The sequence below is a fragment of the Streptomyces sp. CAI-85 genome (assembly GCF_013363615.1).
Lineage (GTDB): Bacteria > Actinomycetota > Actinomycetes > Streptomycetales > Streptomycetaceae > Streptomyces > Streptomyces antibioticus_B.
The window spans coordinates 1-57,671 of record NZ_JAANNX010000006.1 but is presented as its reverse complement, the minus strand read 5'-3'; the positions used below and the strand labels follow the sequence as shown (position 1 = coordinate 57,671).

Genomic DNA, 57,671 nt, shown 5'->3' with positions numbered 1-57,671 from the left:
CCACGCGTTCTGCCGCCATCACGAGCCCCCTCCTCACCGTGACAAACCCTGACAGACCACGACAACCCATGAGACAGTCATAGATGGCGCCGGAGTCGGCGAAGCTCGGGCGCGGCGGTCCGGGTGGGTGTCCCACCGCTCGGAATCGTACGCATACGGTGTGACAGCGGAGGTGCCCGTCATGACCGACGCGAGTGAAGCGGCTCAAGCCCAAGCCCAGGCACAAGCCCAGGCCCAGGCGGACCACGCCCTCAAGGCCAAGCATCGCGCCATGTGGGCCCTCGGCGACTACCCCGCCGTGGCCACGGACGTCATCCCGGCCCTCGGCCCCGAGCTGGTGCGGGGGAGCGGGGTGCGGCCCGGGAGCCGGGTGCTCGATGTCGCCGCCGGGTCGGGGAACGCCGCCATCCCCGCCGCGATGGCGGGAGCCGAGGTCGTCGCCGTCGATCTGACCCCGGAGCTTCTGGACGCCGGCCGGCAGCTCGCCGCCGAGCGCGGTGCCGAGCTGGAGTGGCGTGAGGGCGACGCCGAGGCGCTGTCGTTCGGGGACGGGGACTTCGACACGGTGATGTCCTGCGTCGGCGTCATGTTCGCCCCGCACCACCAGCAGGCCGCCGACGAACTGGTGCGCGTGTGCCGGCCGGGCGGGCGGATCGGCCTGATCAACTGGACGCCGGAGGGGTTCATCGGGGAGATGTTCGCCGCGATGCGCCCGTACGCACCCCCGCCGCCGCCCGGCGCGCAGCCGCCCCCGCTCTGGGGCGACGAGGAGCATGTGCGCTCGCTGCTCGGCGACCGTGTGACCGGACTCGACGCCCGCCGTCAGGCCCTGCACGTCGACCAGTTCGCCGGGCCGGAGGATTTCCGGGACTTCTTCAAGTCCAGCTACGGGCCGACGATCGCCGTCTACCGCGCCGTCGCCGACGACCCCGAGAAGGTCGCCGCCCTCGACGCGGCCCTCGTAGACCTTGCCGCCCGGCATCTGGAGGACGGCGCGATGGACTGGGAGTACTTGCTGGTCACGGCCGACCGGGCAGCCGCATAGCGACGACGACGGGCAACCGGCCGGAGAGGGTGGCTTGTGGCGAACTCCGGTGCGACAACGATGTCAATTGGTCTGTACATGACTCTACGGGCCTGACTCTAGCCGCTCGGTGGACAACGATGTCAAGCCCGTGCCCCGACACCCGCACGCGCTCTTCCCCCGCGGACGCGAATGGCGTTACTGTCCCTGCGGCTTGTGCGACCTGTGGTGCGTGACCCGTCCGAAGGAGGAGGGGCCGCGTCATGCGTTTCCGTCCCGTGTCCTTACTGCTGGCCACCGTCCTGGCGGCCGCCGGCGCCACCCCCGCCCTCGCGGCACCCGCCGCGCCCCCGGGCCTCGTCGACGACCCCACCGCCTACGTCGATCCGCTCATCGGCACCAGGAACGGCGGCAACGTCTTCCCCGGCGCCGTCACCCCGTTCGGCATGTTCTCCTTCAGCCCGGAGAACACCCGGGGCGACGCCACCCGCACCGCCGCGCCCGGCGGCTACCACTACGACGCCACCCGCATCCGCGGCTTCAGCCTCACCCACATGTCCGGCACCGGCTGCGCGGGCGGCAGCGGTGACATCCCGTTCTTCCCGTACGCCGGTGAGGTCTCCTCGTCGCCCGCGAGCGACACCAAGGACGCCGTCTACGCCTCGGACTTCAGCCATGCCGACGAGACGGCCGGGCCCGGCCACTACAAGGTCGGCCTCGCCTCCGGAGTCACCGCCGACCTCACGGCGACGGCCCGTACCGGATCGGCCCGCTTCACCTACCCGGCGGACAAACCCGCCTCGCTGCTGATCCGTACCGCCAACTCCGAGGTGGGCTCCACCGATTCGACGGTCACCATCGACCCGGCGACCCGCACGGTCTCGGGTTCGGTCACCTCCGGGAACTTCTGCGGCTACCTCGACCCGGAGGGCCGCCGTTCCTACTACACGCTCCACTTCACCGCCCGTTTCGACCGCGCCTTCAAGGCCACCGGCACCTGGCAGGACGACAAACTCACCCCCGGCTCCACCCGGGCGAGCGGCGGCACCGGCGGTTTCGCGAACGGCGGTCGGCCCGTCGCGGGCAAGGGCGCGGGCGGATACGTCGAGTTCGCGCCCGGAACCGGCCCGGTCAACGTCAAGGTCGGCATCTCGTACGTGAGTCAGGCCGGCGCCGCCGCCAACCTGGCCGCGGAGAACCCCGCCCACCGGACCTTCGACCAGATCAAGGACGCCGCGCGCCGCGCCTGGCGGGACCGGCTCGACGCCGTCCGGGTCGGCGGCGGCACCGACGCCGAGCGCACCACCTTCTACACCGCGCTCTACCACGCGCTCCTGCATCCGAACGTGATCAGTGACGCCGACCGCCGCTACCGGGGCAGCGACGACAAGGTGCACACCGTCCCGCGCGGCCACCGCGCCCAGTACGGCACCTTCTCCGGCTGGGACGTGTACCGCAACCAGGTGCAGCTCCTCACCCTGCTCGACCCGCGCACCGGGTCCGACATCGCGCAGTCGCTGTACGAACTCGCCCGGCAGAACGGCGGCATCTGGGACCGCTGGCTGCACGGCGCCGGCGGCACGCACGTCATGAACGGCGACCCCTCGGCGCCCGCCCTCGCCGGGATCCACGCCTTCGGCGGCAAGGACTTCGACCTGCGCGGGGCGCTCGACTCACTGCTCAAGGCGGCGACCGTCCCGACCGAGAAGGACCTGTCACCGGCGGGCAAGCCCGTGCTGTCCGTCGGCCAACGGCCGTCCCTCGACAAGTACTTGAAGCTGCACTACATGCCGTCCGTCTCCAATGCCTGGGGCGGCGCCGCCGAGACGCTGGAGATGTCGGGCGCCGACTTCGCCCTGTCCCAACTCGCCTCCGCGGCAGGGAAGAAGAAGACCGCGGACGACTTCGCCCGGCGCTCCCAGTGGTGGCAGAACAACTTCAACATCGCCGCCGACCCGGGCGGCGGGTACATCGCCAACCGCAAGGCCGACGGAAGCTGGGTCACCGGCTTCACCCCGGCCACCGGCAACGGATTCGTCGAGGGCACCGCCGCCCAGTACACCTGGATGGTGCAGCACAACCCCGCCGGTCTGTTCGCGGCGATGGGCGGCAAGGACGAGGCGGTCGCCCGCCTCGACGCCTTCTTCCACGACGCCGACGGCGACTGGGCGTTCACCGGCAGCGGCGGCGACAAGTCCGAGATGGACAACGAACCCTCGATCAACGTCCCCTACCTGTACGCCTACGCGGGCGCGCCCCACAAGACGCAGGAGACCGTCCGTGCCGCGATGACCCGGCTGTGGTCGACGGCGCCCGGCGGCATCCCGGGCAACGACGACCTCGGCGCGATGTCCGCCTGGTACGTGTTCTCCGCGCTCGGCATGTACCCCCAGGTGCCCTCCCGGGCCGAACTCGTCCTCGCCTCACCGCTGTTCCCGCGTGTCGAGATCGACCGCCCGGACGGCAACGACATCTCCGTCCGCGCGTCCGGTGCCGCCGCCGACGCGCCCTACGTCCACGCCCTGAAGGTCAACGGCCGTACCAGCGAACGCCCTTGGCTGCCGGCGTCGTTCGTCCGGGACGGCGGCAGGGTCGACTTCACGCTCTCCGGCACCCCCGACCGCACCTGGGGCACCGACCCCGCCGACGCGCCGCCGTCCTTCCGTACGGGCGAGCAGCCGTACCAGATCGGTGTGGGCCCGACCGCGGCGACGCTCGCACCGGGGGAGACGACGAAGGTCGCGATCCGCGCCCTGTCGCTGAGCGGCGGCACGGGTCCCGAGGTGCGTTTCCGGGTGGAGACCCCCGACGGGGTCACCGCGACACCGGCCGAGGGAACCGTGACCGACGGGGCCCGGGAGATCACCCTCACCGCGGCGGCGGACGCTCGCCAGGGCTTCTACGACGCGAAGGTCACGGTGACCTCCGACGGCACCGCGTACGCGCAACCCCTCGCCCTGACCGTCGCGGCACCCGGCACCCTGCTCGCGGCCTACAACAACACCGGTGTCTCGGACGACGCGGGCGAGCACGACGAGGCCGACTACGACGGCGGCGGCTGGAGCTACTCCCGCCAGGCCCTCGAAGCGGCCGGACTCACCCCCGGCGGCGAAGGCGCGGTGGACGGCCTGGCCTTCACCTGGCCGGCCTCGCCGAACGGACGGCCCGACAATATCGCGGCCGGCGACCAGAGCCTCGACCTGCCGCCCGGCACCACCAAGCTGTCGTTCGTCGGCAGCGCCGTCAACGGCAACCAGCGCGGCACCGCCACGGTCACCTACTCCGACGGCAGCACCGGCACGGCCGACCTCTCCTTCACCGACTGGACCGTCGGCGGAGGCGGCGGCACCGTCCAGTTCGGCAACACGGTCGTCGCCCGCAGCGCGTACCGCAATGTCGCCGGCGCCGACAAGGACCCGGTGGCCACCTACGTCTTCGCCACCGCCCCGTTCACGGCCCCCGGCGGCAGGACGATCACCAGTGTGAAGCTGCCGCGCAACGCGGACCTGCACGTCTTCACCCTCGCCACCGGCTGACCGGCACACGACACGCCCGGTGCCGCCGGAAAGCGGCACCGGGCGTGAGCGGGAGCCGAGGCTCAGTAGACGTCCCTCCGTCCCGTCGGGGCGTTCGGTGCGCCGCTGATGGTGAACTGGGAGCCCGGTTCGATCAGGACGTCGCCCTGGGCCGAGTTGGTGATCGTGACGCCGGACAGCGTGGCGCTGCCGCGGGCGCCGCTCATCGCGAGGATGCCGGAGCCGTTGTTCGACCTGTCGATGCGGACGTCGGTGATCTTCACGCCCGGCATCGCGCCGCCACCCGTCTTGAACTGGATGCCGTCGTACGTCGAGTCGAGGATCTCGGTGTCCCGGATGGTGACGCCCGGGATGTCCTGGCCTTGCGCGAACAGGGTGATCGCGCCGAACTCCTGGTCCTCGTTCCAGAACGCGCCGCCCGTGCGGTGCAGGGCGTTGCCCGCGATCAGGGTCTGACCGGTGAAGGGCAGCGGGTCGTGGTCGGTGGCCAGCATGATGCCCGGGTAGTTCATGGTGTCGGCGACGACGTTGTTCTCGATCGTGTTGCCGTAACCGCCGTACACCGCGATGCCGTTGGCCCGCCAGGGCAGTTGGATCGTGTTGTTGCGGAAGTGGTTGTCGTGGCCGATGTCCACCGAGGTGTCCTTCACGTACTTGCTGGCCCACACGGCGAGCGCGTCGTCGCCGGTGTTGCGGAAGGAGGAGTTGTAGACGGTGGAGTTGCGGGTGCCGTTGGCGAAGTTGATGCCGTCGGCGTAGGTGTTGCGGATCCGGACGCCGGTGAACTCCAGCCCGTCGCCGGGGCCCCACAGTTCGGGGATGTTGGAGTAGTCGCGGCCCGCCCAGACACCGACGTTGGCGTGCTCGATCCACACGTTGGTGATCTTCGTGCCCTTGCCGAAGCGGCCGTTGAGGCCGACGCCGCCCTCGGCGTTGCCGTCGCCGCCCCGGATGGTGCCCGAGCCGAAGATGGCGATGTCGGAGATCTGGGTGTTGGAGTCGATGTCGAACCCGAAGTTGCCCTCGTGCGGATGGTTGATGCCGCCCGCCTGGTGCGGCGGGGTCAGGGTGTAGAGCTGGGAGTGCCACATGCCCGCGCCGCGGATCGTGACGTCCCGGATGCCCACCTGGTTGAACTGGCCCCGGTCCAGCGGGTCGTCGGTGAGGATCTTCTGCTCCTGGCGCCACTGTCCGGCCGGGATCCACACGCAGGAGATCTGGCCGTTCTGGTCGGCGGTCACCGCGCGCTGGATGGCGTCGGTGTCGTCGATCCCGTCGTTGGGGACGGCGCCGTACTCGGTGATCGAGGTGCAGGCGGCCGGCTTCGCGGCGGGCGGTGCCACCTGCTCCAGGTCGATCAGGTCGATGATCTGGTAGGCGGCGGAGTCGTTCGCGTCGCGCTGGATGCGGAACACCGTGCCCGCCGGGTAGCTCCGGGAGAGCAGCGCGTGGGACTCGTCGAACAGACGCCGCGCGTCACCGCCGGGCCGGTTGGTCAGCCCCTCGGGGTCGTCGGTGGAGCCGTACAGCCAACTGTGCTTGGAGGACAGGGTCAGCTTCTGCACGAACGTGCCGTCGGCGTACAGGCTGACGGTGGCGTCCGCGCCGCCGCCGGACGCGGAGTCCGGGACGGAGTTGCGCACGACGACGGAGTTGGCCGCGTTGGTGGAGGTGAACTCCACGTACTGGCCGGTGGAGGTGAGCCGGACCGACTTGCGCCCTGAGGACTCGGTGGCGAAGTTGGTGTGCCCGAAGGTGCGCTGCGCGTCGGTGGTGAGCAGGGTGCCGGTGTAACGGCCGTCCTCCGCCTCGTACTCGGTGTACGGCACGGCGGCGCCGCGGCCGACCACCAGGGACCGGGTGAACACGTTGTTGTTCTCGTTGGTCTCGGTGATCACCCCGGTGGCGTCGGCGGTCGCGGTGAGGGTGGCCCCGCCCGCGGTGGCTGTCCACGTCCCGGCGATCGCCACGTTCACGGTGGCGTCCGGGGCCACCTGGCCGGTCGTGCCGTTCAGGGTGGTCGAGCCGGCCTGGAGGCGGGTCACCGAGCCCGCCGGGGCGGCGCTGGTGCCCCGGTTGTGCACGGCGACGGTGAAGGAGACGGCCTGGCCGACGGCCGGGTTGGCCGGGCTGGCGGTGATCGACCGCACCTCCAGGTCGGGTCCGGGCGCCTGGCTGACGACCAGTCTGTTCGCCGCCGTGCGGCTGTTGTTGGTGTCGTCCAGTTCGGCGACGGTGTTGCGGGGATCGACGACGGCCGACACCCCGTAGCTGCCCGCCGGGCGGGTGCCGGTGTCGACGTCGACCGTCGCGGAGGCGCCCGGGTCCAGCGCGGGGACGGCGGCGCTGCCGGCGACCGTGCCCTCCAGGCTGACGTCGACGGTGGTGGCGGCGGACCGCGCGGTGCCCGCGTTGCGCACACCGGCCTTGACGGTGACCGCGTCCCGCTCGCTGGGCGTCGCGGGCGTCCAGTCGAGGGTGGTGACCGTCAGGTCGGGGGCGGGCGCGGCGGTGCCGACGACCTGGAACTCGGCCACCTGACCTCCGGGAGCACCGGAGTTGGCGGTGAAGTGCAGCCGTACGTCGGACCAGCGGCCGCTGACCGGCACGGTCACCGTGTTGCCGCTCGCCGGGCTGAAGGAGTACGACTTCGCGGCGGCCAGCGAGGTGAAGCCGCTCGCCGACTGCTGACGGCCGAGGACCTGGAAGGTCTGGGTGCGGGCCGCCCACACCGGGTCGGGGTTGAGCTTGACGACCACGCCGGTGACATCGGCGTCGGCGCCCAGCTTCACGGTGAGGTCCGAGGGGTGCCCGGCCGCCTCCCAGTAGGTGGCGGTGGAGTCGTCGGTGGCGTTGGCCGCCACATAGGTGTGCACGGAGGAGGTGGCCTCGACCGGCTTGTTGCGGGCGAGGTTGGTGCCGGCCGGCGGCGGGTCGCCCGGGTCGGTGCCGCCGTCCTCGCCGTACACCTCCAGCTCGGAGAGCTGCGCGGCGTTCCAGCCGGTGTTGCCGGACACGTTGACGCGGACGTACCGCACGTCGGCGGGTGCGGCGAGGGCGACGGACACCGTGTTGGCCTGCGCCGGGTCGAACACCCGGACCGCCGAAGCCGCGAGGGTGCTGAAACCGGAGCCGTCGGTGCTGCCCTGCACGGACAGCGTCTCGTTACGGCTGCCCCAGCCGGTCGGCAGCTTGAGCACGACCCGGTCGACCTCGCGGGCCGCGCCGAGGTCGACCTGCGCCCACTGCGGGAAGGACCCCGCCGGGCCCTCCCAGTAGGTGGCCTGGACGCCGTCGGTGATGTTGCGGGCGGGGTACTCGGCGTGGGCGCCGCCCGCGGTGGCGGGGCGGCCGAGGGCGAGGTTGACGTCGGCCGCGGCGACGGCGGCGTGGGTGGGGGAGGCGAAGGCCGGTGTGAGCAGGCCGGCTGTCAGGAGTCCGGCGACGACCGCGCCGGTCACGGGCCGGCGGCCCGGTGGTCTCCATCGCATGAGGTCCTCTGTTCGGTCGGTGGACGTGGGGGAGGGCACGGCGTCCGAGCAGGGAAATACCAGCCGTGCACATAAATTGAGTGGGGAAGTCGATTCTTTGCGGAAAGTACGCCCACAGGTTTCTAGCGTGTCTCCGCTTTGTCAACGGTCCCGGCAGCAGCCGGAGTTGGGCACGCAAGCGGCTTGCGTAGTGATGGATCCGCTTGCGTTCTCGTGAAAGCCCGCACGAAAGTCGCTGGCAGCGGCGCTTCGCCAGGTCGGGGCGGTGAAGTCCGGGTTCGCCGGCCGCTGTCGGGGCGGTGGACGAACCCGTACCGTTCTGCAACTCTCTGATCGATCAACGCAAAAGCGGTGCCATGACCCGCACATCGAGGCGTGCGCGCCGTCTGCCGTGAGACACCCCTTTCACCCCTTCCACCAGATCGGGGACCGATGAGACCGCAACGCCGGGGATGGCGCGCGATGGCCGCCGTCCTCACCACCACCCTGCTGATGCTGGGCGGGCCCGCCCTGACCGCCGCACAGGCGGCCGACGGCCCGAACCTCGCCGCCGGACGGCCCACCGCCGCCAGCAGCTCGCACGCCGAGTACGCCGCCCGCAACATCACTGACGGCGACCAGGGCTCCTACTGGCAGAGCGCGGGCAGCGCCCTGCCGCAGTGGGTCCAGACCGACCTCGGCTCCACCGCCCGCGTCGACGAGGTCGTGCTGAAGCTGCCCGCGTCCTGGGAGACGCGCAGCCAGACCCTGTCCGTGCAGGGCAGCGCCGACGGCACCAGCTTCACCACCCTGAAGGCGTCCGCCGCCTACACCTTCAGCCCCGGCTCGGCCAACACCGTCACGGTGGCCTTCCCGGCCGGGCAGACCCGGTACGTCCGCGTCGAGATCACTGCCAACACCGGCTGGCAGGCAGCCCAGTTGTCCGAGCTGGAGGTGCACGCGGCCGGCGAGTCCTCCACCAACCTCGCCCGCGGCCGCACCCTCACCGCCAGCAGCCACACCGAGACGTATGTGCCCGCCAACGCCGCCGACGGCAACAAGGCCAGCTACTGGGAGAGCCGCAACAACGACCTCCCGCAGTGGATCCGGGCCGACCTCGGCTCCTCCCTCGGTGTCGACCGGGTGGTGCTGAAACTGCCCGACGGCTGGGGCGCCCGCACCCAGACCCTGAAGATCCAGGGCAGCGCCAACGGCACCGACTTCACCGACCTGACCGCCTCCCGCGCGTACCAGTTCGCGCCGGCCGACGGCAACACGGTGACGATCACCTTCGACACCGCCACCACGCGGTACGTCCGGGTCCTGGTCACCGCCAACACCGGCCAGCCCGCTGCCCAGTTGTCCGAGCTGGAGGTCTACGGCCCGGCCACCGGCGACACCCAGGCGCCCACCGCTCCCGCGAATCTGGCGTTCACCGAGCCGTCCGCCGGGCAGATCCGGCTGACCTGGAACGCCGCCACCGACGACACCGCCGTCACCGGCTACGACGTCTACGCCAACAACGAGCTGCTGACCTCGGTCGCCGGCAACGTCACCACCTACACCGACACCCGGCCCGCGAGCGCCACCGTCTCCTACTTCGTGCGCGCCAAGGACGCCGCGGGCAACGTCTCCGGCAACAGCAACACCGTCACCCGCCGCGGCGAGACCGGCGACACCCAGGCGCCCACCGCTCCCGCGAACCTGGCCCTCACCGAGCCGTCCGCCGGGCAGATCCGGCTGACCTGGAACGCCTCCACCGACAACACCGGCGTCACCGGCTACGAGGTGTACCGGGACAACACCCTGCTGACCACGGTCGCGGGCAACGTCACCACCTACACGGACAGTCGCCCGGCCACCGTGACCGTGTCCTACTTCGTGCGCGCCAAGGACGCCGCAGGGAACGTCTCGGGCGACAGCAACACCGTGACCCGCACCGGCACCTCGGGCCCCGGCTCCAACCTGGCGGTCGGCAAGCCCATCACGGCCTCTTCCACCGTGCACACCTTCTTGGCCGAGAACGCCAACGACAACTCCACCAGCACCTATTGGGAGGGCTCGGGACACCCCGCCACCCTCACCGTGAAGCTCGGCGCCAACGCCGACGTCTCCTCGCTGGTCCTGCGCCTCAACCCCGACAGCTCCTGGGGCCCGCGCACCCAGACCGTCCAGGTCCTCGGCCGTGAGCAGTCCGCGAGCGGCTACACCTCGCTGGTCGCCGCGAAGGAGTACGCCTTCAGCCCGTCGAGCGGCAACTCCGTGACCGTCCCGGTCACCGCGCGGGTCGCCGACGTCCAGTTGCGCTTCACCGCCAACTCCGGTGCCCCGGCCGGGCAGATCGCCGAGTTCCAGGTGATCGGCACCGCCGCGCCCAACCCCGATCTGGAGGTCACCTCGCTCACCGCCTCCCCGGCCGCGCCCGTCGAGTCGGACCCGATCACCCTGACCGCGACCGTCCGCAACAGCGGCGAGAGCGCCGCGCCCGCCAGCAGCCTGGCGCTGCGGCTGAACGGCACCAAGGTCGCCACCGCGGCCGTCGGCCCCCTGGCCGCCGGGGCACAGACCACCGTCAGCGCCTCGATCGGCGCCCGCGACGCCGGGACCTACCAGCTCAGTGCCGTCGCCGACGACGGCGACCAGATCATCGAGCAGAACGAGACCAACAACACCTACACCGCGCCCACCGCGCTCACCGTCCGCCCGGTCAGCAGCTCCGACCTGGTCCCGGTGGTCACCGTCTCGCCGTCCGGCCCGGCCGCGGGCGACACCGTCACTTTCCGGGTCGCCGTACGGAACCAGGGCACCACCGCCTCGGCGGGCGGCGGCCACGCCCTCACCGTGACCCTGCTCGACTCCCGCGGCGCCACCGTCCGTACCCTGACGGGTTCCTACGACGGGACGATCGCCGCCGGTGCCACCACCGCGCCGGTCTCCGTCGGCACCTGGACCGCCGCCAACGGCACCTACACCGTCCGCGCGACGGTCGCCGCCGACGGCAACGAACTCCCCGTGAAACGCGAGAACAACACCGTCGAGCAGTCCCTGTTCGTCGGACGCGGCGCCCACATGCCGTACGACATGTACGAGGCGGAGGACGCCGCCACCGGCGGCGGAGCCACCACCGTCGGACCCAACCGCACCGTCGGCGACCTCGCGGGCGAGGCGTCCGGCCGTAAGGCCGTCACCCTCAACAGCACCGGCGAGTATGTGGAGTTCACCACCCGGGCGGCCACCAACACTCTGGTGACCCGCTTCTCCATCCCCGACGCGGCGGGCGGCGGCGGCACCGACGCCACCCTGAACGTCTACGTCGACGGCACGTTCCGCAAGGCCCTGCCGCTCACCTCGCGGTACGCCTGGCTGTACGGCGCCGAGGCGTCGCCCGGCAACGCGCCCTCCGCGGGCGCCCCGCGCCACATCTACGACGAGGCGCATCTGATGCTGGGCGAGACCGTCGCGGCCGGTGCGAAGATCCGGCTCCAGAAGGACACCGCGAACACCTCGCGCTACGCGATCGACTTCGTCAGCCTGGAGCAGGTCGCGCCGATCGCCAACCCCGACCCGGCGGCGTACACCGTCCCGGCCGGATTCACCCACCAGGACGTGCAGAACGCGCTCGACCGGGTGCGCATGGACACCACCGGCAGGCTCACCGGCGTCTATCTGCCGCCGGGCGACTACCAGACGTCGTCCAAGTTCCAGGTGTACGGCAAGGCCGTCCAGGTCGTCGGCGCCGGGCCCTGGTACACCCAGTTCCACGCCCCGGCCGGGCAGGAGAACACCGACGTCGGCTTCCGGGCCGAGGCGAGCGCCAAGGGCTCCGCGTTCCGCGGCTTCGCCTACTTCGGCAACTACACCTCACGCATCGACGGCCCGGGCAAGGTCTTCGACTTCGCCAACGTCTCCGACATCGTCATCGACAACACCTGGACCGAGCACATGGTGTGCCTGTACTGGGGCGCCAACACCGACCGCATGACGATCAGCAACGCCCGCATCCGCAACACGTTCGCCGACGCGATCAACATGACCAACGGGTCGACGGACAACCACGTCGTCAACAACGAGTCGCGCGCCTCGGGCGACGACAGCTTCGCGCTGTTCTCCGCCATCGACGCGGGCGGCGCCGACATGAAGGACAACCTCTACGAGAACCTGACCTCGCTGCTGACCTGGCGGGCCGCCGGCATCGCCGTGTACGGCGGCTACGACAACACCTTCCGCAACATCCACATCGCCGACACCCTGGTCTACTCGGGCATCACCATCAGCTCGCTGGACTTCGGCTACCCGATGAACGGCTTCGGGACCGCGCCGACGACGGTGGAGAACGTCTCCGTGGTGCGCTCCGGCGGGCACTTCTGGGGCGCCCAGACCTTCCCAGGGATCTGGCTGTTCTCCGCCTCCAAGGTGTTCCAGGGCATCCGGATCAACGACGTGGACATCGTGGACCCGACCTACTCCGGGATCATGTTCCAGACGCAGTACATCGGCGGCCAGCCGGTGAACCCGATCAAGGACACCGTCCTCACCGACATCTCGGTGAGCGGCGCCCGTAAGAGCGGGGACGCCTTCGACGCCAAGTCCGGCTTCGGACTGTGGGCGAACGAACTGCCCGAGCCCGGCCAGGGCCCGGCGGTCGGCGAGGTCACGTTCAACGGACTGCGCCTGAACGGCAACGCCGTGGACATCCGGAACACCACCTCCACCTTCAGGATCAACGTCAACCCCTGATCATCTGCCCGTAAGACGGTCATGGATCCTGACGGAAAATGAACATCGAAGCCGAGGTTGGCGCAAGCCGTTTGCATGGCTTGCGCTAACCTTGCGCTCATGACGCGACGACTTGCTCAGGTAGCCAAGAAGGTAGGGGTCAGCGAGGCCACGGTCAGCCGGGTGCTCAACGGCAAGCCGGGGGTCTCCGAGTCCACCCGCCAGTCCGTGCTGACCGCGCTGGACGTGCTCGGCTACGAGCGCCCCACCCAGTTGCGCGGCGAACGCGCCCGTCTGGTGGGACTGGTCCTGCCGGAGCTCCAGAACCCGATCTTCCCGCTGTTCGCCGAGGTCATCGGCGGCGCGCTGGCCCAGCAGGGGCTGACCCCCGTGCTCTGCACCCAGACCAAGGGCGGCGTCTCCGAGGCGGACTACGTCGATCTCCTCCTCCAGCAGCACGTCTCCGGCGTGGTCTTCGCCGGCGGGCTGTTCGCGCAGGCCGACGCCCCGCACGACCACTACCGGCAGCTCGCCGAACGCCGTATCCCGGTGGTCCTGATCAACGCCCCCATAGAGGAGCTGGACTTCCCCTGCGTCTCCTGCGACGACGCGGTGGCGGTGGAGCAGGCGTGGCGTCATCTGTCCCTGCTGGGCCACGAGCGCATCGGCGTCGTCCTCGGCCCCGCCGACCACGTGCCCTCCCGGCGCAAGCTCGCCGCCGCCCGCGCCGCGGCCGAGGCGGCCGGCGCCCCGCTGCCCGACGAGCGGGTGGAGCGCTCGATGTTCTCCCTGGAGGGCGGCCAGGCGGCCACCTCGCGCCTGCTGGACCGCGGGGTCACCGGCATCATCTGCGCCAGCGACCCGCTCGCCCTGGGCGCCATCAGGGCCGCCCGGCGGCGCGGTCTCGCGGTGCCCGAGCAGGTGTCGGTCGTCGGCTTCGACGACTCCGCCTTCATGAACTGCACCGAGCCCCCGCTGACCACCGTGCGCCAGCCCATCGAGTCCATGGGGCGGGCCGCCGTCGAGCTGCTGTGCACCCAGATCCAGGGCGGCGAAGTGCCCCCCGGCGAGCTGCTGTTCGAGCCCGAACTGGTCGTGCGCGGCTCGACCGCCCAGGCGCCGCGCGCCTGAGGCCCGTCCCGTACGTCCCGTCGCGTCATCCGGCCGGTCCACGCATACGCCGTGGACCGGCCGCGTCATGTCCGTGCCGGTCCCGGCCGCTTCATGTGCGTTGCTCTGTCAAACAATTGCGAATTCAGCGCGAGATATTGCGCAGTCTTGTGGGTGGTGGTTGAGTGTGCGGCGCCCCACCTCGCACCGGCGACGGGGCACCTTCCACGTTCATGCCCGAAGGGGACCCACCCATGACAAGAGCTCGGTTCCGCCGCACCCGCCGCGCCGGCGCGGTCACCCTCGTCTCCGCACTGACGCTGACGGCACTCGCCGCCTGCGGCACGAGCAGCAGCAGCGATGACGGCGACGACGGCAACGGGAGCGGCGCGAACACCGACGCCGCCGCGCCGCTCGACCCCAAGACCAAGGTGACCATCACCATCGACTGCATGCCGCCGGCGGCCAAGAAGGCCGAGCTCAAGGAGTGGAACGAGGACGTCAAGGAGTTCAACAAGACCTACCCCAACGTCACGATCGAGGGCCGCTCCACCCCGGGCCAGTGTCTGGAGCCGCCGCGCTTCACCGCGATGCTCAAGGCCAAGTCCCAGCCCGACGTGTTCTACACCTACTTCACCGACCTGGAGCAGGTCCTCGACAACGACGGCGCCCAGGACATCAGCGCCTACGTCAACGACAAGACCGTCCCGCTGCTCAAGGACATCGACCCGGACGTCCTCGGCTCGCTCAAGAAGGACGACAAGCTCTACGGCCTGCCCACCAGCAACTACCGCATGGGCCTGCTGATCAACCGCACGCTCTTCGAGAAGGCGGGCCTCGACCCCGACACCCCGCCCGCCACCTGGGACGAGGTCCGGGCCGCCGCCAAGAAGATCGCCGGCCTGGGCGGCGGCGTCGCCGGCTTCGGCGAGTACAGCGCCGCCAACACCGGCGGCTGGCACTTCACCGCGCAGATGTACAGCCTCGGCGGTGACGTCGTCGACGCCTCCGGCACCAAGGCCGCCTTCAACGACGCGACCGGCAAGCAGCTCGCCGAGAACCTCCACGCCATGCGCTGGGAGGACGACTCCATGGGCAAGACCCAGTTGCTGAAGTGGGGCGACCTCCAGAAGCAGATCGCCACCGACAAGCTCGGCATGTTCCTCGCCGCCCCCGACGACGTGACCTACATGGTCCAGCAACTCGGCGCCAAGTACGAGAACTTCGGCATGGGCCCGATCCCCGGCGGCAAGAACACCCTCGCCGGCGGCAACAACTACATGATCAAGAAGGGCATTTCGTCCGACAAGGTCAAGGCTGCCATCGCCTGGCTGAACTTCAAGTTCACCACCGTCGGCAAGGGCCAGTACGACTGGGAGCGCACCAAGGCCGACGGCCTGCCCGTGGGACTCCCGCAGCCCAACCTGTGGCTGAACGACAGCAAGACCAAGGACGACGCCGCCCGCGTCGAGTTCGCCACCATGCCGGTGCAGAACTTCAAGGCGTTCATGGACAACCCGGTCCCCGGCAAGGCCGAACCCCCGAAGGCCCAGGAGATCTACAAGGTCCTCGACAACGTGATGTCGGGCATCCTCACCAACAAGGACGCCGACATCGACAAGCTCCTGTCGACGGCGGAGACCCAGGTGAACCAGGTCCTCGCCAACCAGTGACCCCCGCGGGGCCGGGCGGCCCGACCCCGCCCGGCTCGCGAGCGCGCACACGGCCCGCCCCACCCGGCGGGCCCGGCGCCCGTCCGCCCACGTCACGCCCCCGCCACGCGCCCGGACCGGCCCGTCCGGCGACGCCGCAGCACGACCGAGGAGCACCCATGTCGGCCCCCACCCTCACCCAGGACCCGGCGGCCAAGGACCGCCGCCCCCGCCGGCCGCGCACCGACGCCGCCCGGCCCCCGGCCGGGGGCCTCGGCAAGGCCCTGCGCCGCAACGTCACCGCCCACGGATTCCTCATCGGCGCGGTGCTCTGCTTCGCCTTCTTCTCCTGGTACCCGATCGTCCGGGAGTTCCTGCTCGCCTTCCAGAAGACCGACGACGGCCGGGTGAGCTGGGTCGGCTGGGACAACTTCGTCACCGTCTGGAACGACCCGGCCTTCGGCCAGGCCTGGCGCAACACCCTCTGGTTCACCGTCCTCGCGCTCGTCCTCGGCTTCGCCGTCCCCTTCCTCACCGCCCTCGTCATCAACGAGTTCCGGCACGGCCAGGGCTATCTGCGCCTCCTGGTCTACCTGCCCGTCATGCTGCCGCCCACCGCGTCCGTCCTGCTCTTCAAGTACCTGTACGACCCCGGGTACGGCATGTTCAACGAGGTGCTCGCCGTCTTCGGCGTCCCGGCCCAGCAGTGGCTCCAGGACCCCGACACCGCGATGCTCTCCGTCGTCGTCGCCTCCACCTGGATGAACATGGGCGGCGCGACCCTCATCTACCTGGCCGCCCTCCAGGGCGTCCCCGGCGAACTGTACGAGGCAGCCGAACTCGACGGCGCCGGTCTGCTGCGCAAGGTGTGGCACGTGACGATCCCGCAGACCCGGCTCGTCCTGGCGCTGATGCTGCTCATGCAGATCATCGCCACCATGCAGGTCTTCATCGAGCCCTTCCTGCTGACCGGCGGCGCCGGACCCGAGGGCTCCACCACGACCGTCGTCTATCTCATCTACCAGTACGCCTTCAACTTCAACAACTACGGTGCCGCGGCGGCGCTCGGCCTGATCCTGCTCGTACTGCTGGCCGGCTTCTCGGCCCTGTACACCAGGCTCAACCGCGCCACGGAAGAGTAGGACCGGGGGAGACACGGACATGTCCACACGCACACTCATCTCACCCGCCCGCCTCGCCCGCCCGCGCGGCAAGCTGATCTACTGGCTGTGCTTCGCACTCGTCGTCGCCCTGTTCACGCTGGCCTTCCTCGGCCCGCTGTACTGGATGGTGTCCGGCGGGCTCAAGACCACCCAGGAAGCCGTCCAGACACCCCCCACCTGGGTGCCCGGCTCCGTCCACCCGGAGAACTACCAGCGCGCCTGGGAGGTGATGGACCTCGCCCGGCTGCTCCTGAACACCCTCTACTACGCGTTCGGCGCGCTCGCCTTCCAGCTCGTCCTGGACGTCGCCGCCGCCTACTCCCTGTCCAGACTGCGGCCCGTCCTCGGCAAGGCGATCCTCGGGATGATGCTGGTCACCCTGATGATCCCGGCGACCGTCCTCGTCGTCCCGCAGTACCTCACCGTGCTGGACGTGCCGATCGTCGAACGCAACCTGCTCAACTCGCCCTGGGCGATCTGGCTGCCGTCCGTCACCAACGCCTTCAGCATCTTCCTGCTCAAGCGGTTCTTCGACTCCATCCCCAAGGAACTCCTCGACGCGGCCTCCATGGACGGCGCCGGCCCGCTGCGCATCCTGTGGTCCCTCGTCCTGCCGATCTCCCGGCCCATCCTCGGCGTGGTGTCCATCTTCGCGGTCGTCGGCGTCTGGAAGGACTTCCTCTGGCCGATGCTGGTCCTGCCCGACCCCACCGGCCAGACCCTCGCCGTCGGCATCTACTCGCTCGCCACCAGCGTGCCCGAGAACGTGCTGATCGCCGCCCTCACCATCGCCTCCCTGCCCACCCTGCTGCTGTTCCTGGTCTTCCAGCGCAACATCATGAGCGGACTGACCGCGGGCGGCCTCAAGGGCTGACCCCCACCCCGCCCGGCACCGGCGCGCCCCCTCTCCCGGGCCGGCCGGCCCCCGCCGGTACCCCCTCCGAACCTCCGCCGCCGCCCCGTCCTCGACGCCCCGCTGTCCGGGGCGGCGGCGGAGAACCACCCCTGCCCCGAAAGGACCGTCACGTGGCAGCCCCGCACCCCGACAAGACCCCCGCACCCTCGGACGACTGGTGGCGCGGCGCCGCCATCTACCAGGTGTACCCCCGCAGTTTCGCCGACGGCGACGGCGACGGCACCGGGGACCTCGCGGGCGTACGGGCGAGACTGCCCTACCTCGCCGAACTCGGCGTCGACGCCATCTGGTTCACCCCCTGGTACCTCTCGCCGCTCGCCGACGGCGGCTACGACGTCGCCGACTACCGCACCATCGACCCCGCCTTCGGCACCCTGGAGGAGGCCGAGAAACTCATCACCGAGGCGCGCGCCCTCGGCATCCGCACCATCGTCGACATCGTGCCCAACCATGTCTCCGACCAGCACCCCTGGTTCCGGGCCGCGCTCGCCGCCGGACCCGGCAGCCCCGAGCGCAAGCTGTTCCACTTCCGCCCCGGCCGCGGCGAGCACGGCGAACTCCCGCCCAACGACTGGCCGTCGCAGTTCTCCGGCCAGACCTGGACCCGCGTCGAGGACGGCGAGTGGTACCTGCACCTCTTCACCCCGGAGCAGCCCGACCTCAACTGGGCCCACCCGGCGGTCCGCGAGGAACACGAGGACGTCCTGCGGTTCTGGTTCGAACGCGGCGTGGCCGGCGTCCGCATCGACTCCGCCGCCCTGCCCGCCAAGGACCCCGACCTGCCCGACTTCGTCGAGGGCCGCGACCCCCACCCCTACATCGACCGCGACGAGTTGCACGAGATCTACCGCTCCTGGCGGCGCGTCGCCGACGCCTACGGCGGGGTCTTCGTCGGCGAGGTGTGGCTGCCCGACGCCGAGCGCTTCGCCCGCTATCTGCGCCCCGACGAACTCCACACCGCGTTCAACTTCAACTTCCTGGCCTGCCCCTGGGACGCGCGGCGACTGCGCGCCGCCATCGACGACACCCTCGCCGAGCACGCCCCGGTCGGCGCCCCCGCCACCTGGGTGCTGTGCAACCACGACGTGACCCGCACGGTGACCCGCTACGGCCGTGAGGACACCGGATTCGACTTCGCCGCAAAGGAGTTCGGCACCCCCACCGACCTCACGCTCGGCACCCGCCGGGCCCGCGCCGCCGCCCTCCTCACCCTCGCCCTGCCCGGCTCCGTCTATCTCTACCAGGGCGAGGAACTCGGCCTGCCCGAGGCGGACATCCCGCGCGACCGCATCCAGGACCCGATGCACTTCCGCTCCGGCGGCACCGACCCCGGCCGCGACGGTTGCCGGGTGCCGCTGCCCTGGACCGCCGATGCCCCGCACGCCGGCTTCGGGACGGACGCCGAACCCTGGCTGCCGCAGCCCGCCGGCTGGTCCGCGTACGCCGCCGACCTCCAGGCCGCCGACCCCGGCTCGATGCTGGTCCTCTACCGCACCGCGCTGCGGCTGCGCCGCACCGAACCGGGCCTCGGGGACGGCCCCCTGGAGTGGCTGCCCGCCCCCGACGGCGTCCTCGCGTTCCGCCGGGCGCCCGGCCTGGTCTGCGTGGTCAACCTGGCCGCCGCCCCCGCCGTCCTGCCCGGCCACGAGGAGATCCTGCTCGCCAGCGGCCCGCTGGACGACGCGGGCCGGCTGCCGGGCGACACGGCGGTGTGGCTGCGCGTTTGAGGCCCTGAGGGGTTGTCGGGTCAGCCGTTCGCCAGCTCGCCCAGCAGCTTCCAGGTGCGCAGACGGTCCTCGTCGCCGCCCAGGTCCGTCGCCGTGAACACCACCTCGGTGGCCCCGGCCTCACGGTAGCGCCGTACCTCGGCGGCGACGGTCTCCTCGTCGCCGAGGGCGGCCAGGTCCACGGCCCGGGTGCCGCCCGAGAGACCGATGACCCGCTGATAGGACGGGAACTGCTCGTAGAACGCGAGCTGTTCGGTCGCGGTCTCCCGCACGGCGTCGAGGTCGCCGGTGACCACACCGGGCACACAGGCCACGATCCGGGGCGCCGGCCGCCCCGCCGCCGAGGCCGCCGCGGTGACGGCCGGGACGATGTGCTCGTCGAGGGCGCGCGGTCCGGCCAGCAACGGCAGGATGCCGTCGGCGAGTTCGCCGGACACCCGCAGCGACTGCGGTGCCATGGCGGCGACGAGCACCGGCACCGGTGTCTCGGCGCCGCCCGGCACGGTCGCCGGGAGCGGAGTGGTGGCGGTGAGGAGTTCGCCGTGGAAGTCGGCGCTCCCCGTGTCCAGCAGCGGGCGCAGGGCCGTGAGGAACTCACGGAGCCGGGCGATCGGGCGCTCGTAGGGGATGCCGAAGCCGGTCTCCGTCAGGAACTTGGTGCCGAGCGCCAGCCCGAGGTGATAGCGGCCCGCGGTGGCGGCCTGCGCGGTCTGGGCCTGGCTGGAGACGAGCAGCGGATGCCGGCCGAAGACCGGGATCGCCGCCGTCCCCACGTGCAGTCCGGGCACCTCACGGCCGACGATCGCGGCGAGCGCGGGGGAGTCGTACCCGAAGGTCTGCCCGAACCAGACGGAGCGCAGTCCGGCCTCGTGCGCCTCGCGCGCGAGCCGCACCGTGGTGTCGATCGAATGGTGGACGGGGAGTGCTACGCCAATGCTCATACCGGCGCAACGGGCCTGCCCGCCAAGGGAATTCCGGCTCGCGGATGACAAACATGTGGCGGCATTGTTGCGGCGGCCCCGGTGCGGTCAGCCGCCCTGGGGCTCAACTCCCGCGACCCGCAGGGCGAGTTCGGTGCGCTGCCGGGTCAGCCGGTCGATCTCCGCGTCCAGCGCGGCGATCCTGCGGTCGACGACCCCCGAGCCCGGCACGCCGGAGTCGGGCCGGCCGCACCGCCGCCGGGGATCCTCGACCAGCAGGTCGATCCGGTCGGCGACGGTCCGCAGATCCTCCACGGTCAGCCCGAGCGCGAGCAGTTCACGGATCACCCGGACCCGCGCCACCTCGCCGGGCCCGTACTCGCGCTGCCCGGTGGCGGTGCGCCCCGGCGGCGGCAGCAGGCCCCGCTCCTCGTAGAACCGCAGTGCCCGCGGGGTGGTCCCCGCCGCTGCCGCCGCATCCCCGATCCGCATGTCCGCCCCTCGCGCCCAGGACCCGGCCTCCACGGCCGGGCCGTGGCCGCCGGGCCCGCGCACGGCGACCGTCACACCGGCGGCAACTCCACGACCAGGGTCCCGAGATGCCGCCCCTCGAAGAGTTCCTGCAACGCTCCCGGCGCGCGGTCCATTCCCGTGATCCGCGCGTACGGGAAGGTGATCTCGCCGGAGCGCAGCCAGCCCCCGAAGCGCTCGGTCCACTCCGCCGCCACGTCCGGATGGTCGGCGCCGCTGTAGCCGCGCAGCGTGACGCCGAGGGTCACGAGCCGGAAGGTGTCGATCTCGGCGGGCGCGCTGCCGCCGTCCCGGTCCGGCGCCAACTGCCCCGACAGCGCGCCGACCAGTGCGAACCGGGCGCCCCTGCGGGCGGCGCCGACGGCCGCGGCGAGCTGGTCCCCGCCGACGGTGTCGAGGAGGACGTCGATGCCGTCCGGTGCCGCCGTGGCCAACTGCTCGCCGAGCGACCCCTGTCCGGGGACCACGACCGCGTCGTAGCCCAGTTCGGACCGCAGCCGCTCGGCCTTCTCCGCCGACCGGGTGCTCCCGACGACCCGCGCGGCCCCGAGCAGTCGTGCCACGGGGCCCGCGAGCGTGCCCACGGCGCCCGCCGCGCCGGTGACGAACACCGTGTCACCGGGGCGGACTTCGGCGAGCCGGGTCAGGGCGCCGTAGGCCGACGACCCGGACGACAGATGGGCCACCGGGTCGGGCAGCGCGTCGCCCACCGGCGCGCAGTCCGCCGCCGCGACGAGCGCGTGCTCGCGCCAGCCGAGCAGATGCGTGACCACGTCCCCCGGCCGCAGCGGGGTGTCGGGCCCGGCGGCGACGACCTCGCCGACGGCGGGACCGAACAGCGTGTCACCGGCGTGGATACTGGGCAGCGGAACCCCTTCGACCTTGCCGCCGATGAGCGTGCGCAGCCCGGGGAACACCAGGAACCACCGGTTGCGTACGACGGCCTGTCCCGGGCCGGGGACGGGCAGCGGCTCCTCGGTGATCGCGAAGTCGCCGGGCACGGGCAGGCCGGCGGGGACGTCCACGAGCGTGATCGCCCGGGTCGTGGCGGGCAGGGCGGAGGTCATGTGCGGGCTCCTGAAGGGGTGTCGGGGACGGGGCGCGCCGGACCGTCCGACCCGGGGCGCGCCGACGCTAACCCTTGACGTGCACGTCAGAGGCAAGCGGCGGACGCAGCCCGGCCGGGGGCGACGCCGTGAGGCGGGGCCGCAGGAGCGACAGGACGGTGGCCGCCGCGAGCAGCCCGGCGCACAGCAGCGTCGCGTGCGCGAACGCCGTACGGGGGTCGCCCGACGGCCCCGACGTGCCGCGCAGGTAGCTTCCCGAGACGGCGCTCAGCGCGATGGCCGCGGCGATCCGCTGCGCCATCTGGAGGATGCCGCCGGCCACCCCGGCGGCCTCGGCCGGGGCGTGCTGGAGGACCAGGGCCTGGTTGGGGGCGATGGTGAGCCCGGCGGCGGCACCCGACAGCAGTTGGACGATCGTGAGGAGCAGCGGGAGATGGGGGCGCGGCGCGGTGACGGCGACGGCCGCGCCGGCCAGCAGGGTGAGGACGCCCAGCGCGAGCCCGAGCGTGACGGTGTGCGGTCCGAGGCGGCGTACCACCCGCCAGGCCACGGCCGAGGAGACGCCCATGGCCGCCGCCGACGGCAGGGTGACCAGGGCGGCGGTGAGCGCGGACAGCCCCAGACCGCTCTGGAGGAACACGGTCAGCACCAGCGTCGCCCCCAGCGAGGAGCCGAAGCTGGCCATCGCGACGGCCGTCCCGAGCGTGTAGGGGCGCGACCGCGGCAGCGCCGGGTGCACCAGCGGGACCCGGCCCGACCGGACCCGGAAGCGATGCCCCGCGACCAGACAGCAGAGGGCCCCGACGGCGGCGCCCGCCCACAGGGCCGTCTCCCCGGCGCCGCCCGGCGTCCTGATGAACGGCACCATCAGCGCCAGCGTCAGCGCACCCGTCCACGCGAGCCCCCACCAGTCCAGCCGGCTGTGCCCGGCGGTCCGCCGGGGAGCCGGGAACCAGCGGAACGCCAGCCAGAGCGTGACGATCCCGCAGGGCGCGCTCAGGAGCAGACACAGCCGCCACCCGAGGTCCGGTCCGAACGCCGCCACCAGGGCGCCGCCGAGCGGGGGCCCGAGGGCCGCGGCGACACCGCCCGTGACGGCGTACAGCCCCAGCGCCCGCGCCCGGCCGACGCCGGTGAAGTGGTCCTGGAGCGTGCCGATGACCTGCGAGTTGACCAGCCCGGCCCCCGCGCCCTGCACCAGCCGCGCGGCGATCACCAGGTCCGCGCGTGTCCCGGCGGCGGCGACCGCGCCGAAGACGACGAACGCCGACAGCCCGGCCAGGAAGAGGTGTTTGCGCCCGTGCACATCGCCGAGACTGCCGCCCGGCACCAGCATCAGACCGAAGGCCAGCGAGTACCCGGCGACGATCCACTGCACATCCGTGGCACCCGCGTCCAGCGACCGACGCAGCGCCGGCACCGCGATGTTGAGGACCGACTGGTCGAGCAGGGTCGTGACCCCGGCCGCCATGCACACCGTCAGCACCCGGCGGGCGGCGCGATCTTCTCCCGGGAGCATGCGCACATGGTCACACCGGCCCAGGACCCCTGTCTGCGGCCCGGACAGCCTGTTCGCAGAACGGAAACACCGCGTTCGTACGCATGAGAAGGAGCGGACCGCCGTGAGGTCGCCGTCCGGCGGCCGCCGTGCTCAGCCCGGGAAACGGCCCGTCGACCGCAGATGCCAGCGGCGCTCCGCGTATGCCAGGTCGTCGCGCCACAGGCCTCCGGCGGCCGCCCGCATGAGGGGGCGCAGCAGCGGCGACATGCGGCGGGCCACCGTGAACCCGGGGCGGTCCGACGCCGCGACGACCGCCTCCACCACCGCCGTCCGCGGCCTGCCCCGGTCGTCGGGGCCGAGCGGCGTCGCGTGCGTCTCGACCACCGACCCCCGGCCCTCGCCCTCCGTGATCCGCATGACGACCGTCCGCGGCCCGGGCGCCGTGAACACGGCGCGCACCGGCACCACGATCCGCCCGGCGAGCCGGAAGGACACGTCCACGACGAAACCGTCCTCCCCTTCCGCGGGAGTGTCGACGACGGTCAGGTCCACGAAGGAGTACGGGTGGAACCAGGCGCCGTGCCACGGGTCCAGCCGGTTCGCCACGACGTCCTCCGGCTCACAGGTGCCCACGCCGGTGTAGACCGCCGTCACCGCGCCCGCCGCGTCCGGCCGCTCCGGTACGGCCGGTGCCGCGAGGGGCGGCTCGCCGCCCGCCTCGTCCAGACGCACCCACACCAGCACCCCGTCGTCGTGGGCGGGCAGGGGATCCCAGCCGGCGAACGACGTGCCGGACAGGGCGAGTCCGTGCCAGTGGCAGACGAGCGTGCCGCACCGGACCGGGCTGTCGCGCAGCGGTGCGCCCAGGTGCGGGCAACTGCCCGGTCCGGCGACGAGCCGGCCCGCGGCGTCCCGCCAGACGACGATCTCCCGCCCGGCGACCGTCCGGGCGAGGGGCCGGTCGTCACGGACGTCCCGGGTCGCGCCCACGACGTACCAGTTGCCCGAGGGCAGCGCCCGCGCCCGCTTCAACGCCTCGGCGATCACCGCAGGGCGGGCCTCCCGCCAGGTGGGCCGCTGCCGCTCCCAGGCGACGGGGTGCCTGCGCAGCGACAGGGGGAAGCGGCGGCTGGAACGGTCGGGGTTCACATGACCTCCTCGTGCCGGGACCGACCAGTGACGGCACCCGGGGCCGTCGGCGCCGGTGTCGCCGGCGGCCGGAAGCGTCGTTGTACGCGCGCCGTCGCCAGACGGGCGAGGCCGTCCAGGGCCACCGCCGCCCGCCGTCGCCGGGGCACCACGGAACGGCGGTGCAGTACGGCGTACCCGTCGGCGGCGACCGCGTCCAGGATGCCGCCGTACAGCACGAACGCCGTGCGCACACAGGGGCGTGACACCGGGTCGAGCATCGCGATGCCCGGCTCCGCCTCGCGGTAGACCCCTCGGGTGAGGTCCTCGAACGCCCGCAGCGCCTCGGTGATCCGCGGATCGCGGCGCCCGGTGGCGCGGCTGCGGCACAGCAGTTCCCGGTCGACGCCGTGCGCGGCCAGGAGGTCGGCCGGCAGATAGACCCGGCCGCGGTCGAGGTCCTCGCCGACGTCGCGCAGGAAGTTGGTGAGCTGGAAGGCGACGCCCAGCGCGGCCGCGTGCGGGGCGGCCTCCTCGCGCGGGACCACGGTGCCCAGGACCGGCAGCATCTGGAGCCCGATCACCGCCGCCGAACCGTGCATGTACGCCCGCAGGTCGTCGTAGGTCGGATAGTCGGTGACCTTCAGGTCGTCGCGCATGGACGTCATGAAGTCGCTGAAGTGCCGGTGGTCGATGGCGTACCGGCGGGCCGTGTCGGCGAGCGCGAGGACCACCGGCTCGGCACCGTCCGGCTCGCGGAGCCCGCGCCGCAGGCGGGCGTGGAGTCGGTCGTCGAGGCGGGCGAGGTCGTCCGCGCGGCGGTCGGACGGCACGTCCGCTTCCAGGGAGTCGACGATGTCGTCGGCCTGGCGGGCGAACCCGTACAGGGCGTGGACGGCGGGACGGCGTTCCACCGGCAGCAGCCGGGTGGCGAGGAAGTACGTCCTGCCGTGCCGGGCGTTGAGGCGGCGGCACCGGGTGTAGGCGTCGCGCAGCACCGGGTCGGTGATGCCGGCCGCGTCGAGTTCACGGGCGGTCATGGGCGTGTCCCTTCCGGTACGGCCACCCCGGGCGGCGCGGCGCGCCCGCGCCGGGGCAGGGGCGCCCGGTGCCGTCCGGTGATCCGGGCGGCGGCGAGCTTGCCGGACAGCAGGACGGTCGGGATGCCGACGCCCGGGGTGGTGCCGCAGCCGGCGAGGACGGCGTTCTCGGTGCCGCGCACCAGGTTGCGCGGCCGGAACGGACCGGTCTGCGCGAACGTGTGGGCGGCCGAGAACGGCGTGCCGGCCGCGTGCCCCTGGGCCGTCCAGTCGGCGGGTGTGACGAGCACCTCCTCCTCGACGGCGTCGGCGAGACCCGTGAGGCCGCGCCGGTCCAGTTCCCGCAGCACGCTGTCGCGGTAGCGGGGCGCGAGTTCGCCCCAGGCGACGGCGTCCGGCCCGAGGTCGGTGTTGGGGCAGGGCGCGAGGACGTAGTGGAGGTGGCGGCCGGGCGGGGCGAGCGTCGGATCGGTGTCGGTGGGCCGGGTGACGAGCAGCGAGGGGTCGCTCATCAGCCGGCCGGCGCGGGTGAGTTCGTCGAAGGTGCGATGCCAGCGCGCGCCGAACGACAGCGTGTGGTGGGCGAGTTGGGGCCAGGTCCGGTCGGTGCCGAGGTGCAGCACGACGGCCGACGGGGCGTGCCGGATCCGCAGCGGGCGGCGCGGCGTCCGGCCGAGGAGGCGGTAGGAGACCGGCAGGTCGGGGGTGAGGACCACGGCATCGCACGGGACGCGGTCCCGGTCGGTGACCACGGCGGTGATCCGGCCGGCGGAGCGCTCCAGCCGGACGACGTCCTGGCCGAGGCGCAGGTCGGCTCCCGCGTTCGCCGCCGCGTCCGCCATGGCCCGCGGCAGGGCGTGCATCCCGCCGCGCGGGAAGTACACACCGGCGACCGTGTCCATGTAGGCGATCACCGCGTACGCGGCGAGCGCACGCTCCGGCGGTACCCCGGCGTACAGCGCCTGGAAGGAGAACACGCGGCGCAGCCGTTCGTCGCGCAGATGACGGCCGATGCGCGCGTCGAGCCGCCCGAACCCGCCGAGGGCGGCGAGCCGGGCCAGGTCGGGGTTGAGCAGGGCCAGCGGCGAGTCGAAGTTGGCGTCGATGAAACGCCGCATCTGCGCCCGGTACAACCGTTCCAGCCAGCCTCGCAGCCGCCGGTAGCCCGCGGCCTCGGCGGCGCCCGCGAAGCGCTCCACCTCCGCCGCCATCGCCTCCTCCCCGGTGTGCACGTCGAGCCGGCTGCCGTCCGCGAACAGCGCCCGGTAGGCGGGGTGCAGCGGGACCAGGTCGACCCGGTCGCGCAGCGACTCTCCGACGGCGGCGAACGCCTCGTCGGCGAGGTCGGGCATGGTCAGCACGGTGGGCCCGGTGTCGATGCGGTAGCCGCCCCGCTCCAGACGCCCGGCGCGGCCCCCGGGCAGGGGGTCGCGCTCCAGCAGGGTGACCCTTCGGCCCGCGCCGAGCAGATGCAGCGCGGCGGACAGGCCGGCGAGCCCGGCGCCGACGACCACCACATGATCCGTGCGCCCGGGAACGGTCCTGGTCATCGGACGGGCCCGTCGGCGCGGGCCGCCATCAGCGGCGACCGGAGCACGCGCGCGTCCGTGCCGTCCGGCGCGGGCGGTGAGCCGGCCGCCGCGTGCAGCAGCCCGCGCAGGCGCCGCCGCCCCTCCGGCTCCAGGTCGGCCGACTCCAGATGCCGTAGCCCCCGGTCGACCAGCCGGCCGATCCTCGCCTCGACGGTGTCCCGCGCGCCGGTGGCCTCCAGCACGTCCCGCACCTCGGCGAGGCCGCTCTCGGAGAGGTCGGCGCGGCCCAGCGAGCGGCGCAGCACGGCCAGCGCGTGCCGGTCCCCGGCCGCCTCCGCGCGGGCCCGCGCCACCGCCACCAGCGCGGTGGGACGGCCCGCCCGGATGTCACCGCCCACCGGTTTGCCGGACCGCCGAGGGTCGCCGTAGACGTCGACGAGGTCGTCGCGGAGCTGGAACGCGATGCCGACACAGCGTCCCGCCGAGGACAGCGCGGCCCGGCGCGTGCCGTCCGCGCCCGCCAGGGCGGCGCCGAGCGCCAGCGGGCGTTCCACGGAGTACAGGGCGCTCTTCAGGCAGGCGGCGCGCACCGCGCGGGCCACGGAGGGGGCGGAGGCGACCTGGCCGCGGACGTCCAGGTACTGCCCGGCCACCATCTCGGTGCGCAGGGCGCTCCACAGCTCGCGCACGGCCCGCGCGGCGGCCGGCTCCAGCTCGACGACGGCCACGGTGTCGTCCGCCCAGGCCAGGGCGAGGTCACCGGCGAGGATGGCCGCGGCCTCGCCGAACCGCCGCCCGGGAGCGGGCGTCCCGGCGTCGGCGTACCGCTCGCCGTACTGGTCGGCGACGTCCACGTGCAGGGCGGGCCGCCCGCGCCGCATGCGGGCGCCGTCCATCACGTCGTCGTGGACCAGGGCGCAGGTCTGGATGAGTTCCAGGGCCGCGCCGATCCGCAGCGCGGCCTCGGCCCTCGCCGGTCCGCCGCCGCAGGCGCGCATCGCCCACCACACGAACTGGGAGCGTGTGCGCTTGCCGCCCTCCAGGGTGAAACGGGCGACGCGCGCGGCGAGATCGCGGCCGAACACCGGGTCCAGGGCGGTGGCGCGCGCGACCCGTTCCGCGAGCAGGGCGTCCAGGACGCGTCCCACGGCGGCCGGTACGTCGGCGTCGACGGTGTCGACGGCGTCCGCACGGGCCGCCGGTGGGAGCCGTGGGGACGGGGGTGCCTGGTCGGCCACCGGCCGGTCCATCGCCTCGGTGGGGCGCATCCGGATTCCTCTCGCCGCGGTCGTCGCCTCGGTGTCTGACGTCATTACTTCCGCGGCCGGGGCGTCCTCGGATGCGCCATCGGGGGAGAACCCGCGAGCGATGCCGGAAAAACGACGCAGAGTCGATGCAAGTTGTCCCGCCGTCCGTCCCCTCCGCAGGGTGGGTGAGCCCGGTCCCCGCCGCCCGTACGAGGAGCAGCACCATGACTGACGAGGAACTCGCCGCCGGTTTCGCCGCGGGCGAGGAGACGTGTCTGGCCGCCGCGTACCACCGGTGGGGCGCCCTCGTGCACACGCTCGCGCGGCGCTCCCTCGGGGACGACCGGGAGGCGGAGGACGTCACCCAGACGGTGTTCCTGGCCGCGTGGCGCGGGCGTACCGGCTTCGCCCCGTGGCGGGGCACGCTGCGTGCCTGGCTCGTCGGGATCACCCGTCGCAAGATCGCCGACGCGCTGTCCGCGCGCACCCGCAGGGCCGAGCTGGTGGCCGCGGCCGGTGCGCGGATGGCCGTGGGACCCGTCGACCCCGCCGCCCAGCCGGACGCCGTGCTCGACCGCGTCCTCCTCGGCCATGAACTCGCCAAGCTGCCCGCGGCCCAGCGCCGCGTGCTCACCCTCGCCTTCTACGACGACCTGACCCAGCCGCAGATCGCCGACGTCACCGGCTGGCCCCTGGGCACGGTCAAGAGCCACGCCCGGCGCGGCCTGCACCGCCTCGGCCGCTGCCTCCAGGGGGACGGCGTACGCAGCGGCGCCGGGTGAGCCCGGGAGACGGCCACACGGGCCCACCCGGCGGACGACCCGGCGGGGCCTGCATCCGCGGAAGCCCCGCGCGGTGAATGCTTCGGACAGACCACCACGTCCGGGAGAACGACGCCTATGGAGGGGAGCCGCTCGTGCCGCACGCCGAGGTGGCCGTCCTGGGCGCGGGCGCCGCCGGTCTGTCCCTCGCCCACCGGCTGGCGCGGCCAGCCCCAGGCGCCCGGCCGGTCTCCACCGTCCTGGTCGACGCCCCGCCGGGCCCGCTCCGCCCGCCGAGCCGCACCTGGTGCTACTGGGAACAGGGCCCCGGACCCTACGACGCCGCCCTGACCGCCGTATGGCAGCGCCTGCGGGTGCACGCCCCGGGCGGCGGCCCGCCGGTGGAGGACGACATCGCGCCCCTGCGCTACAAGATGCTGCGCTCCGACGACTTCGAGCACCTCGTCGCCCGCGACCTCGCGCACGGCGACGACGTACGACGTCTGGAGGCGACCGTCGAGACGGTCGTCGGCGGCGTCGGCGGTGCCGAGATCCGGGCCCGCACCGACGAGGGCCGCCCGGTGACGGTGCACGCCCGCTGGGTGTTCGACTCCCGGCCGCTCACCCGCCTCCCCGCCGCCCGGACCACCCTGCTCCAGCACTTCCACGGCTGGTTCGTCCGCACCCGGCGGCCCGTGTTCGACCCCGACGCGGTCGTCCTCATGGACTTCCGGGTGCCCCAGCCGCCCCGCGGTCTCGCCTTCGGCTACCTGCTGCCCACCGGCCGTCAGGAGGCGCTCGTGGAGTACACCGAGTTCTCCGACGCCGTCCTGCCCCGGGCCGCCTACGAGCGCGCGCTGCACGCCTACACCCGGGACGTGCTGCGCCTCGGCGACCACGAGATCACCGCGACCGAGACCGGCGTCATCCCCATGACCGACGCGCGTTTCCCGCGCGGCCCGGCGCCGTCGGTGTTCCGGATCGGCGCGGCGGGCGGCGCCACCCGGCCCTCCACCGGCTACACCTTCTCCGCCGTCCAGCGCCAGACGCGGGCCGTCGCGGACGCCCTGCGCGCCGGCCGCCACCCGCTGCCCCCGCCCGCCCACTCGGCCCGCTCGCGCGCCATGGACGCGGTGCTGCTGCGCGCCCTGGACAGCGGCCGGGTGGACGGCGCCGCGTTCTTCGCGCGGCTCTTCGCCCGGGTGCCGATGGAACGGCTGCTGCGCTTCCTGGACGGCGGGACCCGGCTGCACGAGGACCTGTCCGTCGGCATCCGCACCCCCGTCCTGCCGATGCTGCGCTGCGCGGCGGAACTGCCCTGGCTCGCCCGCACCCCCCACCACGCACCGGCGTCCCGCACCCCGACCGAGGAGACCGCATGACCCTGCTGCGCGACGAGGACCTGGCCGCCGCGTTCGACCACGCTTCCCGCAGCTACGACACCCTGGTCGCCGCCAACCCCGGCTACCACGGCCAGTTGCGCCGCTCCGCACGCCGCCTCGGCCTGCCCGACGGGGGCGCCGGGCTGCGCGTCCTTGACCTCGGCTGCGGCACGGGCGCCTCGACGGCCGCCCTGGCGGCGGTCCTTCCCGGCGCCGCGATCACCGCCGTGGACGCCTCCGCCGGCATGCTGGAGCGCGCCGCCCGCAAACCGTGGCGGGACGGCGTGACGTTCGTACGGGCCCCCGCCGAGCGCCTGGCCGAGGCGGGCGTGCGCGGCCCCTTCGACGCGGTCTTCGCCGCCTACCTGTTCCGCAACGTCACCGACCCCGACGCCGTGCTCACCGCGGTGCGCGACGTGCTGGCGCCGCGCGGGCGGCTGGCCGTGCACGAGTACACCCTCGGCGGGCGCGCCGTGGACCGCGCGGTGTGGACCGGCGTGTGCCGGGGGCTCGTCCTGCCCGTCGCCACGCTCCTCGGCGACGGGCGGCTGTACCGGCATCTGTGGCGCAGCGTCGTGGAGTTCGACACCGCGGACCGCTTCGCCGCCCGGGTCCGCGCCGCGGGCCTCCGGGACGTACGGGTGCTGCCCCTGCCGGGATGGCAGACCGGCATCACCCACACCGTCGTCGCCCGCCGCCCCGGCACCGCCGCGGACGGCGGCCGATGACCCGCGCGCGGCGGCCCGGCGCCGCCCGCCGCGGCCGGGACCGGCGCGCCCGCGTCCTCCTCCCCGCCCCCGGCGCCCCGCGCGTCCCCGGCGGCCGTCCCCCGACGACTGCGGTCGTGGGCGGCGGCATCGCCGGACTCGCGGCCGCCACGGCCCTCGCGGAGCGGGGCGTCCGGGTCACGCTCCATGAACGCGAACCCGCCCTGGGCGGGCGTCTGTCCGGCCTGCCGACCGTGCTCTCCGACGGCAGCACGGTCACCATGAGCCGGGGCTTCCACGCGTTCTTCCGCCAGTACTACAACCTGCGCGGTCTGCTGCGGCGCACCGATGCCGGCCTCACCCGTCTGCGCGCCCTGCCCGACTATCCGCTCCGGCACGCCGACGGCCTCCACGACAGCTTCCGGCACGTGCCGCGCACCCCGCCCTGGAGCGCCCTCGGATTCGTCGCCCTGAGCCCCACCTTCGGGCTGCGCGACCTGGTGCGGATGAACCCGGCCGCCGCGCTGCCGCTGCTGGACGTACGCGTCCCCGAGGTCTACACACGGCTCGACGGCGTCAGCGCCCACGACTTCCTCCAATCGATCCGCTTTCCCGAGGCCGCCCACCATCTCGCGTTCGAGGTGTTCTCCCGCAGCTTCTTCGCCGACCCCCGTCAACTCTCCGCGGCGGAGATGGTGTTGATGTTCCACATCTACTTCCTGGGCTCCGCCGAGGGCCTCCTCTTCGACGTGCCCGGCGAACCCTTCCCCACCGCGCTCTGGGACCCCCTCGCCGGCTATCTGCGCGGCCACGGCGCCGACCTGCGCACCGGCACGGCCGTCGACACCGTCGAACCCACCCGGGACGGCGGCTTCCTGGTCGCCGCCGGGGCGGAGGAACGACGGTACGACACCGTGGTCCTCGCCCTGGACGCGGCCGGCCTCGGCTCCCTCGTCGCCCGCTCCCCGCGCCTCGCGGACGCCGCGTGGCGCGCGCGGACGGCCCGGCTGCGCGCCGCGCCGCCGTTCCTCGTCTCCCGCCTGTGGCTGGACCGCCCCGTCGCCGCCGACCGCCCCGGCTTCCTGGGCACCAGCGGCTACGGCACCCTCGACAACGTCAGCGTGCTGGAACGCTGGGAGGGCGAGGCGGCACGCTGGGCCGCGCGCACCGGCGGCTCGGTGGTCGAACTGCACGCGTACGCCCTGCCCGAGCGGGCCGCCCCCGACGTCGAACGGAAGCGTCTGGTCGAGCAGTTGCACCGGGTGTACCCGGAGAGCCGAGCGGCGAGGGTCGTGGACGAACGGCACGAGTGGCGCGCCGACTGCCCCCTCTTCCCGGTCGGCGGCTACGGCGACCGGCCGACCGTACGCACCACCGATCCCGGCCTGGTCGTGGCCGGCGACCTGGTCCGCACGGGGCTGCCCGTGGCCCTGATGGAACGCGCGGCCACCAGCGGCTTCCTCGCGGCCAACGCGCTGCTGGAGCGCTGGGGAGTGGCGGGCCAGACCCTGTGGACCGTCCCCGACCGCGGCCGGAGCGCGGTGCTGCGCGCGCTGGCACGCCTGGGCTGACCGTGCCCGGACACCTCAGCAGGTCCGGAACACGTACTCCTCGGCCCCGCGAGCCGCCACGTCGAGATCCCTTTGGACGACGGGCAGTTCGGAGCCGTGACCGGCGCAGGCCCGCCGGAAGCCGTCGTCCTCGTACTCGATCACGAAGACCCGGTTCGCGTACGCCTCGGCGTAGGCGCCGCACTCGTCGTACTGGCCGCACTCCTCGGCGACGGCGAAGTCGAAGCCGATCCTCTCGCGGTCGGGCAGCAGATCGGTGGTGTTCTTCTGTCCGACGGCGAGCCCGGCGGCGTGCCCCCGGTCCGCGAGGAGCTTCGCGAAGGCCGCGTTGTGCGCCTTGGTCAGGCCGCCGCCGGAACGCTCGTAGGAGTCGAGATTGTCCAACTCCACGGCCTGGAAGCCGCTTTCGGCGCAGCCGTCCACCCACGCGCCGACCAGGCCGGCGAGCCGGTCGCGCTTGTCGGCGGTCGAGGTGTCGAGGAGCGCCTCGTCCCAGTCCTCGTCGATCACCGGACGCCGGTCCTCGTCGCGCAGGATCAGATCGGGGTGGTGCTTCTCCCACCAGTCCAGCGCGTCGGGCTGGGCCTGAAAGGCATTGACGTAACAGACGTTGTAGAGGCCCTCGGCAGGCTCGGCGGACCGGTCGCGCGAGACGGCCGTGACCCCCTTCGCGGGCGGGTACGGGCGGCCGATCTGGTAGTCGAACACGGCGTCGCCCGAGGGAAGTTCGACCTCCGGCACCGACGTCACGGCCGGACCGTCCGCGAACGGATTCGTCAGCACCAGACCGACCCCGAGCGCGGCAGCGACGACGACGGCGGCCCCCGCGACGACGACACCCCTACGACGGAAGAAGGACACGGCGGACTGCTTCGGCACACGGACTCCTGCACGAGGTACGGACGAACACCGTCCATTCTCCCGGTCGCCCCGTCCGCTCAACGCTCCGGGCCCGGCGCCCGCCTGCCCCGATGGCCGCGTGAGGTCTTGACAACCGGATTGGTCTGGACCAAATTGGGCGGGCTCCACACTCCAATCACCCCCCGCCCGGAGGCACTTGTGGATCGCATCAGACCTGTCATGGCCCTGCTCACGGCTGTCGCGCTGGCCGTGTCGGGGATCACCGCGCTCTCCACGGCCGCGCATGCGGCCGATGTCGACCTCGCCCGCAACGGTGGCTTCGAGGCAGGGCTCGACGGCTGGACCTGTACGGCCGGAAAGACCGTCAGCAGCCCGGTGCGCAGCGGGAGTTCGGCCCTTCAGGCCACCCCGGCCGGCAGTGACCACGCCCAGTGCTCGCAGTCGGTCACCGTGCAGCCGAACTCCGAGTACACGCTCACCGGTCATGTCCGCGGCGCGTACGTCTACCTCGGCGCCTCCGGCACCGGGACCACCGACGTCTCCACCTGGACCCAGTCCGCCCCCGACTGGCAGCAGCTCAGGACCACCTTCCGCACCGGCGCCTCCACCACCCGCGTCACCCTCTACACGCACGGCTGGTACGGCACCGGCGCGTACTACGCCGACGACGTCTCCCTCGTCGGCCCCGGCGCCTCGACCGGCCAGCCGCCCGCCGCGCCGACCGGCCTCACGGCCGGCACCGTCACCTCCTCCAGCGTCGCCCTGTCCTGGACGGCGGCCAGCGGCGCGACGAGCTACGCGGTGTACCGCGACGGCGCCAAGGTCCAGACGGTGAGCGGCACTTCGGCCACCGTGAGCGGCCTGTCCGCGTCGACGGCGTACAGCTTCCAGGTCTCCGCCCTCAACGACGCCGGCGAGTCCGCCAGGTCGGCCGCGGTGACGGCGACGACGACCACCGGCACGGGCGGCGGCGGAGGCTCGGGCGACCTGCCCGCCCACGCCCTGGTCGGCTACCTCCACGCGAGCTTCGCCAACGGCGCCGGCTACACCCGCCTCGCCGACGTCCCCGACAGTTGGGACGTCATCGACCTGGCCTTCGGCGAACCCACCTCCATCACCTCGGGCGACATCCGCTTCACCCGCTGCCCGGTCACCGAATGCCCGAACGTGGAGAGCGACGCCGACTTCAAGGCCGCGATCAAGGCCAAGCAGGCGGCCGGCAAGAAGGTGCTCATCTCGATCGGCGGCCAGAACGGACAGGTGCAGCTCACCACGACGGCGGCCCGCGACACCTTCGTCTCCTCCGTCTCGAAGATCATCGACACCTACGGTCTCGACGGCCTCGACATCGACTTCGAGGGCCACTCGCTGTCGCTGAACGCCGACGACACCGACTTCAAGAACCCCAAGACACCGGTGATCGTCAACCTGATCTCCGCGCTGAAGACCCTGAAGGCCAAGTACGGCTCCACGTTCGTCCTCAGCATGGCCCCCGAGACGTTCTTCGTGCAGATGGGCTACCAGTTCTACGGCACCGGCCAGTGGGGCGGCCAGGACCCGCGCTGCGGCGCCTACCTCCCGGTGATCCACGCCCTGCGGGACGACCTGACCCTGCTGCACGTCCAGGACTACAACTCCGGCCCGATCATGGGCCTCGACAACCAGTACCACTCCATGGGCGGCGCGGACTTCCACATCGCCATGACCGACATGCTGCTCACCGGCTTCCCGGTGGCAGGCAACGCCAACAACGTGTTCCCGCCGCTGCGCCCGGACCAGATCGCCATCGGCATGCCGGCGTCCACCAACGCGGGCAACGGCTACGTCAGCCCGGCCGAGGTCACCAAGACCCTCGACTGTCTGACGAAGAGGACGAACTGCGGCTCGTACACCACCCACGGCACCTGGCCCGCCCTGCGCGGCCTGATGACGTGGTCGGTCAACTGGGACCGCTTCGCGGGCTGGGAGTTCCAGCGCACGTTCGACACCTACTTCGGCTGACCGACGGGACGACGGACCGGCCGACCGGGGTCAAGCCCCCGCGCGGCCGGTCCGTCGCCGCACCATCTCGTCGATCCACACCGGCGCGTAGGGAGACGTGCACCCCGGCGAGGTCGGGTAGTCCTTGAGGACCCCGAGACGCTCACCGATGGCCAGCGCGCGGGCGCGGTGCTCCGGGTGCTCGATGCCGATCTGGGCCAGGCAGTGGTTCATCGCCCACTGGAGACGGTCCGGAGCGTCCTTCATCTCCGCCTCGATCACCGTGAGCAGCCCCGGGAGGTCCAGGCCCTCGGGCTTCTTCGCCACGCGCTCGGTGGTCAGGGCCCACCCCGCGCTCGCGACCACCGGGTCCGGGTCGGCGGTCCAGGCCACGCGCAGTTCCTCGGCGTGCGGGCTCTTCTTCACCACGTAGTTCACGAGCCAGTCGTGCACCTTGGGAGCGCGTGCCTCGCGCAGCATGCCGTCCAGCCCGTCCCGCTCGAACGCCTTCGGGCGGCAGATCAGCAGGGCCAGCAGCCGGGCCGCGGTGTCGCCGGTGTCCCAGAGCCCGACCGCGAGGTCCTGCTGTGTCCTGAGCCGCTTGGCGAGCGCGCGCAGCTTGCCGAGGTTCACGCCGTGATCGTCGCCGTGCCGCTCGTTCACGGCCCGCGCCTTCGGATCCTCGAGCGCGGCCAGCTCGGCCATCACCTCGGCCACCGCCGTCTGCTCAGGCATGCACGGCCTGCTCGACGCTGGCGTGACAGGGGATGAGCGCGTCCACACCCACCAGGCGCAGCAGACGCCGTACGGACTCCTGGGCCCGGGCGATGCGCAGCCAGCCCCGGGCCCCGGCCACCCGCTGATGGGCGGCGATGAGGACGTTGATCCCGCTGGAGTCCATGAAGGTCACCCCGCCGAGGTCCACCACGATCCGCGGCGGCACCGCGTCCTCGCAGCGCAGCGCCTCGGTCAGCAGGTCCTTGACGGCGTGGTCGACCTCGCCCCGCACGGTCACCACGCACACCCCGTCGATCACCGCGGGCTCGGCGGAGAACCGGTCGGACCGGTCCTCTCTCATGTTGTCGGTCACCGTCTCCTCGACTGCGCTCGGGCTCGCCCGGTCGGGCGTGCGAGGGCGATTGTGCCCCACCGTCGCGGCACAATGCACGGAAACGGCTGTGCCGAACGACACCCCGTGTGGCATGCATGACGCCGTCGGGGGTAGGCGCGCGCGAAGGGGGAGCGGGGGCGAGGAACTTGGGAGTCGACGTCGACGGTGACGACTGTGACGGGCCGGACGAGCCCATGATGCGCGCCGGCTATGCCCTGAGCGGGGACGACGGCTGTATCGCCGACGCCCGCCACCACGCCCGCGCCTTCCTGGACCGGGCCCGCGCCGACCTGCGCCTGACCGTGCCCGCGCGCGCGATGGACCTCACCCAGCTCGTGGTGAGCGAACTGGTCACCAACGCCCGCAAGTACGCCCCGGGCCCCGTCCTGATGGAGCTGCGGATCACGGCCGACGGCGTGGACATCGTCGTCTGGGACAGCGACCCCACGGTCCCCGCGCCCCGGACCGCCGACCCGGGCCGTATCGGCCAGCACGGCCTGGAGATCGTCAAGGCGGTCACCGAGGACCTGTTCATCGAACAGGAACCGGTCGGCAAGCGCGTCACGGCCCGGATCTCGCTGAGCGACGACGCCTGACGGGTGCCGGCGGGCGAGGTACGGCTCGGGCGCCAGGCGAAAAACCGCAGGTGGCGGGCGTGTGGGATACCGAACGCATATGCGCGGTGTACGTGAGGGCGTGAAATGTCCAGGCGGCCGGGCTTCGCGCGCCCCGATGTGCGCGTTGAATGCGCTCTGCCGACCGGAGCCGGCCGTCCCTTACCTTCACATCGCAGGGCAAAAAGCGGTCACCCTAGCACTCCGGAAGGAGGCTGCCGAGGTGCACCGTGCGTACTGCATCCGTCCGGGAAGGTTTGTCGTAGTGAGGGGGGAGCGTTGTGGACATGCGCTACGAGGCGTATTCGTACGCCGACAAGGTGTTCTACGACTCGCCGGTCCGCTGGGCGACCATCGAGGAATTCGCCGCGGTGGGTGAGCCCTTACCCGAGGGCTGGCTCGGCTCCGCCAGGGAGGTGTGGGTGGGCCGCACGCCCGTCGGCGTCGAACTGCCCGACCAGGGCTGGAAGATCCACGTGTCCGCCTGCCCCGACAACGCGGAGCACATCCTGTCCGTCGTCGGCGCGTACTGCCTCCGGGAGCGCGTGGCCCACAAGTTCCTGCGCAGCCCGGCCCTGGTGCGCACGCAGAACGCCAAGTACGCCTCCCGCGGCTCCAGCGGCAAGTTCATGACCCTCTACCCGGTCGACGAACCCGAGCTGGAGCGATGTCTGACGGACCTCGACGCGGCGCTCACCGGACTGCGCGGACCGTACATCCTCAGCGATCTGCGCTGGCGCAACGGGCCGCTGTACCTGCGCTACGGCGGGTTCACCGAGCAGTTCTGCCGCTCGGAGACCGGTGAACTCGTCCTGGCCCTGCGGGAACCGTCGGGCCGGCTCCGCCCGGACGTCCGGCGCGCCGTGTTCGAGGTGCCCGACTGGGCCCCCGTCCCGGCCGTCCTGGCCCAGGCCCTCGCCGACCGGGCGACGTCGAGCACCGCCGAGTTCCCCTACGCCGTGGAACGGGCCCTGCACTTCTCCAACGGCGGCGGCATCTACATCGCCAGACCCGCCGCCGGCGGCGACCAGGTGGTCCTGAAGGAGGCCCGCCCGGACGCCGGACTCGACCAGCGTGGCGACGACGCCGTCACCCGGCTCCGCAGAGAGCACGACATCCTGCGCCGTCTGGAGGGCGTGCCCTCCGTACCGGCCGCCCTCGGCCACCTCACCGCCTGGGAACACCACTTCCTGGTCCAGGAGTTCGTACCCGGCGAGCCCCTGAACCGATGGTTCGGACAGCGCTACCCCCTGATCCACCCCGACCCCGCCCCCGAGGCCGTCGAGCGCTACCGCGAGGAAGCCCTCGACGTCCTCGGGAAGATCGAGGAAGGGCTGCGCGCCATCCACGCCCGCGGTGTCGTCTTCGGCGACCTGCACCCGCGCAACCTGATCGTCCGCCCGGACGGCCGGGTGTGCTTCGTGGACTTCGAACTCGCCTCCCCGGCCGACGAGTTCGTCAGACCCGGACTCGGCGCCGCCGGCTTCGCGGCCCCCGCCGACGTGGAGGGCTACGCCATCGACGAGCACGCCCTCGACGCCCTGCGGCTCTGGATCTTCATGCCGCTCATCCAGCTCACCTCGCTGGACCCGGGAAAACACGACCAGTTGAGCCGGGCCGCCGCCAGACGCTTCGCACTGCCGGCGCGCCCCATATCCCTGACGCCCTCTCACATACCCCGACCCCGGGACGACTTCGACGCCTGTGCCGCGCTGTTCAGCGGCGACCGCGCCGACTGGCCCGCGCTGCGCGACTCGATGGCCGCGGCGATCACCGCCAGCGCCACCCCGGAACGCACCGACCGCCTCTTTCCCGGCGACCCCAGCCAGTTCACCCACGACGGACTCGGCCTCGCCTACGGCGCGGCGGGCGTCCTGTGGGCCCTGCACACCGTGGGCGCCCCCGTCGACCCCGACCACGTCGAATGGCTCCTCGAAGCCGTCGCCCGGGAACCCGGCCGGCCCGGCCTCTACACCGGCGCGCACGGCGTCGCCTACGCCCTCGACCGGCTCGGCCACCCCCGGCAGGCGCACAACCTCCTCGACCGGCTCCTCAAGGAACCCCTCGACGGCCAGGGCGACGACCTCGCCGCCGGACTCCCCGGCATCGGACTGACGCTGCTGCACTTCGCCGGCACCACCGCCGACAGCTCGCTGCACGCCGTCGCCGCCGACATCGCCGAACGCCTCGCCGCCCGTCTGGAACCCGGCGCCGGCCCCCCGGCACCCGGCCGCCGCGCGGGACTCCTGCACGGCCCCTCCGGAGCCGCCCTGTTCTTCCTCGGCCTGTACGACAGCACCGGCGACACCGCCCTGCTCGACCTGGCCGACCGGGCACTCGCCCTCGACCTCGCCCGCTGCGTCCTGGGCGACGACGGCACCCTCCAGGTCGACGAAGGCAGCCGGGTGCTGCCCTACCTGGAGACGGGCAGCGCCGGTATCGCCGCCGTGCTCCACACGGCCCTGCGCCACCGCCCCGACCCGGAACGACAACGCAGCCTGGACCAGATGCGCGGGGCCGCCGTACCCGAATTCATCGTGCAGCCCGGCCTGTTCAACGGACGCGCGGGACTGATCCTGCTGCTCCATCTGCTCCAGGACGGCACCGCGGCCCACGAACCGGTGATCCGACGGCACATCCGGCGCCTCGTCTGGCACCTCGTCCCCCATCAGGGGCACGCGGCCTTCCCCGGCGAACAGCTCCTGCGCCTGTCGATGGACCTCGCCACCGGATCCGCCGGCATCCTGCTCGCCCTGGGATCGGCCCTCGCCGACACCCCGGCGCTGCCCTTCTGGACCGGCCGAGGCGTCGCGGCTCCCGCGCCGCGCCCGCCCGCCACGGTCCTGCGGACGCCCTGACCGCCGCAGCACCCGAGCGACCCGGCGCCCCGTGCGCCTGTGCGCCCGAGCGCCGATCACAGGGCACCCCCTCCCGCGGCCTCCGCCGCCGCGGCCCAGAGTTTCCGGCAATCGCCGGAATGCACCAACACAGTGACAGGAGATCACCATGTCCATCCTCAGCCTCCAGGCCCTGGAGACCCCGGACGAGACCACCGAGTACCTCTCGGTGCTCAGCTCCCTCTCCGTGGTCAACTGCACCAACAGCACCGTCAGCACGCTGCTGTGCCTGTAGTCGCACCATTCGGGTCGTCCGCCCGCCCCGCGCCGGCGTGACCCGGTGAACAGAGCCGGCCCGGGCTGAGGGACAGCCCGGGCCGGCGTTCGCGTGCCGCCCCGCCGACCAGCCGTGCACCCTCCGGCAGATCGCCCCGTACATCGCCCGGTTCATCGCGCGCAGGAGCCCCGCATGGGACAGGACCACCGACAGCAGCCCCGGCGGAGCGGGGACCCCGATCCTACGACCGAACCCAGGAACCGCGACACGACCCGCGCCCCCACTCGACAGAGGCAGGGGAGCAGGCCATGGCTGTGGCCCGGACTCCTCGCCCTGGGCGTGGCCGCGAGTTCGGCCGCCGCACTCCTGCTGCCCGCCGTCCTCGCCACCGCCGTCGACCGCGCCCTGTCCGGCACCACCGGGCAGGGCCTCCTGCCGCTCGCCGGCGTCCTCGGCGCGCTCACCGCCGCCGAGACCCTCGCCCAGTACGCCGGCCCGCGCACCACCGCCGAGGCCACCGCGCGCCTGCGCGCCGCCCTGGTACGGCACATCATGGCCGTCGGCCCCCACCCCGCCCGGCACATGGCGACCGGCGACCTCGCGGCCCGCCTCACGGCGAGCGCGGGCGAGGCAGGACTGAGCACGCAGGCCGCCGTCTACGCCGTCGCCCAACTCGCCATGGCCGCGGGCTCCGTCCTCGCCCTGGCCCTGCTCGCCCCGGAACTCGCCGCCGCCTTCCTGGTCACCGCACCGGCCGGCTGGCTGCTGCTCCGACGGCATCTGCGGCGCACCGTGACCCGGGGCGAGGGCTACCAGCGCGCGCAGGCCGCCGTCGCCGCCCGCCTCCTGGACGCGCTCGCCGGACACCGCACCATCGCCGCCGCCGGCACCGTCGACCGCGAGATCGAGCGGGTCCTGCGGCCGGTGCCCGAACTCGGGCGGCACGGACGCGCCCTGTGGGACAGCCAGCGCCGCGTCGCCTGGTCCACGGGTCTGCTCGCCCCCGCCACCCAGATCACCGTGCTGGCGGTCGCCGGCCACGCACTGTCCACCGGCGCCCTCGGCGCCGGCGGACTCGTCGCCGCGCTCGGCTACGCCACGCTCGGACTCGGCGGCTTCGGCGCGGCGCAGAGCCTGCTGGACCTCGCCCGCGCCCGCGCCGGACACCAGCGGGTACGGGAGGTGCTCGCCGTGCCCCCGCAGCCGCCGGGCCTGCGCGCTCTGCCCCCGGGGGCCGGGCGGGTCGAACTGCGCGGCATCACCGTCCACACCCGCGGCGGCACCGTCCTCGACGGGCTGGACCTCGTGCTGCCCGCACGGCGCTGCGTCGCCCTCGTCGGCCGCTCCGGCTCCGGCACCTCCCTGCTCGCGGCGGTGGCGGGCGGCCTGATGGCCCCCGACCGGGGCACCGTGCTGCTCGACGGCACCCCGCTGGACGAAGTCAGCCCGGCCGCCCTGCGCGCCGCCGTCTCCTACGCCTTCTGCGACCCGGAGCTGACCGGCCCCACGGTCCTCGACGCCCTGCGCGCCGCCGCCGAACCGCTCCCCGAGACACGCGTCCACGCGGCCGCCCGCGCCGCACAGGCCGACGGGTTCGTCCGCCGCCTCCCGGCCGGCTACCACACCCCCCTCGCCGAGGCGCCGCTCTCCGGCGGCCAGCGCCAACGCCTCGGCCTCGCCCGCGCCCTGGCCCGCGACAGCCGCCTCCTCGTCCTCGACGACGCCACCTCCAGCCTGGACTCCGCCACCGAGGCCGCGGTCCTGCGCGCCCTGGACGACTCCCACGGCGACCGCACCCGCCTGGTCGTGACCCGCCGCACCGCCACGGCCGCCCGCGCGGACCTCGTGGCCTGGCTGCACGAGGGACACGTCGAAGCCGTCGCCCCGCACCACGAACTCTGGGAGGTGCCCGCCTACCGCGCCCTGTTCCGCGGCACGGACGACTGACCCGCGTCACAAGTCCGTTGACATGCAAAGCCGTTGACGACACGAGAGGACGCCCGCCCATGGCGCACCGCACCACCGGCCCGCCCCGCCACGGCCCGCGCCCGGCGGAGCCCTCCCTCACCGCCGCCCACGGCACCGCCCTGCGCCTGATCCGGGCCGGACTCACCGCGAACCGGACCGCCGCGCTCCGGCTGACCTGGTGGACCCTGCTCTCCGCGGCCCCCGCCCTGGTCTCCGGCAAGGCCCTCGCCGTCGCCGTCGACCAGGGCTTCCTGCTGGACCGGCCCCGCACCGCCGCCCTCGGACTCGGCGTGTTCGCCCTCGCCACCCTCGGCGGCGCCTGGGCCGGCCGGCAGACCTACCCCTGGCTCGCCGAGATCGTCGAACCCCTGCGGGACCGGCTGCTGCGGGACGTCGTCACGGGCACCCTGCACCGCGCGACCGCGCCCCCGGACGCCTTCCGCACGCCACCGGACGGCTCCGCCGCCGTGGCCGTCGCCCGGCTCACCCGGCAGGTGGAGGCCGTCCGGGACGCGCTCGCCGGCCAGCTCATGCTGCTGTGGCAGTTCGTCCTGACGGTCGCCGCCGTCGTCGCGGGCACCGCCGTCCTGGCCCCCGCCGCCGTCCCGCTCGTCGCAGGACCGCTGCTCGTCGCCCTGGCCCTCTTCGCCGCCCTCGCCCCCGCCACCGTCCGCCGACAGCGCGCCGCCTTCGACGCCGAGGAGGCGCTGGCGGGCCGTACCGTCACGACCCTCACCGCCCTGCGCGACATCGTCGCCTGCGGGGCCCAGGAACACGCCCGACGCGACGCCCTCGACGCCGTCCACACCCATCTGCGCACCTCGCGGGCCCTCGCCTCCGTGTCGGCGCTACGGCGGCTCATCGTGGCCCTCGGCGCGCACAGCCCCCTCCTCCTCGTCGTCCTCGCCGCGCCCGACCTGCGCGACCGGGGCATGACCGCCGGCGCGATCGTGGGCGTGCTCGCCTACGTCCTGGCCACCCTCGAACCCGCCGTCCGGCTCCTGGTGCAGGGACTCGGCGCCTCCTGGCTGCGCCTCGCCGTGGCCGCCGAACGGCTCGCCGAGGCCGCCCGCCACCCGGAACCGCCCCCCGACCCGCACCCCGCGCTGCGACCGGCGGACGGCTCGGCGGCGCTGACGGGGATCGTCTTCGCGTACGGCCCCGGAGCCGAACCCGTCCTCGACGGACTCGACCTGACCCTCGCCGACGGCGAACACCTGGTCGTCGTCGGCCCGTCCGGCATCGGCAAGTCGACACTGGCCGCCGTCCTCGCGGGCATGCTGCCGCCCGACAGCGGACGGGCCGCCCTCGGCGGAGCGCCCCTCGACCGCATCGCCCGCCGCGAACTGGCCCGCGCCCGGGTCCTGGTGCCGCAGGACCCCTACGTGTTCGCCGGCACCCTGGGCGAGAACCTCCGCTACCTGGCCCCCGACACCCCCGACCACGCCCTCGCCGAGGCCCTCACTGCGCTCGGTCTCGACGGACTGGCCGAGCGGATCGGGGGCGCCGACGGACCCGTCGACCCGGCCACGCTCTCCTCCGGGGAACGCGCCCTCGTCGCCCTCGCGCGCGCCTATCTCTCCGACGCCCGGCTGGTCGTCCTCGACGAGGTCACCCGGCATCTCGACGCGGCGGCCGAACGACGCGTCGAGGAGGCGTTCCGACGGCGGCCCGGCACCGTCGTCACCCTCGCCCACCGCATGTCCCTCGCCCCGCGCGCCGACCGGGTCCTCCTGCTCGACGGCACCCGCCCGAGCACCGGCACCCACGACACGCTCCTGGCCCAAGTCCCGCTCTACGCCGAGCTGGTGGGCCACTGGGGGACGGGAGCGGCCGACCCCGGACGCGCCGGAGCCGGCCGCACCGCCGCGGGCCTCAGCAGCCCGGGCGCAGCATCAGATCGCTCATCGTCGCGTCCCGCGGCAGATCCAGCGCCGTGACCACGGCGGCCGCCACCGAGGCCGGGCTCATATGGGCCTCCGGCTGATAGGGGAGACCGAACTGCTCGTGCAGCCTGACCTGCATGGGTGTGTCGGTCTCCCCGGGATACACGGTGGTCACCCGGACGCCGTGCGCATACTCCTCCGCCCGCAGCGACTCGGCCAGCGCCTTCAGACCGAACTTGGACGCGGCGTACGCGCTCAGCCGCGGCGGCGCGTGCACGCCCGCACCCGAGTTGACGAACACGACATGCCCGCGGCCCGCGCGCAAGGCGGGCAGCAGCACTCCGGTCAGCTCCGCCGGGGCGACGAGGTTCACCGCGAGCGTGTCCTGCCAGGACTCGGCGCTCAACTCGCCCACCCGGCCCGACTCCACGACCCCGGCCACATGCAGCAGCGAGTCGAGCCGCTCGGGCAGCACCTGCGCCGCCAGCCGGTCGCGTATCGACGCCGGCGCGGACAGATCGGCCACGAGCGTCCGGCTCTCCGGGAACCGGGCACGTAACTCCTCCGCCCGCGCCTCGTTCCGGGCCAGCAGCCACAACTCCTGCCCCCGCGAGGCGAACAGCGCCGCCACCGCCGCGCCGATACCCGAGCCGGCGCCTGTGATCAGGTGAACTCCCATAACCTGATACATACCCCATATGGCGAACTCATCCCTTACGTCTGACGGCGGCTCCGCAGGAAGCGCACCACGCGGGTGACGCCGAAGCCGAGCAGCCAGGGGAGGAGGGTGATCGCGCCGACGTACACGCCGAGATAGCCGAGGAAGTCGTACACGTGCTGGGGGGTTCCGAGGGAGCCGTCCACCTGCCGTGGCCGTTCCCAGCGGCTCAGCGGGAAGACCATGACGACGGCGGAGGTCGCCACGGGCCCCAACGGGACGAGTACCGACCACAGTCGGGGCCGGATCCCGGGCGCCGAGGCGCACCACGCCCCGAGCGAGGCCATCGCGAACGGCCCGAACGGCACCCACAGCACGGCCGGGTAGAGCAGCAGCACCCACCACGCGTCGGAGTAACCGAACATCATCGGCGTCTCAACGTCCTTACAGCGTCGGGAAGACGACGACGAAGAAGAACCAGAGCAGCCCGGCCCAGAAGACCGCCGCCGCCAGCGACACGAGCAGGGAGCTGCGCCACCTCAGCACCAGGAACGGGAACAGGAACAGGGCCGCCCAGTGTCCCGCGACGTCGATGGAGATACGCGCGGCCTCGTTGAGGCTCCGCGCGCGCCCGGTGGCGATACGGCGCAGCAGCCGCTGGGAGACGAAACCGTAGAGGCCGAACACGATCGGGAAGAACCACAGGGGCGTGTACGCGACCAGTTCCGTCTCCGAGAACTCGTCGAACATCACCCCGTAGATCAGCCCGGCCCCCAGCACACCGCCGATCAACGCCGTCACATACAGGGCGGTCAGCACGACCGGCTCGACGGCCCCGGCCGGCACGGGCACCGGCGAGGCGTACGGGACGTCGGGCGGCGGGACCCGCACCACCTGATGGCAGTGCGGACACCGGACATCCATCCCGGCACGGTCGGCCGGAGCCGAGATGAGATGCCCGCACGAAGCGTGAAAGTGAACCTGCTGACCTGGATTCATGCGCCCTTCCCCGGTGGCCCGCCCGAAACGGGCGCGAACTGATGCCGAAGACGACCCACGCAAACCTCCGGTTCCCGGCGAGCAGTTGAGACCAGGGCATCGCTGAGTGTCGCCCGGGCATACGCCAAGTGATCCACTTCGCCGCCCACTTGGAGGACCCCACCGGTGACCGTCCCCACGCCCCGTCGCCGCCGCTTCGACCTGCGGGTGACGGCCCTGTTCTTCGTCCTCCTCGCCCTCCTGCTGAGCCTCGGAGCCCTGCTCGCCCGCACCGCCGCGGCCGCGGCCGAACGCCGTCCCGCCTGGGCGGTGATCCTGCTCCTCCTCGGCTCGGCGGGCCTGATCGCCTGCCACCGAGGCCGCCGTCGCTGGTCGACACGCACAGTGCTACGACGTGCCGGCGCGGCGCTGGAGGAAGCGGCCGAAACAGCGGCGGACGCCCTGGACGAGAAACCATTCGCTGGATCCGGAGGAGTTCGAGCGTGCGATAGCCGACCTGTGCGCCCGGGACGACTGCGCGGACGTCGAAGTCGTCGGCGGCGCGGGCGACTTGGGCGCCGACGTGGCGGCCACGGCGATCTGGAGGAGCTCGCGGACTTCTATCGCGTTGCCGCAGACGCGGATGACGTGGTGGTCAAGCATCTGAGCTGCTGAGTACCCCGCAGCTCAAGCCCCACCCCACTTGCCGCCGTCAGCGGCCCTTTCGTACCCGGGCCGCCGCCCTGGCCTCTGCTGCCTTGCGGGCCTCTGTTGCCTTGCGGGTGGGCTTGGTCGGGCGGCCCGGTTGGGTGCCGAGGCCGCGGAAGGGGGCGTTGCCGGTGGGCTTCGGGCCGGTCGGGGGGCGCTTCGCGCCTGTCAGCGCGGTCAGTTGGGCCTCGCCGGAGCGTACCTGGGTGATCGTCGGGCGGATACCGGCCTCGGACATCATCCGGTTCACGTCGCGCCGCTGGTTCGGGGTGACCAGGGTGACCACGCGCCCGGACTCGCCTGCCCGTGCCGTCCGTCCGCCGCGGTGGAGGTAGTCCTTGGCGTCGGCCGGCGGGTCGACGTTGACGACGAGGTCCAGCGCGTCGATGTGGATGCCCCGCGCGGCGACGTTCGTGGCCACCAGCACGGTGACCGCGCCCTCCTTGAACTGGGCGAGGGTGTGCGTGCGCTGCGGCTGCGACTTGCCGCTGTGCAGGGCGCCGGCCCGGACCCCGCTGGCCCGCAGATGGCGGGTGAACTGGTCCACGCCCGCCTTGGTGTCCAGGAACATCAGCACCCGGCCGTCCCGCGCCGCGATCTCCGTCGCCGTCGCGTACTTGTCGGCGGGGTGGACGTTGAGCACGTGGTGCTCCATCGTGGCGACCGAGCCCGCCACCCGGTCGACGGACACCGCGACCGGGTCATGGAGGTGGTCGCGCACCAACTGGTCGACGTTGCGGTCGAGCGTCGCCGAGAACAGCAGCCGCTGCCCGTCGGCGGGCACCTGGCCCAGGATGTCCGTCACCTGCGGCAGGAACCCCAGGTCGCACATCTGGTCGGCCTCGTCCAGCACCGTGATCCGGACCTGGTCGAGGTGGCAGTCGCGGCGGGAGACCAGGTCGGTGAGCCGCCCCGGCGTGGCGACCAGCACCTCCACGCCCGAGCGCAGCAGCGCCTGCTGCCGGTTGATGGACAGCCCGCCGACGACCGTCCCCAGCCGTACGTCCATCGTCCGCGCGTACGGCGTGAGCGCGTCGGTCACCTGCTGGGCGAGTTCCCGTGTCGGCACCAGGACCAGCGCGAGCGGCCGCTTCGCCTCCGCGCGCCGGCCCGCCGTCCGCACGAGCAGCGCGAGACCGAAGGCCAGCGTCTTGCCGGAGCCGGTCCGGGCCCGCCCGAGGACGTCACGGCCCGCCAGCGCGTTCGGCAGGGTCGCCGCCTGGATCGGGAAGGGCTCCGTCACCCCGAGACCGCTCATCGTCTCCAGCACCCGCGGCGGCAGCCCGAGCGCGTCGAAGGACGCGGCCGGCGGCAGACCGGGGGACTCCGTCCCGGGCGTCGGGAGGTCGTCCCGCGGCGCCGTACGGGGGCGTGCGGACTCCGGCTGCTTCGCGTCCATGGGAGGGGAACCTTTCTGGTCGGGCCCCGGAACGCGCCGAGGCCCGTACACATCGGTACGGGCCCCAGCGGTGTCGAAGCGTGCCCCCATTTTACCAGCGGCCGCCCGGCCACCCGGCGGCCGCCCGGCCACCCGCCCGGCCACCCGCCGTGCCGGGACCGCCCAGGCCGCGGACGCACCCAGGCCGCGGACACTCCACCGGCCGCCTCAGAAGTTGCCGTAATTGACCTGCCACGTCGGCAGCCCCATCCGGCGCCACACCGCCACCACACGGTCGCGGTCGTCGAGGGAGACCCGGACCGCGTAGCGGTGACGCACATGCCGGTCGAACAGCTCGGCCTTCACCACGTCGTCCCGGCGCCCGTCACCCGCGGCGCGCATCCACAGCTCGTCGTACGGCACGTCGTGCGCGCGCAGCCACGCCTCCGTCCGCTCACGGTGCTCCTCGCCGCGGCCCGAGAGCAGCACGACGACATCGCCGTCGGCGCCCCGGAAGGAGCGCAGCGCCCCGCGCACGGACACGTTGAGCAGGTCCTCCTCGCAGCGCGTGAAGTCGAACGGCCCCCGGTCGCCCCGCAGCGCGAGCGTGCCGTCGATGTCGCACAGGACCGCCGAGGGCAGCGCCGGGTCGGCGGTGTACGGCTCGACGGGCGGCGGCACGTCGTTGAGCCACTCCGCGGTGAGCCGCCAGCCGCCCTTGCGGGCCGTGGTGTGCTTGTCGGCGAGGATCCGGATGATCTCCTCGCCGACCGCCGGCTCCCGTAGCGCGTCGCGCCGTACGCACTCCTCCACCGGTACGTCGGTGAAGTCGTGCACGACGAAGGTGGCCTGTCCGCCCACGGCGGCCTTCAGCCGCTTCGGGATGTGCGGGGTCATGTGCGTGTTGTCCACGACGACGTCGAAACCGCCGTCGACGGCCGCCCGCACCGCCGCGTCCTGGATCGCCAGCACGGTCTGCTCGTGCGCGTACCCGCGGCGGCCCTCGGACAGCGGAATGTCGAGCATCGCCCGCAGATCGTCCAGGTTGACACGCCGCATCCGGCCCTCGGACTCCGCCTGGAGGGCGCGTGCGGCGGTCGTCTTCCCCGAGGCCGGAAGCCCCGTCATGACGTGTACGACGGGCACGGTCAGTTCTCCTCATCGGTCTTGAACGGATCGGACGCCTCCGGCCGGGCGGCACGGTAGGTCACCAGCTCGGTCGGACGGCCGTCCAGGCGCAGGAACATGGCGGGGCGCAGCGCCGGGTCGGGCAGCTCCCGTACCGCGCGGGCGAACGCGCCCCGGTCGCCGGCGAGCGGGGCCAGGGACCGGAACGCCGCGTCGATCGCCCGCTCGCGGTCGGCCACCTGCTTGTCGATGCCGGCGATGACGGCGCGCACCCAGGCGTCGAACTCGTCCGGCACCTGCTCCAGGAGCGCGTCCAGCGGCCGGCCCCCGGACGCCTCGACGTCCGCCGTCGAGCAGCCCAGCGCCTGGGCCACCTGCTTGGCGGGCAGCCCCGCGAACCGCTGGACGCCGTGCCCGCGCCAGATGTCCCGTTCGGTCACCCCGGTGAGCACCTTGTGCAGCCGTACGTACTCGGCGAGCTTCGCCTTGGCGCGCACCCCCGACGCGAACCGCAGGACGAAGCCCTCGGCCTCGACGCCGGTGGCGGCCCGGCCGCCGGGCAGCCGGTTGCCCTCGGCCAGCGCCAGCAGCTCGGCGAGCGGCATGGCGGGCCACACGGTGACGACCGACCCGATGCCCTCCCAGTGGGGCGCGGCCTCGGACAGGCCGACCTCCGTGCCGTCCCTGCCGAACGAGGCCAGCAGCACCAGGTCCCGCCGGTCCCCGTAGTCGACGACGATACGATTCTGCGGGTACAGGATCTCGGCCAGGTAGGTCACCCCGGGAACCAGCCGCGAGGTGTCCTTCCCGTCCAGCAGCCGCTGCGCCCAGGTGGCCTGTGTGCTGATGAACGACCCCTTGGACGCCACCCGCCACCGGTCCGCGTAGTGGAAGACGACGGCCAGGCTGCCGTCGACCTTGTCGTACACCTCGAACGGCTCGTCGGGGAGGCTCGGCGCGTAGGGCTGACCGGCCTCGTGCTCACCGACGTTGAAGAACTTCGGCAGCGGAAGCGCCACGATCTCCCCGGTGGCGTCGTCGGCCACGAGACCCCGGCAGCGGGTCGTCACCCGGTTCCACACCCGCTCGTACTGGCATGTCCTCGTGTACGTGTAGATGGACAGCGGCAGTTCCGGGTGCGACTTGCGCGTGACGTGCCCCGCGTCGAGAGCGGCGGCCAGCTCGTGCGGCGGCAGCAGCTCATGGAGAGTCAGGTGGTCCTGGCTCATTGGTTCCCTCCCCTTGGTGGACCCCGATTGTGACGTGCGGGCAACCCCGGTGACCAGCCAATTTGGCCGCCTCGACTGTCACACGCCCGTCCCCGCCCCGTCACAGACCCCCACCGAACACCCCCGACGGCACCCGTCCGTGACGCCCGTCGTGCCACCATGCCGACGCACGCATCAGGTTCAGGGGGGACCCATCATGCAGACCCGTACGCGCACCCGCGCAGCAGTCGCCACCACCACGCTGCTCCTCGCCGCACTCACCGCCTGCTCCTCCTCCGACGGCGGCACCCCCGCCGACAGCGAGCCCACGATCAGCGTCCCCGCCGAGCACGAGGGCGACGACCTGGAGGCCGCCGTCGCCGTCTACACCGCCTCCTACTTCGCCGGTGACGCCGACACGGCGTACGGCATGCTCTCCGCGCGCTGCGCGGAGGAGACGACGAAGGACGCCTACACCGCCGTGGTGAAGAAGGCGGCGGCCGACCACGGCGCCGACCACCCCCTGACCGACGTGCACGCCGAGGTGTCCGGCACGACGGGGCACGCCACCTACAAGGTCACGGGACTGCCGAAGTTCGACAGGAAGGAACAGCCCTGGACGCTGGAGGACGGCGCCTGGAAGTACGACGACTGCTGAACCGGAACCGGAACCGCCCGCCTACGGAGGATCGGCTGCGGGAGCCTTCAGCGCCTGGTACACCGCCCACACCACGGCCACCAGCGGTACGGCGACCACCGCGCCGATCACCCCCGCCGCGACCGCCCCGCCGACGACCGCCAGGGCCACCACCACCGGATGCAGCCGCACCGCCCAGCTCATCACCAGGGGGTGCAGCAGATGGCCCTCGATCTGTCCGATGACGACGATCAGGGCCACGACCACCAGCGCGATGAAGGGCCCCTTCGAGGCGAGGGCGACGACGGCCGCGACCGCCAGGGCGATCGGCGAGCCGATCAGGGGGATGAACGCGGCCAGGAACTCCAGCAGCGCCAGCGGTATGGCGAGCGGCACCCCGAGCGCGAACAGGGCGATGCCCACGAGGACCGCGTTGACCGCCGCGACCAGCAGGATGCCGTGCGTGTACCCGGTGAAGGTCCGCCACGCGGCCCGGCCCCCGACCGTGAACCGCCGGCGCGCCCCCTCGGGGAGCTGAGCGCACACCCACCGCCACTGCCGGTCCCCGGAGTGCGTGAAGAACACGGCGCAGAACAGGGCCAGGGCGAGTACGGTCAGCACCTCGACCAGCCGGCTCGCGCCGCTGAGCGCCGTACTGATGAGGGTGGAGCGGTGGCTCGAGAGGAGTCTGCCGATCCGGGACTGGAGGTCGTCGAAGGCGTCCGGCGGGAACCGGAAGGGCGGGTCCTCCAACTGGCGCTCGATGCGGTCGATGCCCGCCACGAACTCCTTCTCCAGCCCGCTGCGCTGATCCGCGGCGGTCTCACCGACCAGGGCGAGCACACCGAGGACGAGCACGATGCCACCGACCAGCGCGGTCGCCACCGCGAGCGGACGGGGCAGGAACCGGGCGAGGAGATCCACCACCGGGCGCAGCACGGCGGTGACGACCAGGCCGAGGAAGACGGCGACGGCGATCCGGTGGAACTGCCCGAGCACGGAGAACGTGACGTGGACGACCACGCCGACCGCGATGATCCGCCACGCGTAGGCGGCCGCGGTCCGCAGCACGTCCGGGACGCGCGGCTCCTCGCCGCCCCGCCGTGCGGGCGGCCGGGCGGACGGCCGGGCGGGCTGGTCGGGAGGAGGTGGGGGCATCTCATGCTCGTACCACTCGCCGGCCGCCGGCCCGCGGCACGGGCCCGGAGTTCCCCCGAAGGCCGGTACCGGACACCGGCCGCCCGCCCCGCCCGGCGGTGAAACGGGCAGAGAACGGGCACGCTCCGGGGCCAAGCAGGCGTCGAAATCCCGAACGAGGACCTGTCAAAGGGCTCTGACCTGGGATTATGTAGCTCCGGTCACGGCCACATTCGGTCACGATCCGCCGGTGGACGAGCCTGGCCACCATGTGCGATCCCCTTGTAGAAATTTGGCCAACCGGACAGAGACGTCAGACGGAGGTGTAGCCATGGATGTCGAGGAACGCAGGCACGGGATCCTGGAGGCGGCACGCCGTGACGGGGCCGTCGACGTCAAGGTGCTCGCCGGCACGCTCGGCGTCTCGCCCGAGACCGTACGGCGGGATCTGAACGCCCTGGAGCGCCACGGGCTCGTCCGCCGCACCCACGGCGGCGCGTACCCCGTCGAGAGCGCCGGTTTCGAGACGACGCTCGCCTTCCGCGCCACCGACCACGTGCCCGAGAAGAACCGGATCGCGGTGGCCGCCGCCGCGCTCCTCGGGGACGCCGAGACCGTCTACATCGACGAGGGCTACACCCCGCAGCTCATCGCCGCCGCACTCCCGCGCGACCGGCCCCTGACCGTGGTCACCTCCTCGCTCACCACGGCCGGAGCCCTCGCCTGCGCCCGCAACATCAGCGTCCTGCTGCTCGGCGGGCGGGTGCGCGGCGGCACCCTCGCCACGGTCGACCACTGGGCCACCCACATGCTGTCCGGCTTCGTCATCGACCTGGCGTACGTCGGCGCGAACGGCATCTCCCGCGAGTACGGGCTCACCACGCCCGACCCCGCGGTCAGCCAGGTGAAGGCACAGGTCGTCCGCGTCGCCCGACGCCGTGTGTTCTCCGGAGTCCACACCAAGTTCGGCGCCGTGAGCTTCTGCCCCTTCGCGAAGATCACGGACTTCGAGGCCATCGTCACCGACACCGGCCTCAGCAACTCCGAGGCCCAACGCTACGCACTGCTGGGACCACAGGTCATCCAGGCGTGAACCCCCACATCCTCAGCTCCCCCCCCCGCACATCCCACCCGCACGGCCAGGGCACGGCCTCCCGCGCCCATGAACATCTCCTGGAGTCAGTCATGCGCACAAGAAGAACGCTCCACCTCCTCGCCACGAGCGCGGCGGCGGGCTCGCTGCTGGTCGGCTGTAGCGGGGCCGGCGGCTCCTCGGGCTCGGACGGCGGCGGGAAGACCATCAACGTGCTGATGGTCGGCAACCCGCAGATGGAGGACATCGCGAAGCTGACGGAGAGCACGTTCACCAAGGACACCGGCATCAAGGTCAAGTTCACGATCCTTCCCGAGAACGAACTGCGCGACAAGGTCACCCAGGACGTCGCCACCCAGGCCGGCCAGTACGACGTCGCCACCATCGGCGCCTACGAGGTACCCATCTGGGAGAAGAACGGCTGGCTGCACGAACTCAGCTCCTACGCCGACCAGGACACCGCCTTCGACAAGGGCGACCTGCTCAAGCCGATCGTCACCTCCCTGTCCGGCTCCGACGGCAAGCTGTACGCCCTGCCGTTCTACGGCGAGTCGTCCATGCTCATGTACAACAAGGACGTCATGGCGGCGAAGGGCATCACGGTGCCCGAGCACCCGACCTGGCCGCAGATAGCCGACATCGCCGCCAAGGTCGACGGCGCCGAACCGGGCATGCGCGGCATCTGTCTGCGCGGCCTCGCCGGCTGGGGCGAACTGGGCGCCACCCTGACGACCGTCGTCAACACCTACGGCGGCACCTGGTTCACCAAGGACTGGAAGGCCGAGGTCGACAGCCCCGCCTTCAAGAAGGCCACCAACTTCTACGTCGACCTGGTGCGCGAGCACGGACAGGCCGGCGCCGCCCAGTCCGGCTTCACCGAGTGCCTGAACGCGATGAGCCAGAAGAAGGCCGCCATGTGGTACGACGCCACCAGCGCCGCCGGATCACTGGAGGACGCCAAGACCAGCAAGATCGCCGGCCATGTCGGCTACGCGTACGCGCCGACCGTCGAGACGAAGAGCAGCGGCTGGCTCTGGTCCTGGGCCTGGGCCATGCCCAAGACCACCAAGAAGGCCGACGCCGCCTCGAAGTTCATGCTGTGGGCCTCCGGCAAGGAGTACGAGAAGCTCGTCGGCGAGAAGCTCGGCTGGTCGCGCGTCCCGGCCGGCAAGCGGGCCAGCACCTACGCCCTGCCCGAGTACAGCAAGGCCGCCGGTTCGTTCGGCGACATCACCCTGAAGTCGATCGAGGCGGCCGACCCTGCCAACCCGGGCGTGCAGCCCCGGCCCACCGTCGGCGTCCAGTACGTGGCCATCCCCGAGTTCCAGGACCTCGGCACCAAGGTCACCCAGGAGATCTCCGCCGCCATCGCCGGCAAGACCACCGTCGACAAGGCGCTGAAGGACGGCCAGAAGCTCGCCGAGGACGTCGCCGAGACCTACCAGAAGTGACGCCCGCAGCCCGGCCGGCCGCACACCGGCCGGGCCCCGCTTCCCCACCCCCGCCGGCCCCGGCGAAGGACCTCACATGACCACGCTCACCCACCCACCCCGCACGGCGTCCCCGCCGGCCCGCCCGCGCAGGACCGCGGGCGACGGGAAATGGCGCCGCCGCATCCCCCTGCTGCCGGCGCTCGTCTTCACCGTCGTCGTCACCCAGCTCCCGTTCGTGGCGACCCTCGTCATCTCCACCTTCGAGTGGAACATCCTCAAGCCGGGCAACCGCCACTTCGTCGGTCTCGCCAACTTCAAGTTCGTCTTCACCGACGAACGGCTGCGCACCGCGGTCCTCAACACCGTCGTCCTCACGGCGTCGGTGGTGCTCATCAGCGTGCTCCTCGGCCTCGGCCTGGCGATGCTCCTCGACCGCCGGTTCGCAGGCCGCGGCCTGGCCCGCACCCTGCTCATCGCGCCGTTCCTGGTGATGCCGGTCGCGGCCGCGCTGCTGTGGAAGCACGCCATCTACAACCCCGACTACGGCCTGCTCAACGGCACCCTGAATGCCGTGTACCGGCTCTTCGGCGCCGACAACGGCCCCACCGTCGACTGGATCTCCTCCTACCCGATGCCCGCCGTCGTGGTCTCGCTGGTCTGGCAGTGGACGCCGTTCATGATGCTGATCCTGCTGGCCGGCCTCCAGGCCCAGCCCGGCGACGTCCTGGAGGCGGCCCGCGTCGACGGGGCGTCGGCCATGGCGACCTTCCGCCACATCACGCTGCCGCATCTGCGCCAGTACATCGAGCTGGGCATCCTGCTCGGCACCATCTACGTCGTCCAGACCTTCGACGCCGTCTACACCATCACCCAGGGCGGCCCCGGCTCGCAGACGACGAACCTGCCCTACGAGATCTACCTGACCATGTTCCGCAAGTACGAGTACGGCCAGGCGGCCGCGGCCGGAGTCGTCGTCGTGCTCGGCTCCATCGTGATCGCGACCTTCGCGCTGCGCACCATCGCGTCGCTGTTCCGCGAGGAGGTGTCCCGATGAGCGCGCACGCCCCCGCCGCCCCCGGCGCCCGGCTGAAGAAGCTCGTCCGCCGCGACACGGCACGCCGGGAGGCGCCCGACGCCGCGCACCGGCTGTCCCCGCTGTGGACCTTCGTCGCCTGGCTCGCCACCCTCGCCTTCTTCGCCCCGGTGGCGTGGATGGTCCTCACCTCCTTCCACCAGGAGGCGGACGCGGCGACCAACCCGCCGAGCCCGCTGGCCTCGCCCACCTTCGACCAGTACCGGCTGCTGTTCAGCCGGGACATCACGCCCTTCCTCCTCAACTCCGCCATGGCGAGCGTCATCTCGACGCTGCTGGTGCTGGCCCTCGCGGTGCCGACGGCCTACGCGCTGTCCATCAAGCCGGTCGAGAAGTGGACCGACGTGATGTTCTTCTTCCTGTCCACGAAGTTCCTGCCGGCCATCGCGGCCCTCCTGCCGGTCTATCTGATCGTCAAGGACGCCGGGATGCTCGACAACGTGTGGACGCTGGTCATCCTCTACACCGCCATGAACCTCCCGATCGCGGTGTGGATGATGCGCTCGTTCCTCGCCGAGGTGCCCAAGGAGATCCTGGAGGCCGCCGAGGTCGACGGCGCCGGACTGCCCACCGTGCTGCTGCGGATCGTCGCCCCGGTCGCCATGCCAGGACTCGCCGCCACCTCGCTGATCTGCTTCATCTTCAGTTGGAACGAGTTCATGTTCGCCGTGAACCTGACCGCCACCAACGCCTCGACCGCGCCGGTCTTCCTCGTCGGGTTCATCACCAGCGAGGGCCTCTTCCTCGCGCGCCTGTGCGCCGCCGCCACGCTGGTCTCCCTGCCGGTCCTCATCGCCGGCTTCGCCGCCCAGGACAAACTGGTCCGCGGCCTGTCCCTAGGAGCAGTCAAGTGAAAGCCGCCGTCATCGAAGCCCCCGGCAAGGTCACCGTCACCACGGTGCCCGACCCCACGCCCGGGCCGCGGGACGTCGTCGTCGACGTGTCGGCCTGCGGACTGTGCGGCACCGATCTGCACATCCTCCAGGGCGAGTTCGCCCCCACCCTGCCGATCGTGCCGGGCCACGAGTTCGCCGGCGAGGTCGTCGGCCTCGGCAGCCAGGTCACCGAACTCGCCCTCGGCGACCGGGTCGCCGTCGACCCCTCGCTGTACTGCCACGAGTGCCGCTACTGCCGGGTCGGGCACAACAACCTGTGCGACCGCTGGCAGGCCATCGGCGTGACCGTCCCCGGCGGCGCAGCCGAGTACGCCGTCGCCCCCGTCGCCAACTGCGTACGCCTGCCCGACCACATCGACGTCCAGGACGCGGCCCTCATCGAGCCGCTGTCCTGCGCGGTGCGCGGCTACGACGTCCTCAACAGCCGTCTCGGCGCCCATGTGCTGATCTACGGCAGCGGGACCATGGGCCTGATGATGCTGGAGCTGGCCAAGCGCACCGGCGCCGTGTCCGTGGACGTCGTCGACATCAACCCCGAGCGCCTCGCCACCGCCGAGAAGCTCGGCTGCTCGCAGTCGGGGCTCTCCGCCGACGAACTGGGCCGCCCCGGCGGCTGGGACGTGGTGATCGACGCCACCGGCAACGCCGCCGCCATCCAGGACGGTCTGGAGCGGGTCGCCAAGGCCGGTACGTTCCTCCAGTTCGGCGTCTCCGACTACGCGACGACGGCCACCATCTCGCCGTACAAGATCTACAACCAGGAGATCACCATCACCGGCTCCATGGCGGTCCTGCACAGCTACGAGCGGGCGGCGGAGCTGTTCGCCGCCGGGGTGCTCGACCCGCAGGTCTTCATCAGTGACCGGATGTCCCTGGACGACTACCCGAGGGCGCTGGAGCGGTTCGCCGCAGGCCAGGGGCGCAAGATCGTCGTCGTGCCCTGACTCGGACCCGCCCCGCGGGGTGCGATCGGCGTGCCGGACGTTCCGGCCGGCACGCCGATCGCGGCCCCGGTGTCCGTCGTCCCTCCGAAAGGATCGTTCGCGTGATCGTCGTCGCCGGTGAGGCCCTCATCGATCTGGTGCCCCA

The 57,671-nt window shown here is 72.7% G+C and carries 45 protein-coding genes (1 of these 45 running past the window's edge); 25 read left to right on the top strand and 20 right to left on the bottom strand.

What is annotated here, in order from left to right:
• A protein-coding gene (locus G6W55_RS10660; protein WP_175520559.1) for an O-methyltransferase crosses the window boundary here: on the bottom strand, window positions 1–19 show its 5' end (the start). It extends 551 nt beyond the left edge of the window; the window shows 19 of its 570 coding nt (coding positions 1–19); its start codon is at window positions 17–19; its stop codon lies off the left edge, out of view.
• A 162-nt stretch (window positions 20–181) separates the two neighbouring features.
• Here G6W55_RS10660 and G6W55_RS10655 point away from each other — a divergent pair, with 162 nt between their 5' ends.
• The gene (locus G6W55_RS10655; RefSeq protein WP_175520558.1) at window positions 182–1,045 is read left to right on the top strand and encodes a class I SAM-dependent methyltransferase; all 864 of its coding nucleotides are present in this window, start codon (window positions 182–184) and stop codon (window positions 1,043–1,045) included.
• Between the two features lie 242 nt (window positions 1,046–1,287).
• Window positions 1,288–4,560 (top strand): GH92 family glycosyl hydrolase, encoded by a 3,273-nt coding sequence (locus tag G6W55_RS10650; protein WP_175520557.1) that lies wholly within the window; start codon window positions 1,288–1,290, stop codon window positions 4,558–4,560.
• Between the two features lie 62 nt (window positions 4,561–4,622).
• Here G6W55_RS10650 and G6W55_RS10645 read toward each other — a convergent pair whose 3' ends face one another.
• On the bottom strand, window positions 4,623–8,051 hold the full coding sequence (locus G6W55_RS10645; protein WP_175520556.1) for a CARDB domain-containing protein: 3,429 nt from the start codon (window positions 8,049–8,051) through the stop codon (window positions 4,623–4,625).
• 432 nt (window positions 8,052–8,483) lie between these two features.
• Here G6W55_RS10645 and G6W55_RS10640 point away from each other — a divergent pair, with 432 nt between their 5' ends.
• The 6 genes from G6W55_RS10640 to G6W55_RS10615 all read left to right on the top strand — a co-directional run bounded on the left by G6W55_RS10640 (window position 8,484) and on the right by G6W55_RS10615 (window position 19,314).
• Window positions 8,484–12,767 (top strand): discoidin domain-containing protein, encoded by a 4,284-nt coding sequence (locus tag G6W55_RS10640; RefSeq protein ID WP_175520555.1) that lies wholly within the window; start codon window positions 8,484–8,486, stop codon window positions 12,765–12,767.
• A 99-nt stretch (window positions 12,768–12,866) separates the two neighbouring features.
• Complete coding sequence (locus tag G6W55_RS10635; RefSeq protein ID WP_175520554.1) at window positions 12,867–13,877, top strand: LacI family DNA-binding transcriptional regulator; 1,011 nt, start codon at window positions 12,867–12,869, stop codon at window positions 13,875–13,877.
• Window positions 13,878–14,110: 233 nt separating this feature from the next.
• Window positions 14,111–15,529 carry an ABC transporter substrate-binding protein gene (locus G6W55_RS10630; protein ID WP_175520553.1) on the top strand — a complete coding sequence of 473 codons (1,419 nt, stop codon included), beginning with the start codon at window positions 14,111–14,113 and terminating at the stop codon, window positions 15,527–15,529.
• Window positions 15,530–15,687: 158 nt separating this feature from the next.
• Complete coding sequence (locus G6W55_RS10625; protein WP_175520552.1) at window positions 15,688–16,650, top strand: carbohydrate ABC transporter permease; 963 nt, start codon at window positions 15,688–15,690, stop codon at window positions 16,648–16,650.
• Between the two features lie 19 nt (window positions 16,651–16,669).
• Window positions 16,670–17,545: a carbohydrate ABC transporter permease gene (locus tag G6W55_RS10620; protein WP_175520551.1), complete on the top strand. Its 876-nt coding sequence runs from the start codon at window positions 16,670–16,672 to the stop codon at window positions 17,543–17,545.
• Between the two features lie 152 nt (window positions 17,546–17,697).
• On the top strand, window positions 17,698–19,314 hold the full coding sequence (locus G6W55_RS10615) for a glycoside hydrolase family 13 protein (RefSeq protein ID WP_175520550.1): 1,617 nt from the start codon (window positions 17,698–17,700) through the stop codon (window positions 19,312–19,314).
• Window positions 19,315–19,334: 20 nt separating this feature from the next.
• Here the strand turns inward: G6W55_RS10615 and G6W55_RS10610 are convergent, their stop codons facing one another.
• From G6W55_RS10610 to G6W55_RS10575, 8 genes are all read right to left on the bottom strand, one after another.
• Window positions 19,335–20,255 carry an LLM class F420-dependent oxidoreductase gene (locus G6W55_RS10610; RefSeq protein WP_175520549.1) on the bottom strand — a complete coding sequence of 307 codons (921 nt, stop codon included), beginning with the start codon at window positions 20,253–20,255 and terminating at the stop codon, window positions 19,335–19,337.
• Window positions 20,256–20,342: 87 nt separating this feature from the next.
• Complete coding sequence (locus G6W55_RS10605) at window positions 20,343–20,726, bottom strand: MerR family transcriptional regulator (protein WP_175520718.1); 384 nt, start codon at window positions 20,724–20,726, stop codon at window positions 20,343–20,345.
• Between the two features lie 71 nt (window positions 20,727–20,797).
• Window positions 20,798–21,832, bottom strand: coding sequence for an NADP-dependent oxidoreductase (locus tag G6W55_RS10600; RefSeq protein WP_175520548.1), 1,035 nt, complete (start codon window positions 21,830–21,832; stop codon window positions 20,798–20,800).
• 67 nt (window positions 21,833–21,899) lie between these two features.
• The gene (locus G6W55_RS10595; protein WP_175520547.1) at window positions 21,900–23,351 is read right to left on the bottom strand and encodes an MFS transporter; all 1,452 of its coding nucleotides are present in this window, start codon (window positions 23,349–23,351) and stop codon (window positions 21,900–21,902) included.
• Window positions 23,352–23,483: 132 nt separating this feature from the next.
• Entirely contained in the window at window positions 23,484–24,482 is a 999-nt protein-coding gene (locus G6W55_RS10590) for a DUF5914 domain-containing protein (RefSeq protein WP_175520546.1), read from the bottom strand.
• On the bottom strand, window positions 24,479–25,501 hold the full coding sequence (locus G6W55_RS10585; protein WP_175520545.1) for a phytoene/squalene synthase family protein: 1,023 nt from the start codon (window positions 25,499–25,501) through the stop codon (window positions 24,479–24,481). The genes G6W55_RS10590 and G6W55_RS10585 overlap by 4 nt, the downstream gene beginning before the upstream one ends.
• Window positions 25,498–27,051: a phytoene desaturase gene (locus G6W55_RS10580; protein ID WP_175520544.1), complete on the bottom strand. Its 1,554-nt coding sequence runs from the start codon at window positions 27,049–27,051 to the stop codon at window positions 25,498–25,500. The genes G6W55_RS10585 and G6W55_RS10580 overlap by 4 nt, the downstream gene beginning before the upstream one ends.
• Window positions 27,048–28,301 carry a polyprenyl synthetase family protein gene (locus G6W55_RS10575; RefSeq protein WP_175520543.1) on the bottom strand — a complete coding sequence of 418 codons (1,254 nt, stop codon included), beginning with the start codon at window positions 28,299–28,301 and terminating at the stop codon, window positions 27,048–27,050. The genes G6W55_RS10580 and G6W55_RS10575 overlap by 4 nt, the downstream gene beginning before the upstream one ends.
• Window positions 28,302–28,426: 125 nt before the next feature.
• Between G6W55_RS10575 and G6W55_RS10570 the strand changes: the two genes are divergently transcribed.
• From G6W55_RS10570 to G6W55_RS10555, 4 genes are all read left to right on the top strand, one after another.
• Window positions 28,427–29,062 (top strand): sigma-70 family RNA polymerase sigma factor, encoded by a 636-nt coding sequence (locus G6W55_RS10570; protein ID WP_175520542.1) that lies wholly within the window; start codon window positions 28,427–28,429, stop codon window positions 29,060–29,062.
• 134 nt (window positions 29,063–29,196) lie between these two features.
• Window positions 29,197–30,423: a lycopene cyclase family protein gene (locus G6W55_RS10565; protein WP_175520541.1), complete on the top strand. Its 1,227-nt coding sequence runs from the start codon at window positions 29,197–29,199 to the stop codon at window positions 30,421–30,423.
• Window positions 30,420–31,151 carry a methyltransferase domain-containing protein gene (locus tag G6W55_RS10560; RefSeq protein ID WP_175520540.1) on the top strand — a complete coding sequence of 244 codons (732 nt, stop codon included), beginning with the start codon at window positions 30,420–30,422 and terminating at the stop codon, window positions 31,149–31,151. Before G6W55_RS10565 ends, G6W55_RS10560 begins: the two co-directional genes overlap by 4 nt.
• Window positions 31,148–32,701, top strand: a complete 1,554-nt coding sequence (locus G6W55_RS10555; RefSeq protein ID WP_175520539.1) for an FAD-dependent oxidoreductase — start codon at window positions 31,148–31,150, stop codon at window positions 32,699–32,701. The genes G6W55_RS10560 and G6W55_RS10555 overlap by 4 nt, the downstream gene beginning before the upstream one ends.
• A gap of 15 nt (window positions 32,702–32,716) precedes the next feature.
• Here G6W55_RS10555 and G6W55_RS10550 read toward each other — a convergent pair whose 3' ends face one another.
• A complete protein-coding gene (locus G6W55_RS10550; RefSeq protein ID WP_175520538.1) occupies window positions 32,717–33,580 on the bottom strand; it encodes an endo alpha-1,4 polygalactosaminidase in 864 nt (287 codons plus the stop codon).
• A gap of 201 nt (window positions 33,581–33,781) precedes the next feature.
• Between G6W55_RS10550 and G6W55_RS10545 the strand changes: the two genes are divergently transcribed.
• Complete coding sequence (locus G6W55_RS10545) at window positions 33,782–35,563, top strand: chitinase (RefSeq protein ID WP_175520537.1); 1,782 nt, start codon at window positions 33,782–33,784, stop codon at window positions 35,561–35,563.
• Window positions 35,564–35,593: 30 nt separating this feature from the next.
• On the opposite strand, the gene G6W55_RS10540 is transcribed toward G6W55_RS10545, so the two are convergent.
• Together G6W55_RS10540 and G6W55_RS10535 are read right to left on the bottom strand one after the other, a co-directional pair.
• A complete protein-coding gene (locus G6W55_RS10540; protein ID WP_175520536.1) occupies window positions 35,594–36,277 on the bottom strand; it encodes a DNA alkylation repair protein in 684 nt (227 codons plus the stop codon).
• Window positions 36,270–36,620 carry an STAS domain-containing protein gene (locus tag G6W55_RS10535; protein ID WP_175520535.1) on the bottom strand — a complete coding sequence of 117 codons (351 nt, stop codon included), beginning with the start codon at window positions 36,618–36,620 and terminating at the stop codon, window positions 36,270–36,272. Before G6W55_RS10535 ends, G6W55_RS10540 begins: the two co-directional genes overlap by 8 nt.
• Before the next feature lie 230 nt (window positions 36,621–36,850).
• Here G6W55_RS10535 and G6W55_RS10530 point away from each other — a divergent pair, with 230 nt between their 5' ends.
• The 5 genes from G6W55_RS10530 (at window position 36,851) to G6W55_RS10510 (ending at window position 44,289) form a co-directional block, all read left to right on the top strand.
• Window positions 36,851–37,249 (top strand): ATP-binding protein, encoded by a 399-nt coding sequence (locus tag G6W55_RS10530; protein WP_175520717.1) that lies wholly within the window; start codon window positions 36,851–36,853, stop codon window positions 37,247–37,249.
• Window positions 37,250–37,554: 305 nt separating this feature from the next.
• Window positions 37,555–40,125, top strand: a complete 2,571-nt coding sequence (lanKC, locus tag G6W55_RS10525) for a class III lanthionine synthetase LanKC (RefSeq protein ID WP_175520534.1) — start codon at window positions 37,555–37,557, stop codon at window positions 40,123–40,125.
• Between the two features lie 148 nt (window positions 40,126–40,273).
• Complete coding sequence (locus G6W55_RS10520; protein ID WP_107419004.1) at window positions 40,274–40,399, top strand: SapB/AmfS family lanthipeptide; 126 nt, start codon at window positions 40,274–40,276, stop codon at window positions 40,397–40,399.
• Window positions 40,400–40,720: 321 nt separating this feature from the next.
• Window positions 40,721–42,328: an ABC transporter ATP-binding protein gene (locus G6W55_RS10515; protein ID WP_309243675.1), complete on the top strand. Its 1,608-nt coding sequence runs from the start codon at window positions 40,721–40,723 to the stop codon at window positions 42,326–42,328.
• A 59-nt stretch (window positions 42,329–42,387) separates the two neighbouring features.
• Complete coding sequence (locus G6W55_RS10510; protein WP_175520532.1) at window positions 42,388–44,289, top strand: ABC transporter ATP-binding protein; 1,902 nt, start codon at window positions 42,388–42,390, stop codon at window positions 44,287–44,289.
• Here the strand turns inward: G6W55_RS10510 and G6W55_RS10505 are convergent.
• From G6W55_RS10505 to G6W55_RS10495, 3 genes are read right to left on the bottom strand one after another with little or no spacing between them, the layout of a single operon-like run.
• The gene (locus tag G6W55_RS10505) at window positions 44,225–44,914 is read right to left on the bottom strand and encodes an SDR family oxidoreductase (RefSeq protein ID WP_078631798.1); all 690 of its coding nucleotides are present in this window, start codon (window positions 44,912–44,914) and stop codon (window positions 44,225–44,227) included. The two genes, G6W55_RS10510 and G6W55_RS10505, sit on opposite strands and share 65 nt — an antisense overlap.
• Window positions 44,915–44,949: 35 nt before the next feature.
• Window positions 44,950–45,321 carry a hypothetical protein gene (locus G6W55_RS10500; RefSeq protein ID WP_175520531.1) on the bottom strand — a complete coding sequence of 124 codons (372 nt, stop codon included), beginning with the start codon at window positions 45,319–45,321 and terminating at the stop codon, window positions 44,950–44,952.
• A gap of 16 nt (window positions 45,322–45,337) precedes the next feature.
• Complete coding sequence (locus G6W55_RS10495) at window positions 45,338–45,817, bottom strand: hypothetical protein (protein ID WP_254876184.1); 480 nt, start codon at window positions 45,815–45,817, stop codon at window positions 45,338–45,340.
• 469 nt (window positions 45,818–46,286) lie between these two features.
• On the opposite strand from G6W55_RS10495, the gene G6W55_RS39390 reads away from it, so the two are divergent.
• The gene (locus G6W55_RS39390; RefSeq protein ID WP_175520529.1) at window positions 46,287–46,538 is read left to right on the top strand and encodes a restriction endonuclease; all 252 of its coding nucleotides are present in this window, start codon (window positions 46,287–46,289) and stop codon (window positions 46,536–46,538) included.
• A 45-nt stretch (window positions 46,539–46,583) separates the two neighbouring features.
• On the opposite strand, the gene G6W55_RS10485 is transcribed toward G6W55_RS39390, so the two are convergent.
• From G6W55_RS10485 to G6W55_RS10475, 3 genes are all read right to left on the bottom strand, one after another.
• A complete protein-coding gene (locus G6W55_RS10485) occupies window positions 46,584–47,978 on the bottom strand; it encodes a DEAD/DEAH box helicase (RefSeq protein WP_175520528.1) in 1,395 nt (464 codons plus the stop codon).
• Between the two features lie 207 nt (window positions 47,979–48,185).
• Window positions 48,186–49,103 carry an AAA family ATPase gene (locus tag G6W55_RS10480; protein ID WP_309243674.1) on the bottom strand — a complete coding sequence of 306 codons (918 nt, stop codon included), beginning with the start codon at window positions 49,101–49,103 and terminating at the stop codon, window positions 48,186–48,188.
• A 2-nt stretch (window positions 49,104–49,105) separates the two neighbouring features.
• Window positions 49,106–50,314 (bottom strand): RNA ligase, encoded by a 1,209-nt coding sequence (locus G6W55_RS10475; protein ID WP_175520527.1) that lies wholly within the window; start codon window positions 50,312–50,314, stop codon window positions 49,106–49,108.
• A gap of 196 nt (window positions 50,315–50,510) precedes the next feature.
• Between G6W55_RS10475 and G6W55_RS39215 the strand changes: the two genes are divergently transcribed.
• Window positions 50,511–50,951: a hypothetical protein gene (locus G6W55_RS39215; protein ID WP_175520526.1), complete on the top strand. Its 441-nt coding sequence runs from the start codon at window positions 50,511–50,513 to the stop codon at window positions 50,949–50,951.
• Between the two features lie 21 nt (window positions 50,952–50,972).
• Here the strand turns inward: G6W55_RS39215 and G6W55_RS10465 are convergent, their stop codons facing one another.
• Window positions 50,973–52,088, bottom strand: coding sequence for an AI-2E family transporter (locus G6W55_RS10465; RefSeq protein WP_254876183.1), 1,116 nt, complete (start codon window positions 52,086–52,088; stop codon window positions 50,973–50,975).
• 310 nt (window positions 52,089–52,398) lie between these two features.
• On the opposite strand from G6W55_RS10465, the gene G6W55_RS10460 reads away from it, so the two are divergent.
• From G6W55_RS10460 to G6W55_RS10440, 5 genes are all read left to right on the top strand, one after another.
• Window positions 52,399–53,160 (top strand): DeoR/GlpR family DNA-binding transcription regulator, encoded by a 762-nt coding sequence (locus tag G6W55_RS10460; RefSeq protein WP_175520525.1) that lies wholly within the window; start codon window positions 52,399–52,401, stop codon window positions 53,158–53,160.
• Between the two features lie 92 nt (window positions 53,161–53,252).
• Window positions 53,253–54,611: a sugar ABC transporter substrate-binding protein gene (locus G6W55_RS10455; RefSeq protein ID WP_030780565.1), complete on the top strand. Its 1,359-nt coding sequence runs from the start codon at window positions 53,253–53,255 to the stop codon at window positions 54,609–54,611.
• A 76-nt stretch (window positions 54,612–54,687) separates the two neighbouring features.
• Window positions 54,688–55,647: a carbohydrate ABC transporter permease gene (locus tag G6W55_RS10450; RefSeq protein WP_030780562.1), complete on the top strand. Its 960-nt coding sequence runs from the start codon at window positions 54,688–54,690 to the stop codon at window positions 55,645–55,647.
• On the top strand, window positions 55,644–56,540 hold the full coding sequence (locus G6W55_RS10445) for a carbohydrate ABC transporter permease (RefSeq protein ID WP_175520524.1): 897 nt from the start codon (window positions 55,644–55,646) through the stop codon (window positions 56,538–56,540). Before G6W55_RS10450 ends, G6W55_RS10445 begins: the two co-directional genes overlap by 4 nt.
• Entirely contained in the window at window positions 56,537–57,526 is a 990-nt protein-coding gene (locus tag G6W55_RS10440; protein ID WP_175520523.1) for a zinc-dependent alcohol dehydrogenase family protein, read from the top strand. The genes G6W55_RS10445 and G6W55_RS10440 overlap by 4 nt, the downstream gene beginning before the upstream one ends.
• The last annotated feature ends 145 nt before the right edge of the window (window positions 57,527–57,671 follow it).

Coding starts and splice junctions, on each gene's coding strand:
- G6W55_RS10655 (WP_175520558.1), top strand. CDS start 182: ATGACCGACGCGAGTGAAGCGGCTCAAGCCCAAGCCCAGGCACAAGCC.
- G6W55_RS10650 (WP_175520557.1), top strand. CDS start 1,288: ATGCGTTTCCGTCCCGTGTCCTTACTGCTGGCCACCGTCCTGGCGGCC.
- G6W55_RS10645 (WP_175520556.1), bottom strand. CDS start 8,051: ATGCGATGGAGACCACCGGGCCGCCGGCCCGTGACCGGCGCGGTCGTC.
- G6W55_RS10640 (WP_175520555.1), top strand. CDS start 8,484: ATGAGACCGCAACGCCGGGGATGGCGCGCGATGGCCGCCGTCCTCACC.
- G6W55_RS10635 (WP_175520554.1), top strand. CDS start 12,867: ATGACGCGACGACTTGCTCAGGTAGCCAAGAAGGTAGGGGTCAGCGAG.
- G6W55_RS10630 (WP_175520553.1), top strand. CDS start 14,111: ATGACAAGAGCTCGGTTCCGCCGCACCCGCCGCGCCGGCGCGGTCACC.
- G6W55_RS10625 (WP_175520552.1), top strand. CDS start 15,688: ATGTCGGCCCCCACCCTCACCCAGGACCCGGCGGCCAAGGACCGCCGC.
- G6W55_RS10620 (WP_175520551.1), top strand. CDS start 16,670: ATGTCCACACGCACACTCATCTCACCCGCCCGCCTCGCCCGCCCGCGC.
- G6W55_RS10610 (WP_175520549.1), bottom strand. CDS start 20,255: ATGAGCATTGGCGTAGCACTCCCCGTCCACCATTCGATCGACACCACG.
- G6W55_RS10605 (WP_175520718.1), bottom strand. CDS start 20,726: ATGCGGATCGGGGATGCGGCGGCAGCGGCGGGGACCACCCCGCGGGCA.
- G6W55_RS10600 (WP_175520548.1), bottom strand. CDS start 21,832: ATGACCTCCGCCCTGCCCGCCACGACCCGGGCGATCACGCTCGTGGAC.
- G6W55_RS10595 (WP_175520547.1), bottom strand. CDS start 23,351: ATGCTCCCGGGAGAAGATCGCGCCGCCCGCCGGGTGCTGACGGTGTGC.
- G6W55_RS10585 (WP_175520545.1), bottom strand. CDS start 25,501: ATGACCGCCCGTGAACTCGACGCGGCCGGCATCACCGACCCGGTGCTG.
- G6W55_RS10580 (WP_175520544.1), bottom strand. CDS start 27,051: ATGACCAGGACCGTTCCCGGGCGCACGGATCATGTGGTGGTCGTCGGC.
- G6W55_RS10575 (WP_175520543.1), bottom strand. CDS start 28,301: ATGCGCCCCACCGAGGCGATGGACCGGCCGGTGGCCGACCAGGCACCC.
- G6W55_RS10570 (WP_175520542.1), top strand. CDS start 28,427: ATGCAAGTTGTCCCGCCGTCCGTCCCCTCCGCAGGGTGGGTGAGCCCG.
- G6W55_RS10560 (WP_175520540.1), top strand. CDS start 30,420: ATGACCCTGCTGCGCGACGAGGACCTGGCCGCCGCGTTCGACCACGCT.
- G6W55_RS10555 (WP_175520539.1), top strand. CDS start 31,148: ATGACCCGCGCGCGGCGGCCCGGCGCCGCCCGCCGCGGCCGGGACCGG.
- G6W55_RS10545 (WP_175520537.1), top strand. CDS start 33,782: ATGGCCCTGCTCACGGCTGTCGCGCTGGCCGTGTCGGGGATCACCGCG.
- G6W55_RS10540 (WP_175520536.1), bottom strand. CDS start 36,277: ATGCCTGAGCAGACGGCGGTGGCCGAGGTGATGGCCGAGCTGGCCGCG.
- G6W55_RS10535 (WP_175520535.1), bottom strand. CDS start 36,620: ATGAGAGAGGACCGGTCCGACCGGTTCTCCGCCGAGCCCGCGGTGATC.
- G6W55_RS10530 (WP_175520717.1), top strand. CDS start 36,851: ATGCGCGCCGGCTATGCCCTGAGCGGGGACGACGGCTGTATCGCCGAC.
- lanKC (WP_175520534.1), top strand. CDS start 37,555: ATGCGCTACGAGGCGTATTCGTACGCCGACAAGGTGTTCTACGACTCG.
- G6W55_RS10520 (WP_107419004.1), top strand. CDS start 40,274: ATGTCCATCCTCAGCCTCCAGGCCCTGGAGACCCCGGACGAGACCACC.
- G6W55_RS10510 (WP_175520532.1), top strand. CDS start 42,388: ATGGCGCACCGCACCACCGGCCCGCCCCGCCACGGCCCGCGCCCGGCG.
- G6W55_RS10505 (WP_078631798.1), bottom strand. CDS start 44,914: ATGGGAGTTCACCTGATCACAGGCGCCGGCTCGGGTATCGGCGCGGCG.
- G6W55_RS10500 (WP_175520531.1), bottom strand. CDS start 45,321: ATGATGTTCGGTTACTCCGACGCGTGGTGGGTGCTGCTGCTCTACCCG.
- G6W55_RS10495 (WP_254876184.1), bottom strand. CDS start 45,817: ATGGATGTCCGGTGTCCGCACTGCCATCAGGTGGTGCGGGTCCCGCCG.
- G6W55_RS10485 (WP_175520528.1), bottom strand. CDS start 47,978: ATGGACGCGAAGCAGCCGGAGTCCGCACGCCCCCGTACGGCGCCGCGG.
- G6W55_RS10475 (WP_175520527.1), bottom strand. CDS start 50,314: ATGAGCCAGGACCACCTGACTCTCCATGAGCTGCTGCCGCCGCACGAG.
- G6W55_RS39215 (WP_175520526.1), top strand. CDS start 50,511: ATGCAGACCCGTACGCGCACCCGCGCAGCAGTCGCCACCACCACGCTG.
- G6W55_RS10465 (WP_254876183.1), bottom strand. CDS start 52,088: ATGCCCCCACCTCCTCCCGACCAGCCCGCCCGGCCGTCCGCCCGGCCG.
- G6W55_RS10460 (WP_175520525.1), top strand. CDS start 52,399: ATGGATGTCGAGGAACGCAGGCACGGGATCCTGGAGGCGGCACGCCGT.
- G6W55_RS10455 (WP_030780565.1), top strand. CDS start 53,253: ATGCGCACAAGAAGAACGCTCCACCTCCTCGCCACGAGCGCGGCGGCG.
- G6W55_RS10450 (WP_030780562.1), top strand. CDS start 54,688: ATGACCACGCTCACCCACCCACCCCGCACGGCGTCCCCGCCGGCCCGC.
- G6W55_RS10445 (WP_175520524.1), top strand. CDS start 55,644: ATGAGCGCGCACGCCCCCGCCGCCCCCGGCGCCCGGCTGAAGAAGCTC.